The sequence below is a fragment of the Streptomyces sp. T028 genome (assembly GCF_048159505.1).
Lineage (GTDB): Bacteria > Actinomycetota > Actinomycetes > Streptomycetales > Streptomycetaceae > Streptomyces.
On record NZ_JBLRVZ010000073.1, the window covers coordinates 1 to 57,671 of the forward strand.

At 71.1% G+C, this 57,671-nt stretch carries 51 protein-coding genes and 3 pseudogenes (1 of these 54 running past the window's edge); 40 read left to right on the top strand and 14 right to left on the bottom strand.

What is annotated here, in order from left to right; all coding sequences use genetic code 11:
• Positions 1–494 (top strand): hypothetical protein (locus tag ACLZN2_RS47335; protein ID WP_416986258.1); only part of this gene is annotated, 494 nt, incomplete at its 5' end.
• Positions 495–497: 3 nt separating this feature from the next.
• Positions 498–1,160, top strand: a complete 663-nt coding sequence (locus ACLZN2_RS47340; protein WP_416986259.1) for a hypothetical protein — start codon at positions 498–500, stop codon at positions 1,158–1,160.
• Positions 1,161–1,346: 186 nt separating this feature from the next.
• Here the strand turns inward: ACLZN2_RS47340 and ACLZN2_RS47345 are convergent, their stop codons facing one another.
• Entirely contained in the window at positions 1,347–1,730 is a 384-nt protein-coding gene (locus ACLZN2_RS47345) for a hypothetical protein (protein WP_416986260.1), read from the bottom strand.
• A 148-nt stretch (positions 1,731–1,878) separates the two neighbouring features.
• Between ACLZN2_RS47345 and ACLZN2_RS47350 the strand changes: the two genes are divergently transcribed.
• From ACLZN2_RS47350 to ACLZN2_RS47360, 3 genes are all read left to right on the top strand, one after another.
• Positions 1,879–2,124: a hypothetical protein gene (locus tag ACLZN2_RS47350; RefSeq protein ID WP_416986261.1), complete on the top strand. Its 246-nt coding sequence runs from the start codon at positions 1,879–1,881 to the stop codon at positions 2,122–2,124.
• A gap of 233 nt (positions 2,125–2,357) precedes the next feature.
• Positions 2,358–3,344: a DNA polymerase III subunit delta gene (gene holA / locus ACLZN2_RS47355; RefSeq protein ID WP_416986262.1), complete on the top strand. Its 987-nt coding sequence runs from the start codon at positions 2,358–2,360 to the stop codon at positions 3,342–3,344.
• 67 nt (positions 3,345–3,411) lie between these two features.
• Positions 3,412–3,810: a nuclear transport factor 2 family protein gene (locus tag ACLZN2_RS47360; protein WP_416986263.1), complete on the top strand. Its 399-nt coding sequence runs from the start codon at positions 3,412–3,414 to the stop codon at positions 3,808–3,810.
• Between the two features lie 232 nt (positions 3,811–4,042).
• Here ACLZN2_RS47360 and rpsT read toward each other — a convergent pair whose 3' ends face one another.
• Positions 4,043–4,309: a 30S ribosomal protein S20 gene (gene rpsT / locus ACLZN2_RS47365; RefSeq protein WP_416986264.1), complete on the bottom strand. Its 267-nt coding sequence runs from the start codon at positions 4,307–4,309 to the stop codon at positions 4,043–4,045.
• A gap of 189 nt (positions 4,310–4,498) precedes the next feature.
• Here rpsT and lepA point away from each other — a divergent pair, with 189 nt between their 5' ends.
• The 5 genes from lepA (at position 4,499) to ACLZN2_RS47390 (ending at position 12,456) form a co-directional block, all read left to right on the top strand.
• A complete protein-coding gene (lepA, locus tag ACLZN2_RS47370) occupies positions 4,499–6,367 on the top strand; it encodes a translation elongation factor 4 (RefSeq protein ID WP_416986265.1) in 1,869 nt (622 codons plus the stop codon).
• 200 nt (positions 6,368–6,567) lie between these two features.
• Entirely contained in the window at positions 6,568–8,445 is a 1,878-nt protein-coding gene (locus tag ACLZN2_RS47375) for an AMP-dependent synthetase/ligase (RefSeq protein ID WP_416986266.1), read from the top strand.
• A gap of 241 nt (positions 8,446–8,686) precedes the next feature.
• A complete protein-coding gene (locus ACLZN2_RS47380; RefSeq protein ID WP_416986267.1) occupies positions 8,687–10,555 on the top strand; it encodes a SpoIIE family protein phosphatase in 1,869 nt (622 codons plus the stop codon).
• A gap of 31 nt (positions 10,556–10,586) precedes the next feature.
• Entirely contained in the window at positions 10,587–11,819 is a 1,233-nt protein-coding gene (hemW, locus tag ACLZN2_RS47385) for a radical SAM family heme chaperone HemW (protein WP_416986268.1), read from the top strand.
• Between the two features lie 79 nt (positions 11,820–11,898).
• A complete protein-coding gene (locus ACLZN2_RS47390) occupies positions 11,899–12,456 on the top strand; it encodes a Uma2 family endonuclease (RefSeq protein ID WP_416986309.1) in 558 nt (185 codons plus the stop codon).
• Here the strand turns inward: ACLZN2_RS47390 and ACLZN2_RS47395 are convergent.
• Together ACLZN2_RS47395 and ACLZN2_RS47400 are read right to left on the bottom strand one after the other, a co-directional pair.
• Positions 12,434–13,249 (bottom strand): DUF3097 domain-containing protein, encoded by an 816-nt coding sequence (locus ACLZN2_RS47395; protein WP_416986269.1) that lies wholly within the window; start codon positions 13,247–13,249, stop codon positions 12,434–12,436. The genes ACLZN2_RS47390 and ACLZN2_RS47395 overlap by 23 nt on opposite strands.
• Before the next feature lie 42 nt (positions 13,250–13,291).
• Positions 13,292–14,008, bottom strand: a complete 717-nt coding sequence (locus ACLZN2_RS47400; RefSeq protein WP_416986270.1) for an MBL fold metallo-hydrolase — start codon at positions 14,006–14,008, stop codon at positions 13,292–13,294.
• Between the two features lie 159 nt (positions 14,009–14,167).
• Here ACLZN2_RS47400 and hrcA point away from each other — a divergent pair, with 159 nt between their 5' ends.
• The 6 genes from hrcA (at position 14,168) to ACLZN2_RS47430 (ending at position 22,443) form a co-directional block, all read left to right on the top strand.
• Positions 14,168–15,184 carry a heat-inducible transcriptional repressor HrcA gene (gene hrcA, locus ACLZN2_RS47405; protein WP_416986271.1) on the top strand — a complete coding sequence of 339 codons (1,017 nt, stop codon included), beginning with the start codon at positions 14,168–14,170 and terminating at the stop codon, positions 15,182–15,184.
• Positions 15,185–16,321, top strand: coding sequence for a molecular chaperone DnaJ (dnaJ, locus tag ACLZN2_RS47410; protein WP_416986272.1), 1,137 nt, complete (start codon positions 15,185–15,187; stop codon positions 16,319–16,321).
• 67 nt (positions 16,322–16,388) lie between these two features.
• Entirely contained in the window at positions 16,389–17,462 is a 1,074-nt protein-coding gene (locus tag ACLZN2_RS47415) for a nitronate monooxygenase (protein WP_416986273.1), read from the top strand.
• A complete protein-coding gene (locus ACLZN2_RS47420; RefSeq protein WP_416986274.1) occupies positions 17,459–18,199 on the top strand; it encodes a 16S rRNA (uracil(1498)-N(3))-methyltransferase in 741 nt (246 codons plus the stop codon). Before ACLZN2_RS47415 ends, ACLZN2_RS47420 begins: the two co-directional genes overlap by 4 nt.
• Positions 18,200–18,677: 478 nt before the next feature.
• Positions 18,678–19,229, top strand: coding sequence for a hypothetical protein (locus ACLZN2_RS47425; protein ID WP_416986275.1), 552 nt, complete (start codon positions 18,678–18,680; stop codon positions 19,227–19,229).
• Positions 19,230–19,242: 13 nt separating this feature from the next.
• Complete coding sequence (locus ACLZN2_RS47430; protein WP_416986276.1) at positions 19,243–22,443, top strand: S41 family peptidase; 3,201 nt, start codon at positions 19,243–19,245, stop codon at positions 22,441–22,443.
• 34 nt (positions 22,444–22,477) lie between these two features.
• Here ACLZN2_RS47430 and ACLZN2_RS47435 read toward each other — a convergent pair whose 3' ends face one another.
• Positions 22,478–22,855, bottom strand: coding sequence for a winged helix-turn-helix transcriptional regulator (locus ACLZN2_RS47435; RefSeq protein WP_416986277.1), 378 nt, complete (start codon positions 22,853–22,855; stop codon positions 22,478–22,480).
• A 107-nt stretch (positions 22,856–22,962) separates the two neighbouring features.
• On the opposite strand from ACLZN2_RS47435, the gene ACLZN2_RS47440 reads away from it, so the two are divergent.
• Genes ACLZN2_RS47440 through ACLZN2_RS47455 form a run of 4 tightly spaced genes read left to right on the top strand, consistent with a single transcriptional unit; the run spans position 22,963 to position 25,684 of the window.
• Positions 22,963–23,328: a DoxX family protein gene (locus tag ACLZN2_RS47440; RefSeq protein ID WP_416986278.1), complete on the top strand. Its 366-nt coding sequence runs from the start codon at positions 22,963–22,965 to the stop codon at positions 23,326–23,328.
• 53 nt (positions 23,329–23,381) lie between these two features.
• Positions 23,382–23,735, top strand: coding sequence for a histidine triad nucleotide-binding protein (locus ACLZN2_RS47445; protein ID WP_416986279.1), 354 nt, complete (start codon positions 23,382–23,384; stop codon positions 23,733–23,735).
• Positions 23,736–23,741: 6 nt separating this feature from the next.
• The gene (locus ACLZN2_RS47450) at positions 23,742–24,674 is read left to right on the top strand and encodes a ribonuclease Z (RefSeq protein WP_416986280.1); all 933 of its coding nucleotides are present in this window, start codon (positions 23,742–23,744) and stop codon (positions 24,672–24,674) included.
• A 20-nt stretch (positions 24,675–24,694) separates the two neighbouring features.
• Positions 24,695–25,684 carry an adenosine deaminase gene (locus ACLZN2_RS47455; protein ID WP_416986281.1) on the top strand — a complete coding sequence of 330 codons (990 nt, stop codon included), beginning with the start codon at positions 24,695–24,697 and terminating at the stop codon, positions 25,682–25,684.
• A gap of 173 nt (positions 25,685–25,857) precedes the next feature.
• Here ACLZN2_RS47455 and ACLZN2_RS47460 read toward each other — a convergent pair whose 3' ends face one another.
• On the bottom strand, positions 25,858–26,901 hold the full coding sequence (locus ACLZN2_RS47460) for a heme/hemin ABC transporter substrate-binding protein (protein ID WP_416986282.1): 1,044 nt from the start codon (positions 26,899–26,901) through the stop codon (positions 25,858–25,860).
• 85 nt (positions 26,902–26,986) lie between these two features.
• On the opposite strand from ACLZN2_RS47460, the gene ACLZN2_RS47465 reads away from it, so the two are divergent.
• From ACLZN2_RS47465 to ACLZN2_RS47480, 4 genes are all read left to right on the top strand, one after another.
• A complete protein-coding gene (locus tag ACLZN2_RS47465; RefSeq protein WP_416986283.1) occupies positions 26,987–27,742 on the top strand; it encodes a hypothetical protein in 756 nt (251 codons plus the stop codon).
• Between the two features lie 63 nt (positions 27,743–27,805).
• Complete coding sequence (locus ACLZN2_RS47470) at positions 27,806–28,627, top strand: hypothetical protein (protein WP_416986284.1); 822 nt, start codon at positions 27,806–27,808, stop codon at positions 28,625–28,627.
• Positions 28,628–28,695: 68 nt separating this feature from the next.
• Positions 28,696–29,220: a hypothetical protein gene (locus tag ACLZN2_RS47475; RefSeq protein WP_359279518.1), complete on the top strand. Its 525-nt coding sequence runs from the start codon at positions 28,696–28,698 to the stop codon at positions 29,218–29,220.
• A gap of 9 nt (positions 29,221–29,229) precedes the next feature.
• Positions 29,230–31,809, top strand: coding sequence for an immunoglobulin I-set domain protein (locus ACLZN2_RS47480; protein WP_416986285.1), 2,580 nt, complete (start codon positions 29,230–29,232; stop codon positions 31,807–31,809).
• On the opposite strand, the gene ACLZN2_RS47485 is transcribed toward ACLZN2_RS47480, so the two are convergent.
• Complete coding sequence (locus ACLZN2_RS47485; protein ID WP_416986286.1) at positions 31,760–33,019, bottom strand: MFS transporter; 1,260 nt, start codon at positions 33,017–33,019, stop codon at positions 31,760–31,762. The genes ACLZN2_RS47480 and ACLZN2_RS47485 overlap by 50 nt on opposite strands.
• Positions 33,020–33,112: 93 nt before the next feature.
• The gene (locus ACLZN2_RS47490; protein WP_416986287.1) at positions 33,113–33,895 is read right to left on the bottom strand and encodes an IclR family transcriptional regulator; all 783 of its coding nucleotides are present in this window, start codon (positions 33,893–33,895) and stop codon (positions 33,113–33,115) included.
• 189 nt (positions 33,896–34,084) lie between these two features.
• Here ACLZN2_RS47490 and ACLZN2_RS47495 point away from each other — a divergent pair.
• The 13 genes and pseudogenes from ACLZN2_RS47495 to ACLZN2_RS47555 all read left to right on the top strand — a co-directional run.
• A pseudogene (locus tag ACLZN2_RS47495) lies at positions 34,085–34,666 on the top strand (dihydrodipicolinate synthase family protein); the annotation flags it as partial.
• Positions 34,663–35,952, top strand: coding sequence for a glucarate dehydratase family protein (locus ACLZN2_RS47500; protein ID WP_416986288.1), 1,290 nt, complete (start codon positions 34,663–34,665; stop codon positions 35,950–35,952). The pseudogene ACLZN2_RS47495 and the gene ACLZN2_RS47500, both read left to right, overlap by 4 nt.
• Positions 35,953–36,180: 228 nt before the next feature.
• Entirely contained in the window at positions 36,181–37,314 is a 1,134-nt protein-coding gene (locus tag ACLZN2_RS47505) for a carbohydrate kinase family protein (protein ID WP_416986289.1), read from the top strand.
• Positions 37,315–37,439: 125 nt separating this feature from the next.
• Positions 37,440–38,507, top strand: a complete 1,068-nt coding sequence (locus ACLZN2_RS47510; protein WP_416986290.1) for a PhoH family protein — start codon at positions 37,440–37,442, stop codon at positions 38,505–38,507.
• Positions 38,508–38,520: 13 nt separating this feature from the next.
• Positions 38,521–39,018: an rRNA maturation RNase YbeY gene (ybeY, locus tag ACLZN2_RS47515; RefSeq protein ID WP_416986291.1), complete on the top strand. Its 498-nt coding sequence runs from the start codon at positions 38,521–38,523 to the stop codon at positions 39,016–39,018.
• Positions 39,015–40,319 (top strand): hemolysin family protein, encoded by a 1,305-nt coding sequence (locus tag ACLZN2_RS47520; protein WP_416986292.1) that lies wholly within the window; start codon positions 39,015–39,017, stop codon positions 40,317–40,319. Before ybeY ends, ACLZN2_RS47520 begins: the two co-directional genes overlap by 4 nt.
• Positions 40,316–40,675 carry an MmcQ/YjbR family DNA-binding protein gene (locus ACLZN2_RS47525; RefSeq protein ID WP_416986293.1) on the top strand — a complete coding sequence of 120 codons (360 nt, stop codon included), beginning with the start codon at positions 40,316–40,318 and terminating at the stop codon, positions 40,673–40,675. The genes ACLZN2_RS47520 and ACLZN2_RS47525 overlap by 4 nt, the downstream gene beginning before the upstream one ends.
• A 306-nt stretch (positions 40,676–40,981) precedes the next feature.
• A complete protein-coding gene (locus ACLZN2_RS47530; protein ID WP_416986294.1) occupies positions 40,982–44,710 on the top strand; it encodes a S8 family serine peptidase in 3,729 nt (1,242 codons plus the stop codon).
• A gap of 213 nt (positions 44,711–44,923) precedes the next feature.
• Entirely contained in the window at positions 44,924–45,916 is a 993-nt protein-coding gene (locus ACLZN2_RS47535) for a helix-turn-helix domain-containing protein (protein WP_416986295.1), read from the top strand.
• A 45-nt stretch (positions 45,917–45,961) separates the two neighbouring features.
• Positions 45,962–46,315 (top strand): cytidine deaminase, encoded by a 354-nt coding sequence (locus ACLZN2_RS47540; RefSeq protein ID WP_416986296.1) that lies wholly within the window; start codon positions 45,962–45,964, stop codon positions 46,313–46,315.
• A 167-nt stretch (positions 46,316–46,482) separates the two neighbouring features.
• Complete coding sequence (locus ACLZN2_RS47545) at positions 46,483–46,974, top strand: hypothetical protein (RefSeq protein WP_416986297.1); 492 nt, start codon at positions 46,483–46,485, stop codon at positions 46,972–46,974.
• 172 nt (positions 46,975–47,146) lie between these two features.
• The gene (locus ACLZN2_RS47550) at positions 47,147–48,478 is read left to right on the top strand and encodes a beta-xylosidase (protein WP_416986298.1); all 1,332 of its coding nucleotides are present in this window, start codon (positions 47,147–47,149) and stop codon (positions 48,476–48,478) included.
• A gap of 106 nt (positions 48,479–48,584) precedes the next feature.
• Positions 48,585–49,619 (top strand): WxL protein peptidoglycan domain-containing protein, encoded by a 1,035-nt coding sequence (locus tag ACLZN2_RS47555; RefSeq protein ID WP_416986299.1) that lies wholly within the window; start codon positions 48,585–48,587, stop codon positions 49,617–49,619.
• Here the strand turns inward: ACLZN2_RS47555 and ACLZN2_RS47560 are convergent.
• Positions 49,616–49,954, bottom strand: a complete 339-nt coding sequence (locus ACLZN2_RS47560) for a P-II family nitrogen regulator (RefSeq protein WP_403815233.1) — start codon at positions 49,952–49,954, stop codon at positions 49,616–49,618. The two genes, ACLZN2_RS47555 and ACLZN2_RS47560, sit on opposite strands and share 4 nt — an antisense overlap.
• Positions 49,955–50,011: 57 nt before the next feature.
• On the opposite strand from ACLZN2_RS47560, the pseudogene ACLZN2_RS47565 reads away from it, so the two are divergent.
• Together ACLZN2_RS47565 and era are read left to right on the top strand one after the other, a co-directional pair.
• A pseudogene (locus tag ACLZN2_RS47565) lies at positions 50,012–50,731 on the top strand (RNA-guided endonuclease TnpB family protein); the annotation flags it as partial.
• 150 nt (positions 50,732–50,881) lie between these two features.
• The gene (gene era / locus ACLZN2_RS47570; RefSeq protein WP_416986300.1) at positions 50,882–51,835 is read left to right on the top strand and encodes a GTPase Era; all 954 of its coding nucleotides are present in this window, start codon (positions 50,882–50,884) and stop codon (positions 51,833–51,835) included.
• A 12-nt stretch (positions 51,836–51,847) separates the two neighbouring features.
• Here the strand turns inward: era and ACLZN2_RS47575 are convergent.
• The 5 genes and pseudogenes from ACLZN2_RS47575 to ACLZN2_RS47595 form a co-directional block, all read right to left on the bottom strand.
• Positions 51,848–52,030: pseudogene (locus tag ACLZN2_RS47575) on the bottom strand (DNA-binding protein); the annotation flags it as partial.
• Positions 52,031–52,199: 169 nt separating this feature from the next.
• Positions 52,200–53,459, bottom strand: coding sequence for an MFS transporter (locus ACLZN2_RS47580; RefSeq protein ID WP_416986301.1), 1,260 nt, complete (start codon positions 53,457–53,459; stop codon positions 52,200–52,202).
• Positions 53,456–54,778, bottom strand: coding sequence for a GH1 family beta-glucosidase (locus tag ACLZN2_RS47585; protein WP_416986302.1), 1,323 nt, complete (start codon positions 54,776–54,778; stop codon positions 53,456–53,458). The genes ACLZN2_RS47580 and ACLZN2_RS47585 overlap by 4 nt, the downstream gene beginning before the upstream one ends.
• A 102-nt stretch (positions 54,779–54,880) precedes the next feature.
• The gene (locus ACLZN2_RS47590) at positions 54,881–55,147 is read right to left on the bottom strand and encodes a protealysin inhibitor emfourin (protein WP_416986303.1); all 267 of its coding nucleotides are present in this window, start codon (positions 55,145–55,147) and stop codon (positions 54,881–54,883) included.
• Positions 55,148–55,168: 21 nt separating this feature from the next.
• Positions 55,169–56,245: a M4 family metallopeptidase gene (locus ACLZN2_RS47595; RefSeq protein WP_416986304.1), complete on the bottom strand. Its 1,077-nt coding sequence runs from the start codon at positions 56,243–56,245 to the stop codon at positions 55,169–55,171.
• 319 nt (positions 56,246–56,564) lie between these two features.
• Between ACLZN2_RS47595 and leuA the strand changes: the two genes are divergently transcribed.
• On the top strand, positions 56,565–57,671 hold the 5' portion of the coding sequence (gene leuA, locus ACLZN2_RS47600; protein ID WP_416986305.1) for a 2-isopropylmalate synthase. It continues 615 nt past the right edge of the window; the window shows 1,107 of its 1,722 coding nt (coding positions 1–1,107); the start codon lies at positions 56,565–56,567; its stop codon lies off the right edge, out of view.

A 57,671-nucleotide genomic window follows, 5' to 3' on the forward strand; every position in this document is an offset into this window, starting at 1 on the left:
CGCGACAACCGGGCCGCTGGCCTGCCCACCATCAGCTCCGGAAAGCAAAAGGGTCCACCGACTCCGTCGGCGGACCCTCGCGAAAGATCGAGGCTAACAAGATGGGTGACCCCGAGATCCTCGCTCAGGAACTGGCCGACGCGGCAGCCGCCGGCGTGGCTCCCATCGACGCGGGGACTCGGGCATTTGAAGAGGCCCTGACCAACGGGGGAGAGTACCTTTGGGTCGTCGGAGCCGACGGCAGGTTGCGTATCATTCCCGAGGTGTCGTCCAAGATCAAGCACTCGGTGCTGTTCAACGGGGAGGACGTGCAGGGAGCCGGAAACGTTACGTTCGCGAATGGAAAACTCGCCCGGATCACGGATCAGAGTGGTCACTACTTCCCGTGGTTCGCCGAAGATACAAGTTCTTTTCTGCAGTCAGGAGTCGATTCCTTCCGGCGCTTGGGTGTTGTGTTCGAGGATGGCGCGATCCAGCCTCACAGTGAGTGGTAAACCGTGAACGAAGTGATGGAAACCTATCGGTCGCTCATCCGAGTCGAGGTATCTCGCCTCTCGGAAGCTCTTTGGCGTAATTCGCCGCCGAAGGCTCGAAAGCAGTGGATTCTTGCGATGCTTGACATCGCGATCACGGACTCGTATCGCGTTAATCAAGAGCGGGACGTCGACCTCGCTACGCGCCTTGGGTTCGCGTCACGACTACTGGATTTCCTGGATCGCGAACTGGGTGTTCGCAGTTGGGCGAACATTGCGCCTGAATACGTGAAGTTCTCCCGCAAGGCGATCGAGGACGGAGCTCTGAGAGTTCCTCCGAATCTTCAAGCGGATTACGTGGTCAGTCGAGCGCTCGACTCTTTCTCGCTCACGCGTGCGCAGGCGTTGCTGCTGGCCCAGGAGGAGCGTGAGCGCCACCTGGCAGCGCTGACCGCAGATCTGGAGGGAGAAGACTTCATTCGCGCTGTCCACCTCCAGAGAGGTCCCGAACTCTTCAACATACGGAACCTTCTGTCCTCTGTACGCTGGTTCCGAGGAAGGGTCGCCGACGCGGATCTCGCGGCAGAACTCGACGCATGGCTCGACATCTCTTCCGGCCTCATGCTCGGAGACACCGTGGCTCAGTTGCTGGCCGAGCGAATTCATAGGACTCGCGAGGATCCGTGACACCTTGCGAAAGCTCCGCCGCCTGACCGCTGTACCGCAAGCCTTGTCCAAATTATCCTCACCTCGCGACGCGGCCGGCTCGGAATGGAAATGGGCAAGGCTCAGCGAAAGTTTCCGGCCTCAGCGTCTACTTCGTCGCACGGCTGCCGTGGTCGTAACCCCACTGCTCTTCGCTGTGGCGGACTTCTACGATGGGCAGGATGGTGACTGTGGCGGGGAGGCGAGTTCCCGTGGTGTGCCCCCGGCGGGCGTGGGGATGTCGGTGAGCCGCGCGAGAAGGGCGTCGACGGCGATCTGGCCTTCGTCGACTGCGGCGCGTTCGTCCTCGGTCAGCGGGATGGAGGCGAGCATGCGCTGCAAGTTTTCCTTGGCTTCCAGGAGTTGGGCTTTGCTCGAGCCCTTGGGGGTGTAGAAGTCGCAGCGGGCGCAGGCCATCCGGTGCTGGCACTGTTCGAAGAAGGTATAGGTGCACCAGCCGTGGCCCAGGTCGTAGTACTGCCAGGGCTCGCCGGTGGCTGCCGCGCCGGAGGTGACGGCGTCGCGGTCGACGAGGACCTCGATGGTGCGCACGTTGCGGGCGAAGTAGCCGGCTTCGCTGTATGCCTTGGCCAGCGTCTTGGGGGAGATCTTCGCGTAGAACTGGGTTGAGCTGGGTGACCGGTGTCCGAGCCATGCCTGCAGCCCTGGGGGCGCTGTTCGGGTGCCGGAAAATGGCTCCGTGAGTGATGTGAGACATGTGCTGGTGCTGCCCGACCGTGATGCGGCGGAGGAGGTGGCTCAGGCGCTCGTGGAGCGGTTCGGGGTGCGTGAGGAGCCGTTGATCGTCCGGGACGCGTTGGCGGGGGAGGACGACGCGGAGGACGCGCAGTGGTTGGTGGTGCTGCGGGACGAGGAGGGGCGGCTCGGGGTGGAGGAGCTGGACGAGTTCGCGGGGGAGTGGGAGGGGTGGCGGGAGGAACCGTAGGTCGGTGCGGGCCGGGGGTGGGTCTTGCTTGCCCGCGCCTGCGGGGTGCCGCTGCGCCCACCCGTGCCGCCTGGGGGCACCTCCCAGGCCCTTGAGGCACTGGGGGAGGCACGATTGCCCGCAGCTACGCCGGCCGTACGGCGCCCGCAGCTACGCCGGCCGTACGGCGCCCGCAGCTGCGGCGGCCGTACGGCCGACATCCGCTGTCAGTGGCCCGTGCGATGCTGTACGCGATGGCCAGGAAGACTGCGAATGACGATGTTCTCGCCGCGGTGACGCTTGCCGTCGGGCAGGAGGAGTTGCTGCTCGACCGGGCGGTGCAGGAGGTGGTGGCCGCCGCCAGAGCCGCGGACGCCGACACGGACGTACGGGACCTGACCCCCGACCAACTGCAGCCCGGCACGCTCGCCGAGCTGACCAGCCCCTCGCTCTTCGCGGAGCGCAAGGTCGTGGTCGTACGCAATGCTCAGGATCTGTCCGCCGACACGGTCAAGGACGTGAGGGCCTACCTCTCGGCGCCCGCCGAGGAGATCACGCTGGTGCTGCTGCACGCCGGAGGGGTCAAGGGCAAGGCGCTGCTCGACGCCGCCCGCAAGGCAGGCGCGCGGGAGATCGCCTGTCCGAAGATGACCAAGCCGGCCGACCGGCTGGCGTTCGTGCGGCAGGAGTTCCGGGCGACGGGACGGTCCGCGACGCCCGAGGCGTGCCAGGCGCTCGTCGACGCCATCGGCAGCGATCTGCGCGAGCTGGCCTCGGCGGTGACCCAGCTGGTCGCCGATGCCGAGGGAACCATCGACGAGGCCGTCGTGGGGCGGTACTACACCGGCCGGGCCGAGGCGTCGAGCTTCACCGTGGCCGACCGGGCGGTGGAGGGCCGGGCCGCGGAGGCCCTGGAGGCGCTGCGCTGGTCGCTGGCCACCGGCGTCGCGCCCGTGCTGATCACCAGCGCCCTCGCACAGGGCGTGCGGGCCATCGGCAAGCTGTCCTCCGCGCGCGGCGGGCGGCCCGCCGATCTCGCGCGGGAGCTGGGCATGCCGCCGTGGAAGATCGACCGGGTGCGGCAGCAGATGCGGGGCTGGACGCCCGACGGGGTGGCGGCCGCGCTGCGGGCCGTGGCCGAGGCGGACGCCGGGGTCAAGGGCGGCGGGGACGACCCCGAGTACGCCCTGGAGAAGGCTGTGGTGGCCATCGCGCGGGCGGCCCGCTCCAGAGGACGGTAGGGACTCCGCAGAGGAGAATCGTGCGTATCAGCCCCATACCGCCTGACAAGGAGAGGTGGCGATCGCCGTGGCTGAGCACCCGCACGCGAAAATCGTCCGCGAGGGCTACGAGGCCTTCCAGCGCGGGGACATGGACACCCTGCGCTCCATGATGACCGGGGACTGTACGCACCACGTACCCGGCTCCCACCCGCTCTCCGGGGACTACAAGGGGATCGACTCGGTCCTGGGCGACTACTACGCCCAGCTCTACTCGGAGACCGGCGGGTCGTTCCGGGTCGAGCTGCGCAACCTGTTCGTCGACGGCCGCGGGCATGTCATGTCCGTGCACCACTTCACCGCCGACCGGGGCGGCAAGCACATCGACGAGATGGGCGGGATCGTCTTCCGGATCGTCGGAGACAAGATCAGCGACCTCGACGAGTGCCTCGCGGACATGGAGAAGGCGAACCAGTTCTGGTCGTGACCAGACCAAGGTCGTGACCACACCAAAGGTGGGGCATGCCGAAGGCCCCGGCCTCCGCCCTGGGGAAGGGTGGGAGGCCGGGGCCTTCGGTTGAAGCCGGTGAGCCCATACCCGCGTGGCGAACGCAGGCCGCGTACGGGCTCGGGGGCCGGTCGGGGGCGGATGAGAGAGGGCCCGCCCTGGGTCCTTCCGGCGGCTCGGATCCCGGGGGATCCGGTCAGACCAGAATGGTTCAGCCCTTGAGGGCCGCGACCTTGGAAGCCAGCGCCGACTTCTTGTTGGCGGCCTGGTTCTTGTGGATGACGCCCTTCGAGACGGCCTTGTCGAGCTGACGCGCGGCAGCGCGCTGGAGCTCGGTGGCCTTCTCGACGTCACCCGCGGCGGCGGCCTCGCGGGCCTTGCGGATCGCGGTCTTCAGGGAGGACTTGACGGCCTTGTTGCGCAGCCGAGCCTTCTCGTTGGTCTTGATCCGCTTGATCTGGGACTTGATGTTCGCCACGAAATAAGCCTCTTCTAATTCCTGGATTCCTTGGTGCCTCGCGCTGAGAGGGCATGAGACACAGCTGCCCACACTACCAGCGGGCCCGAGAGCGGCCCAAACCGGCTCCCGGCCGCCGCCCGTGGGACCATGGAGCCTACGTATCGATCCGACCCGAGGCATAAGGCGCCTCAAGAGACAGGACCCTGCGTGCCCGCGACCCCTAACAATGTGCCCGAGCCGAGCCGTACCGACCCGGCTCTGATCCGCAATTTCTGCATCATCGCGCACATCGACCACGGCAAGTCCACGCTCGCCGACCGGATGCTCCAGCTGACCGGTGTGGTCGAGCAGCGGCAGATGCGTGCTCAGTACCTCGACCGGATGGACATCGAGCGCGAGCGCGGTATCACGATCAAGTCCCAGGCGGTGCGGCTGCCGTGGGCTCCGACCCACGACAAGAACAACACGCACATCCTCAACATGATCGACACCCCGGGGCACGTCGACTTCACGTACGAGGTCTCGCGGTCGCTCGCGGCCTGTGAGGGGACCATCCTCCTCGTCGACGCCGCCCAGGGCATCGAGGCCCAGACCCTCGCCAACCTCTACCTGGCGATGGAGAACGACCTCACGATCATCCCGGTGCTCAACAAGATCGACCTTCCCGCGGCCCAGCCGGAGAAGTTCGCCGAGGAACTCGCCAACCTGGTCGGCTGCGACCCCGACGACGTGCTGCGGGTCTCCGCCAAGACCGGTGTCGGCGTGGACGCGCTGCTCGACAAGGTGGTCCGCGACATCCCGGCGCCGGTCGGCGTCAAGGACGCCCCCGCCCGCGCGATGATCTTCGACTCCGTCTACGACTCGTACCGGGGCGTGGTCACGTACGTCCGTGTCATCGACGGTCAGCTCAACAAGCGTGAGCGGATCAGGATGATGTCCACGGGCGCGACCCACGAGCTGCTGGAGATCGGCACCAACTCGCCCGAGATGCTGTCGGCCGACGGCCTCGGCGTCGGCGAGGTGGGCTATCTGATCACCGGTGTGAAGGACGTCCGCCAGTCCAAGGTCGGTGACACCGTCACCAGCCAGGTCAAGGGCGCGACCGAGGCCCTCGGCGGGTACAAGGACCCCAAGCCGATGGTCTTCTCCGGTCTGTATCCGCTGGACGGCTCCGACTACCCCGAGCTGCGCGAGGCCCTGGACAAGCTCCAGCTCAACGACGCCGCCCTGGTGTACGAGCCGGAGACCTCCGCCGCCCTCGGCTTCGGCTTCCGCGTCGGCTTCCTCGGCCTGCTCCACCTCGACGTGATCCGCGAGCGCCTGGAGCGCGAATTCGGCCTCGACCTGATCGCGACCGCGCCGAACGTGGTCTACCGCGTGGTCATGGAGGACCGCAGCGAGCACGTGGTCACCAACCCGAGCGAGTTCCCCGAGGGGAAGATCAGCGAGGTGTACGAGCCGGTCGTGCGCGCCACCATCCTGGCGCCGACCGAGTTCATCGGCTCGATCATGGAGCTGTGCCAGACCCGGCGCGGCACCCTGCTCGGCATGGACTACCTCTCCGAGGACCGGGTGGAGATCCGCTACACCCTGCCGCTCGCGGAGATCGTCTTCGACTTCTTCGACCAGCTGAAGTCGAAGACGCGCGGTTACGCCTCGCTGGACTACGAGCCCACCGGCGAGCAGACCTCCAGCCTGGTGAAGGTCGACATCCTGCTGCACGGCGACAAGGTGGACGCCTTCTCGGCGATCACCCACAAGGACGCCGCGTACGCCTACGGGGTGCGGCTCGTCGCCAAGCTGCGCGAGCTGATCCCGCGGCAGGCCTTCGAGGTGCCGATCCAGGCCGCCATCGGCTCCCGGGTGATCGCCCGCGAGACCATCCGCGCCATCCGCAAGGACGTCCTCGCCAAGTGCTACGGCGGCGACATCTCCCGTAAGCGGAAGCTGCTGGAGAAGCAGAAGGAAGGCAAGAAGCGGATGAAGATGGTGGGTTCCGTGGAGGTTCCGCAGGAAGCCTTCATCGCCGTCCTGAGCAGCGACGACAGCGCGGGCTCCGCCAAGGGCAAGAAGTAGCCCCTACCGACGCCTGGACTCCGGGCCCGCCGCGCGAGCGCACGGCGGGCCCGGTATTCGTTGTCTGGAGAAAGTGACAGTACGTGACCCCTTACGTGTCGGGCGGTCGCCCTCTAACCTGATCCCTGCTCGATAGTTACTCGCGAGTTAAACAACAGCCGCAAGAGCCAGCCGCGCCGTCGCGGGCCCCGGAGGATGTCGTGAGCGACACACAGACCCTGATCGAGAACCGTCCGCCGTCCGTCGCGGGCCTCTTCCTGGAGCGCGTGGCCGCCACGCCGGACGCCGAGGCATACCGCCATCCGGTGCCCGCCGCGTCCGGCGAGGGCCCCGACGACTGGAAGTCGCTGAGCTGGGCCCAGGCCGCCGAGCGGGTGTACGCGATCGCGGCCGGCCTCATCGAGCTGGGCGTGCAGCCCGAGCAGCGCGTCGCGCTCGCCTCGTCCACCCGGATCGAGTGGATCCTCGCCGACCTCGGCATCATGTGCGCCGGCGCCGCGACGACCACCGTCTACCCGCAGACCAACGCCGACGAATCGGCGTACATCCTCTCCGACTCCGAGAGCCGGGTGCTGATCGCCGAGGACGCGGCCCAGGTCGCCAAGGCCGTCGAGAAGCGCGCCGAACTGCCCGCGCTCACCCATGTGGTCGTCCTCGACCCGGCCGGCGTCGACACCGGCGAGGACTGGATCCTCACCCTCGACGAGCTGGAGAAGCGCGGCGCGGGCCGGCTGGAGAAGGACCCGCAGCTGATCAAGGAGCGGGTCGGCGCGATCACCAAGGACCAGCTCGCCACCCTCATCTACACCTCCGGCACCACCGGCCGCCCCAAGGGCGTGCGCCTCCCGCACGACAACTGGTCGTACATGGCCAAGGCCATCGCCGCGACCGGGCTGATCAGCGCCGAGGACGTGCAGTACCTGTGGCTGCCGCTCGCGCACGTCTTCGGCAAGGTGCTCACGTCCGGCCAGATCGAGGTCGGCCACGTCACCGCCGTCGACGGCCGCGTCGACAAGATCATCGAGAACCTTCCGGTCGTCCGGCCGACGTACATGGCGGCCGTGCCGCGCATCTTCGAGAAGGTCTACAACGGCATCGCCAACAAGGCCCGCGCGGGCGGCGGCGCCAAGTACAAGATCTTCCGCTGGGCGGCCGAGGTCGCCCGCGAGTACGCCAAGGTCAGCCAGGACAACTTCCGCCGCACCGGCACCGCGAGCGTCCCCTTCGGCCTCGCCGCCAAGCACAAGGCCGCCGACGCGCTGGTGTACGCCAAGATCCGCGAGGCGTTCGGCGGGCGGCTGCGCGCCTGTGTCTCCGGCTCCGTCGCCCTCGCCCCGGAGATCGGCTTCTTCTTCTCCGGCGCCGGCATCCACATCCTGGAGGGCTACGGCCTCACCGAGTCCTCCGCGGCCTCCTTCGTCAACCCCGGCGAGGCCTACCGCACCGGCACGGTCGGCAAGCCGCTGCCCGGCACGGAGGTGCGGATCGCCGAGGACGGCGAGATCCTGCTGCGCGGCCCCGGCATCATGGAGGGCTACCACGGGCTGCCCGAGAAGACCGCCGAGGTGCTGGAGGCCGACGGCTGGTTCCACACCGGTGACATCGGCGAGCTGTCGCCCGACGGCTATCTGCGGATCACCGACCGCAAGAAGGACCTGTTCAAGACCTCCGGCGGCAAGTACATCGCCCCCACCGAGGTCGAGGGTCAGTTCAAGTCCGTGTGCCCGTACGTCTCCAACATCCTCGTGCACGGCGCCGACCGGAACTTCTGCACCGCGCTCATCGCGCTGGACGAGGTGTCCATCCTCGGCTGGGCCCAGGAGAACGGGCTGGGGGGCAAGTCGTACGCCGAGGTCGTCGCCGCGCCGGAGACGGTCGCGCTCGTCGAGGGGTACGTCGCCGAGGTCAACGGCGGGCTGCAGAGGTGGCAGACGATCAAGAAGTTCCGGCTGCTGCCGCGGGATCTCGATGTGGAGCACGGGGAGATCACGCCGAGCCTGAAGCTGAAGCGGCCTGTTGTGGAGCGGGAGTACAAGCATCTGATCGAGGAGATGTACGAGGGGACGCGCGAGGCGTAGGGGCGGCTTGGGGTGCGTGGGCAGCTGCGGATGCGTTGTGGTTGCTCGCGCGGTTCCCCGCGCCCCTGGCGGTACTGCCGTCGCGTTGCTCGAAAGGTGACCTACTTTCGCTCCTCATCGAGCACATTCACACACGCGCAGCACCCTTCCCGTCCAACGTGATCCCCTTCGATCACTCACCGCATTTGGCCGGGATCCGTCTGTCACTCTGAGGGCATCCGAACTGCCCGGGGAGCTGCGCATGGGGGCCATTCCGACCCAGCGGGAGACCGTCTCCCTCGGTGCCGATGCGCCGTCGCCCGCGCCTCCGGTCGCCCGCGCCACCCTGGCCGGCGGCTCCCACGCGCCCGGCGTCGCGCGCGATCTGGTGCGGGCCGCGCTCTCGGAGTGGGGGGACCTTCCCGAACGCCTCGCCGACGACGTGATACTCGTCGTCAGCGAGCTCGTCACCAACGCCGTCGTGCACGCCGGCACCGACGTGGAACTGCTGTGCCGGCTGGAGGACGACCCGGAGCACGGACACGCGGTCGTCGTCGAGGTCGGCGACCACCACCCCTCCCGCGCCCCGCGCGACAACCCGCCCGAGACGCCGTACGAGACACCCGAGTACGGCCGCGGTCTGCGCCTGGTCGCCGCGCTCGCCGACGCGTGGGGAGTGACGTACCGCAGGGGCGCGAAGACGGTGTGGGCGCGGCTGCTGCCCCTGGCCCCCGAGCCGTACGCGACCGACGAGACGTACGGCGCCTCACCCGTCGCGCCCCTGGACCCCCTCCTCGAAGCGCTCGCCCCCGAACCGCAGCCCTCCTGCCGGGGCGGGAACTGGCTGAACCGAGGGGCCCTGTCGTTCCTCGCCGAGGCCTCCGACCTGCTTGCCGGGCAGCTCGACGAGGATCTCGTCGCCGCGCTCACCAGCCAGCTGCTGGTGCCCCGGCTCGCCGACTGGTGCGCGGTCTGGCTGGAGGACGAGGTCAGCGGACACGGCGGAGGCTGGGGCGAGTGGGCCGGCGGGCCCGGGCCGCGGCTGGCCCGGGTCTGGCACGGCGACGAGAGCCGTATCGAGGAGCTGCGCCGGGCCCTGGAGAAGGATCCGCCGCGCCCCGCGGAACCGCCCCGCTCGGGGCCCGAGCCCTTCCCCTGGCCCGGCGCGGCACTCGGCCCGTGCGGGACCGCGCTCGCCTACCGGCTGATCGTCGGCGGGCGCCCGCTCGGCACCCTCGTCATCGGACGGACCGGGACGAGCGCCTTCCCCGACGAGGTCACCGGGCTCGTCGAAGACCTCGGCCGCCGGGTGGCGCTGGCGATCGGCGCGGCCCGCCAGTACGCCCGCCAGGCCACCATCAGCGCCGTCCTCCAGCGCGGCCTGCTGCCCGGCGCGGTCGCCCGGATCCCCGGCGTGCGCAGCGCCCTCGTCCACGAGCCGCGCGAGCAGGGCGGCCCGAGCGGCGACTTCTACGACCTGTTCCCGGCGGGCGACGGCCGCTGGTGCTTCGCCATCGGCGACGTCCAGGGCAAGGGCCCGGAGGCGGCCGTCGTCATCGGCCTCGCCCGGCCCTGGCTGCGGCTGCTGGCCCGCGAGGGCTACGGCGTCGCCGACGTCCTGGACCGCCTCAACCACCTCCTCCTCGACGACGCCACCGAGGCCGCCGACGCCGCGGCCCGCGCCTTCGTCGGCCCCGCCGGACCCGGCGACGGCCCCCAGACCCGCTTCCTGTCCCTCCTCTACGGCGAGCTCGCCCCCTTCGAGGGCGGCGTCCGCTGCACCCTCGCCTCCGCCGGGCACCCGCTGCCGCTGCTCCTCGGCCCCGACGGCTCCGTCGCCACGGCCGCGCGCCCGCAGACCCTCCTCGGGGTCATCGAGGACGTGACGTACACCAGCGACGTGCTGGAGCTGCGGCACGGCGACAGCCTGCTGTGCGTCACCGACGGGGTCACCGAGCGGCGCTCGGGCATCCGCCAGTTCGACGACGGCGACGGGCTGGCCACCGCGCTCGCCGGGTGCGTGGGCCTGGACGCCGAGCTGATCGCCGAGCGCATCCGCCGGCTCGTGCACGAGTTCGGGGAGCATCCGCCGGAGGACGATCTGGCGCTGCTGGTGCTGCAGGCGGAATAGGTGTCGGCCGGGGTGCTGGACAATGGAGGACATGCCTTCCGCACTTCCCGACGGTGAGCCCGTCCCCGAGGACGGCGCGCTCCCGGCGCACGCGCTCACCGGCGCCGCCGACCGCCCCCTCGGGTTCTATCTGCACGTCCCCTACTGCGCGACCCGCTGCGGGTACTGCGACTTCAACACCTACACCGCCACCGAGCTGCGCGGCACCGGCGGCGTCCTCGCCTCCCGCGACAACTACGGCGACACCCTGATCGACGAGATACGGCTGGCCCGCAAGGTCCTCGGCGACGACCCGCGCGAGGTCCGCACGGTCTTCGTCGGCGGCGGTACGCCCACCCTGCTGGCCGCGGACGATCTCGTACGGATGCTGGGCGCCCTGCGCGACGAGTTCGGGCTCGCGGCGGACGCGGAGGTGACGACGGAGGCGAACCCGGAGTCGGTCGACCCCGCGTATCTGGCCACCCTCCGCGCGGGCGGCTTCAACCGGATCTCCTTCGGCATGCAGAGCGCGAAGCAGCATGTCCTGCGCGTGCTGGACCGGACCCACACGCCCGGACGCCCCGAGGCCTGCGTCGCGGAGGCGCGCGCGGCGGGCTTCGAGCACGTCAACCTCGACCTGATCTACGGCACTCCGGGCGAGTCCGACGACGACTGGCGGGCCTCCCTGGAGGCCGCGCTCGGCGCCGGGCCCGACCATGTCTCCGCCTACGCGCTGATCGTCGAGGAGGGCACCCAGCTGGCGCGGCGCATCCGGCGCGGGGAGGTCCCGATGACCGACGACGACGTCCACGCGGACCGCTATCTGATCGCCGAGGAGATGCTGTCGGCCGCCGGCTACGACTGGTACGAGGTCTCCAACTGGGCCACCTCGCCGGCGGCCCGCTGCCTCCACAACGAGCTGTACTGGCGCGGCGCCGACTGGTGGGGCGCGGGACCGGGGGCGCACTCGCACGTGGGCGGCGTGCGCTGGTGGAACGTGAAGCACCCGGGCGCGTATGCGGCGGCCCTCGCGGGCGGGCGCTCACCGGGTGCGGGGCGTGAGCTGCTCTCGGACGAGGACCGGCGGGTCGAGCGGATCCTGCTGGAGCTGCGGCTGCGGGACGGCGTACCGCTGGACCTGCTCCGGGAGGAGGGCCTGAAGGCTTCACACCGGGCGCTGGGGGAGGGGCTGCTGGCGCGGGGGCCGTACGACGAGGGGCGTGCCGTGCTGACCCTGCGGGGGCGGTTGCTGGCGGACGCGGTCGTCAGGGACTTGGTGGACTGATCACTCCGGCGGGTGAATCGGTGCGGGGAGGGGGTTCGGATCGGATCCCGATCCCTAGGGTGCCAGTGTGAATGATCAGATGCTGATCAAGTTCCTGGAGGACTTCGAGCCCCCGGAGGGCCTCAGAGCGGAACTGCTCCGGGGAGAGATCCTGCTGACGCGGAGCCCTGACCTGGTGCACAACAGGATCGTGGCCCAGGTACAGGACCAGATCCCGCACGAGCGCTGGTCGCGTCTCCAGACGCAGTCCGTCGACATGCTCGACGACGTCAGTGCGCCCGTTCCCGACTTGGTGGTGTTCGAGCGCGGTGCCGGCCCGGATCACGGCTGGCTGATGCCGTCGCATGTCGTGACCGCATTGGTGGAGGTCGTCTCCAAGACCGGTGTCGACCGCGACTACAGCGTCAAGCGCTCCATCTACGCGGCGGCCAAGGTGCCCGCGTATTTGATCACCGATCCCGTCATGGCCCAATGCGTGCTGCTCACCGAGCCCGTGGGACACGGAGAGGACGCGGACTACCACCGACAGCGAATCACCAAGTTCGGCGACCTCACGCCAATGGAACCCCTCGGCCTCGAACTGGACACCAGCGAATTCGCCGCGTACGAGAACGTCAGGCCCCACCGCTACCCGTAACAAAGTCGATCAGTTCCTCCACCCTCCCCAGCAGCGCCGGCTCCAGGTCCTTGTAGGAGTTGACCCGGGCCAGGATCGCCTGCCACACCGCCCCGGTGTTGTCCGACGGCCAGCCCAGCGCCCGGCACACCCCCGTCTTCCAGTCCTGGCCGTGCGGGACGCGCGGCCACCCCGCGATCCCCAGTGACGACGGTTTCACCGCCTCCCAGATGTCGATGTACGGGTGGCCCACGACCAGCGCGTGCTCGCTCGTCACCGACTGCGCGATACGGAACTCCTTCGTGCCCGGCAGCAAGTGGTCCACGAGGACTCCCAGGCGGGCGTCGGGGCCGGGGGCGAAGTCCTCGACGATCGACGGGAGGTCGTCCACGCCCTCCAGGTACTCCACCACCACGCCCTCGATGCGCAGGTCGTCGCCCCACACCTTCTCGACCAGCTCGGCGTCGTGCCGGCCCTCGACGTAGATACGGCCCGCGCGGGCCACCCGGGCGCGTGCCCCGGGGACGGCGACCGAACCGGAGGCGGTACGGGTGGGACGTACCGGAGCACCCGACGACGGACGTACGAGCGTCACCACGCGGCCCTCCAGAAGGAAGCCGCGTGGCTCCAGCGGGAACACCCGGTGCTTGCCGAAGCGGTCCTCCAGGGTCACCGTGCCCGCCTCGCAGCGGATCACCGCCCCGCAGAAGCCGGTGCCGGGCTCCTCCACCACCAGGCCGGGCTCCGCCGGGACCTCGGGGACGGGCTGCGGCTTCTTCCAGGGAGGGGTCAGATCCGGCGAGTACTGGCGCATTCGGATGACGATAGGAGAAGCACCGGCGCGATCACGCCCGTCTCAGCGCGACACGCCGAAACGTGCCGCCAGCTCGTCCCGCTGCCGCCGTACGAACGCCGCGTCCACCACCGCGCCATGCCCCGGCACGTACAGCGCGTCCTCGCCGCCGAGGGACAGCAGCCGGTCCAGGGCGGCGGGCCAGTGGGAGGGGACGGCGTCGGGGCCGGCCTGGGGATCGCCGGACTCCTCCACGAGGTCGCCGCAGAAGACGACCTCCGGGGTGCCGGGGACCAGGACGACGAGGTCGTGCGCGGTGTGCGCCGGGCCCACGTTCGCCAGCAGCACCTGGCGGCCTCCGCCCAGGTCGAGGGTCCACTCGCCGGAGACCTGGTGGCGGGGCCGGACCAGGGTGTCCGCCGCCTCCGTCGCCGTCGCCTCGTCCAGACCGTTGCGCACAGCGTCCGCCCGCAGCTCCTCCGCCCGGACCGTGTCCATGCCCACCGCGCCGTACACCTCCGCGCCCGCGAACGCCGCAGCGCCGAACACATGGTCGAAGTGTGGATGGGTGAGCGCGAGATGAGTCACACGCGCACCGGTCAGCTCCTCGGCCTCCGTCCGCAGCCGCACCCCCTCCGCCAGCCCCGACCCGGCGTCCACCATCAGCACCGCGCCCGCCCCGACGACCAGCCCCGCCGTGCAGTCCCAGCCCGGCAGACGGACCCGCCCGACCCCGGCCGCGATCCGCTCCCACCCCAGCTCTTCCCAAGTCACCGTCATACCGGGACGCTAACGGTAAGTCGTCACGGCGTCGGCCGACCTTGCCCCCGGTGTACCCCACAGCCGTACACTGGCCGGGGAACGTCTGGCACTCGGAAGCGAAGAGTGCCAAAGCAGGCGCCCAGGGGACTGGGGGACGACCACGGGAGGTGTGCGCGGGTGCTGAGTGAACGCAGGCTGCAGGTGCTGCGCGCCATCGTCCAGGACTACGTCGGCACCGAGGAGCCGGTGGGGTCCAAGGCCCTCACCGAGCGGCACAACCTCGGCGTGTCCCCGGCCACCGTGCGCAACGACATGGCCGCCCTGGAGGACGAGGGATACATCGCCCAGCCGCACACCAGCGCCGGGCGGATCCCCACCGACAAGGGCTACCGGCTGTTCGTCGACAAGCTGGCCGGCGTCAAACCGATGACCGCGCCCGAGCGGCGCGCCATCCAGAACTTCCTCGACGGCGCCGTCGACCTCGACGACGTCGTGGCGCGGACCGTACGGCTGCTCGCGCAGCTCACCCGGCAGGTCGCCGTCGTGCAGTACCCGTCGCTGACCCGGTCCACCGTGCGGCACGTGGAGTTGCTGTCGCTCGCGCCGGCCCGGCTGATGCTCGTGCTGATCACGGACACCGGGCGGGTCGAGCAGCGCTTGGTGGACTGCCCGGCGCCCTTCGGGGAGGCCTCTCTGGCGGATCTACGCGCGCGGCTCAACAGCCGGGTCGCGGGCCGCCGCTTCACCGACGTGCCGCGTCTGGTGGAGGACCTGCCGGACGCCTTCGAGGCGGACGACCGCGGCACGGTCTCGACGGTGCTCTCCACCCTGCTGGAGACGCTCGTCGAGGAGAACGAGGAACGGCTGATGATCGGCGGCACCGCCAATCTCACCCGTTTCGGACATGACTTCCCTCTCACCATCCGGCCCGTCCTGGAGGCCCTGGAGGAACACGTCGTTCTCCTCAAACTCCTGGGCGAGGCGGGGGATTCGGGCATGACCGTACGCATCGGTCATGAGAACGCCTATGAGGGACTCAACTCCACTTCCGTGGTCTCGGTCGGCTACGGTTCGGGCGGCGAGGCAGTCGCCAAACTCGGCGTGGTCGGACCGACCCGCATGGATTACCCGGGAACGATGGGAGCGGTAAGAGCGGTGGCACGGTACGTCGGACAGATCCTGGCGGAGTCGTAAGTGGCCACGGACTACTACGCCGTTCTCGGCGTGCGCCGCGACGCGTCGCAGGATGAGATCAAGAAGGCCTTCCGCCGGCTCGCCCGCGAGCTGCACCCGGACGTCAACCCGGATCCGAAGACCCAGGAGCGGTTCAAGGAGATCAACGCCGCCTACGAGGTGCTGTCGGACCCGCAGAAGAAGCAGGTCTACGACCTCGGCGGCGACCCCCTCTCCCAGGCCGGCGGCGGTGGCGCGGGCGGCTTCGGGGCCGGTGGCTTCGGCAACTTCTCCGACATCATGGACGCGTTCTTCGGTACGGCGTCCCAGCGGGGGCCGAGGTCCCGGACGCGGCGCGGCCAGGACGCGATGATCCGGCTGGAGGTGGACCTCGAGGAGGCCGCCTTCGGCACCACCAAGGACATCCAGGTCGACACCGCGATCGTCTGCTCCACCTGCAGCGGTGAGGGCGCCGCCCCCGGCACCACCGCCCAGACGTGTGACATGTGCCGTGGTCGCGGCGAGGTCTCCCAGGTGACCCGGTCCTTCCTCGGCCAGGTCATGACCTCCCGCCCCTGCCCCCAGTGCCAGGGCTTCGGCACCATCGTCCCGAACCCCTGCCCGGAGTGCGCGGGCGACGGCCGGGTGCGCTCCCGGCGCACGCTCACCGTCAAGATCCCGGCCGGTGTCGACAACGGCACCCGCATCCAGCTCGCGGGCGAGGGCGAGGTCGGCCCCGGCGGCGGCCCCGCCGGCGACCTGTACGTCGAGATCCACGAGCTGCCGCACTCCACCTTCCAGCGGCGCGGCGACGACCTGCACTGCACGGTCACCATCCCGATGACCGCGGCGGCCCTCGGCACCAAGGTGCCGCTGGAGACGCTGGACGGCCTGGAGGAGGTCGACATCCGGCCCGGCACCCAGTCCGGCCAGTCGATCCCGCTGCACGGCCGGGGCGTCACGCATCTGCGCGGCGGCGGGCGCGGTGACCTCATCGTCCACGTCGAGGTGCAGACGCCGACCAAGCTCGACCCCGAGCAGGAGCGGCTGCTGCGCGAGCTGGCCAAGCTGCGGGGCGAGGAGCGGCCGGTCGGCCAGTTCCAGCCGGGCCAGCAGGGGCTGTTCTCCCGCCTGAAGGACGCGTTCAACGGGCGCTGAGCGGCTGAATCACCTCAGGGTGAGGCCTGAATTCGGCGTTGTTCGGAGGACGTGACAACATGCCGTCATGTCCTCCGAGCTGACCGATCTCCTCCCCCACCCGATCGTGCAGGCCCCCATGGCGGGCGGTGTCTCCGTGCCGCGGCTCGCCGCCGCCGTGTCCGAGGCCGGTGGGCTCGGATTCCTGGCCGCCGGGTACAAGACGGCCGACGGCATGTACCAGGAGATCAAACAGCTCCGGAGCCTGACCGGCCGTCCCTTCGGCGTGAACCTCTTCATGCCCCAGCCCGAGTATGCCGAGACGGGCGCCGTCCAGCTCTACGCCGAGCAGCTCGCCGGCGAGGTCACCTGGTACGAGACCGGGCTCGGAGACCCCGACAGCGGCCGCGACGACGGCTACGACGCCAAGATCGCCGTACTGCTGGACGACCCGGTGCCGGTGGCGTCCTTCCACTTCGGCATCCCGGGCGCGGACACGCTGAAGTCGCTGCGCGGGGCCGGAACGTTCACCCTCGTCACCGTGACCTCCGCCGAGGAGGCGGTCGCCGTGGAGCAGGCCGGGGCGGACGCGGTGATCGTGCAGGGCGTGGAGGCCGGCGGTCACCAGGGCACCCACAGGGACGTCCCCGAGAACGACGGCTCCGCCCTCGGACTGCTCGCCCTGCTCGCCCAGGTCCGCGAGGCCGTGAGCCTGCCGATCGTCGCCGCCGGCGGCATCATGCGCGGCAGCCAGATCGCCGCCGTCCTCGCGGCCGGCGCGAGCGCCGCCCAGCTGGGCACCGCGTTCCTCGCCACCGCCGAGTCCGGCGCGCAGGCCGTGCACAAGGCGGCGCTGACCGACCCGCTGTTCGTGCGCACCGAGCTGACCCGCGCCTTCTCCGGCCGCCCGGCCCGCGGCCTGGTCAACCGCTTCCTGCGCGAGCACGGCCCGTACGCCCCCGCCGCCTACCCCGAGGTCCACCACCTCACCTCGCCGCTGCGCAAGGCCGCCGCCAAGGCGGGCGACGCGCAGGGCATGGCGCTGTGGGCGGGCCAGGGTCACCGGATGGCGCGGGAGCTGCCCGCCGCTGAGCTGGTGGGGGTCCTGGTGGCGGAACTCGAGGCGGCGCGGTCGGCGTTCGCCGAGGGCGGTGAGCGATGACCGCGCCCGTCTTCGTCGTCGACCGACTCGACGTCGTGGGGCCGGAGTTCGTGCTCGACGGGCCCGAGGGGCGGCACGCCGTGTCCGTGAAGCGGCTGCGGCCCGGCGAGGACGTCGTCCTCACCGACGGGCGGGGCCGCTGGGCCGAGGGCGTCGTCAAGGCGGCCGAGGGCAAGGACCGGCTGGTCGTCATGGACCTGGAGTCCGTGCACGAGGAACCCGAGGCGTCCCCCCGTATCACCGTCGTCCAGGCCCTCCCCAAGGGCGACCGCGGCGAGGTCGCCGTCGAGACGATGACCGAGGTCGGCGTCGACGCGATCGTGCCCTGGCAGGCGTCCCGCTGCATCACGCAGTGGCGGGGCGACCGGGGGCTGAAGGCGCTCGGCAAGTGGCGGGCCACCGCCCGCGAGTCCGGCAAGCAGTCCCGCCGGGTCCGCTTCCCCGAGGTCGCGGACGCGGCGAGCACCAAGCAGGTCGCCGCGCTGCTGGCGGGGGCCGACTTCGCGGCCGTACTCCACGAGAGCGGCGAGGACCGGCTCGCCACCGCCGAACTCCCCACCGAGGGCGAGATCGTGCTCGTCGTCGGCCCCGAGGGAGGCGTCTCCCCCGAGGAACTGGCGGTCTTCGCGGAGGCGGGCGCCCGGCCCTACGTCCTCGGCCCCACTGTCCTGCGCACCTCCACCGCCGGCACCGCCGCCGCGGCCCTCCTCCTCGGCCGCACCGGCCGCTGGTCCTGACACAGGCTCTGACGACCCGGGCTCAGCGGCCCACGACCGCCGAGAACAGCTCCCAGCCGTCCAACTCCCCCGCGGAGTCCAGCAGTCCGCGTCGGGTCGCCTCGTCGACGAGGGCACGTACGGTGCCGGGTTCGTGGAGGTTGAGGTGGTGGTGGCGGTCGCCGACGCCGCCTGGGGGGACCTCCCGCTCGAGCGAAGCCGAGAGTGGGGGAGGGTGTACGCCCGTCGCCGGCGTACCGGCCGACGCCCGACCGGAAGACGATCCGGGTGCGGACCCCGTCCCGCACGAGGGAGAGCACTTCCTGGCAGGGCTCCGTTGTCGAGTGGCGGTGGCGGACCGTCCACAGGTAGGTGGTGTCGTCCACGACGAGGCGTCTCGGGCGGCGGCGGTTGCGCATGGGTTCACGCTAGGGCAGGTCTTGGAGCGTGGCCGCATACCGGCTGTCGTGGGGCGGCCGGGAGTGGCAGGCTGCCGTCCATGGGCGCATTGAGGCGGATGTGGCTTCTCGTGTTCGTGCCCGTGGTCGTGGGCGGCGCCGTGGCCTGCGAGCCGGGCGGCGGGGTGAGCGGCATGTCCGTGGCGTACACGACCGACCAGGCCGCCACGGCGGAGATCGAGCAGCGGGACGTGGACGTCCGCTGGCTGACCTGTACCGCCGGCCGCGATGACAGCCTCGTCTCCGTCGACTGCCAGGGGGAGACCGGGGACGGCGAGGACATCACGGTCACCGGCAAGGTCGTGCGCGCGGTCGACGGGAAGTGCGTGCGGGGCGATGTGCGAGCGGACGTCGGGAAGAAGGAGCTGTTCAGGGTCAGCGGGGTCGGGGACTGCGGTTCGGTGACGCCCTCGCCGGTCGAAGCCCCGTCCTCACCGGCCGGAGCGTCCGGTTCCGCCCAGCCCGGCGGCCGGCCCGCGGACCCGTCCGGCGTGCGGCCGACCGTCACGGTCACGGTGACCGTCACCAAGACCGTCGAAGGCGATGGCCGGACAGAAGTGATCGAAACCCCTGACCTGCGGTCCCATCCCTGAATACAGTGATCTGGTGACACAGTCCGCGACGCCTGCCGCATACTTCCGACACCCGCATCCGCACGGCGAGTTGGTGGCGTTCGCCGCCGAGGACGACGTGTGGCTCGCGCCCCTCGACGGGGGCCGCGCCTGGCGGGTCAGCGCCGACAACGTACCGGTCTCGGCACCCCGTATCTCGCCCGACGGAACCACCGTCGCCTGGGCCTCCACCCGCGACGGCGCCCCCGAGGTGCACATCGCCCCCGTCGACGGCGGACCCGCCACCCGCCTGACGCACTGGGGGAGTTGGCAGACCCGGGTGCGCGGCTGGACCCCCGAGGGCCATGTCCTCGCCGTCAGCACCCACGACCAGGCCACCCTGCGCCGCAGCTGGGCCCGCGCCGTCCCGGTCGACGGCGGACCGGCCACCACCCTGCCGTACGGCCCGGTCGGCGCCGTCGCCCACGGCCCGCACACCGTGCTGCTGTCCGCGCCGATGGGCCGCGAGGCCGCCTACTGGAAGCGCTACCGGGGCGGTACGGCGGGCAAGCTGTGGATCGACCCGGACGGCAGCGGGGAGTTCGTCCGGCTGCACCAGGAACTCGACGGCAACCTCGAGTGTCCGGTGTGGGCGGGGGACCGGATCGCGTTCCTCTCCGACCACGAGGGGACGGGGGCGCTCTACTCGTCCCTCGCCGACGGCTCCGACCTGCGCCGACACACCCCCCTCGACGGCTTCTACGCCCGTCAGGCCACCGGTGACGGAACCCGGATCGTCTACCAGTCGGCCGGCGAGCTGTGGCTGCTCGACGACCTCGACGGCGCCGAGCCGCGCCGCCTCGACATCCGCCTCGGCGGACAGCGCACCGACCGCCGCCCCCGCCCCGTCACCGCCGCCCTCTGGCTCGGCGGGGCCGCCCCGGACCACACCGCGCGCGGCAGCGCCGTCGAGGTGCGCGGCGCCGTGCACTGGGTGACCCACCGCTCCGGGCCCGCGCGGGCGCTCGCCGCCACGCCGGGGGTGCGGGCGCGGCTGCCGCGGACCTTCCGCACGGAGGGCGAGGAGTGGGTGGTGTGGGTGACGGACGCCGAGGGCGAGGACGCCCTGGAGTTCGCCCCCGCCACCGGACCCGTCCCCGGCGCCACCCCGCGCCGGCTCGCCGCCGGCCGCCTCGGCCGGGTCCTGGAGCTCGCCATGGCCCCCGACGGCAGCCGGGCCGCCGTCGCGGCGCACGACGGGCGGCTGCTGCTCGTCGAGCGGGAGAGCGGCGAGGTCCGCGAGGTCGACCGCAGCGCCGACGGAGAAGTCTCCGACCTGGTCTTCTCACCCGACTCCGCCTGGCTCGCCTGGTCCCACCCCGGCCCGCCCCCGCTCGCCCAGCTCAAACTCGCCAACGTCACCGACCTGTCGGTCACCGAGGCGACCCCACTGCGCTTCCGCGACTACGCGCCCGCCTTCACCCTCGACGGCAAGCACCTCGCGTTCCTCTCCACCCGCGCCTTCGACCCGGTCTACGACGAACACGTCTTCGACCTCTCCTTCCCGGCCGGCGCCCGTCCCCACCTGATCACCCTGGCCGCGACCACACCCTCCCCCTTCGGCCCGCAGCGCCACGGCCGCCCCTTCGACGCCCCCGACAAGGACGAGACCCCCGACAGCGAGGGCACCCCCGCCACCCGCATCGACCTCGAAGGCCTCGCCGACCGGATAGTGCCCTTCCCCGTCGAGGCCGGCCGCTACTCCTCCCTCGCGGCCGCCAAGGACGGCGTGCTGTGGCTGCGGCACCCCGTACGCGGTGTCCTCGGCGCCTCCCGGGCCACCCCGGACGACCCCGACCCGCGCACCGAGCTGGAACGCTACGACCTCGTCCAGCAGCGCATCGAACACCTCGCCGCCGACGCCGACGGCTTCGAGGTCAGCGGCGACGGCAAACGGCTGCTGCTGCGCACCGACGGCAAGCTCAAGGTCGTCCCCAGCGACCGGCGCGCCTCCGGCGACGAGGACAGCGACACCAACATCACCGTCGACCTCGGCCGGATCCGGCAGACCGTCGACCCGGCCGCCGAGTGGCGGCAGATGTTCGACGAGACCGGCCGCATCATGCGGGACAACTTCTGGCTGGCCGACCTGGGCGGGCTGGACTGGGACGCGGTCCTGGACCGCTACCGCCCGCTGCTGGACCGGGTCGCCACCCACGACGACCTGGTCGACGTGCTCTGGGAGGTCCACGGCGAACTCGGCACCTCCCACGCCTACGTCTCCCCGCGCGGCGGCTACGGCCGCGGCGCCCGCCAGGGTCTCCTCGGCGCCGACATCTCCCGCCACGCCGACGGCAGTTGGCGTATCGACCGGGTGCTGCCCTCGGAGACCTCCGACCCCGACGCCCGCTCCCCGCTCGCCGCGCCCGGCGTCGCGGTGCGGGCCGGGGACGCGATCCTCGCCGTGGCCGGGCACCCCGTGGACCCGGTGACGGGCCCCGCCCCGCTGCTCGTCGGCACGGCCGGCAAGGTCGTCGAACTGACCGTCTCGCCCGCCGGCGGAGGCGAACCACGTCACGCCGTCGTCGTCCCCGTCGACGACGAGGAGGCCCTGCGCTACCACGCCTGGGTCGCCGACCGCCGCGCCTACGTCCACGAGATCTCCGGCGGCCGCCTCGGCTACCTCCACGTACCGGACATGCAGGCGCCGGGCTGGGCCCAGATCCACCGTGACCTGCGCGTGGAGGTGGCCCGCGAGGGCCTCGTCGTGGACGTCCGGGAGAACCGCGGCGGCCACACCTCCCAGCTGGTCGTGGAGAAGCTCGCACGCCGGATCGTCGGCTGGGACGTCCCGCGCGACGCCCGCCCCTTCTCCTACCCGATGGACGCCCCGCGCGGCCCCGTCGTCGCCGTCGCCAACGAGTTCTCCGGCTCCGACGGCGACATCGTCAACGCCGCCATCAAGGCCCTCGGTATCGGCCCGGTCGTCGGCACCCGCACCTGGGGCGGCACGATCGGCATCGACAGCCGCTACCACCTCGTCGACGGCACCCTCGTCACCCAGCCCAAGTACGCGATCTGGCTGGAGGGCTACGGCTGGGGAGTGGAAAACCACGGCGTCGACCCCGACGTCGAGGTGGTCTGCCGGCCCCAGGACCACGCGGCGGGACGGGACGTCCAACTCGACGAGGCGGTACGGCTGGCGCTGACCGCGCTGGAGCAGACCCCGGCGAAGACACCGCCCGCCCTTCCCTGAGACACCCCGAATCCCTGAGGTCGCAGCGGGGCGGTCATCCGGCGCGTTCGCCGTAGGCCGCCCTGCTGGCCTCGATCTCGTCGATGTGGTCCATCGCCCAGCGGCCGAGCGCGAGGGCCGGCGCGATCAGGCTCCGCCCCATCGGGGTCAGCTCGTACTCGACCCGTGGCGGGACCTCGGCGTACACCGTCCGGGACACCAGGCCGTCGCGCTCCAGGTTCCGCAGGGTCAGTGTCAGCATCCGCTGGGAGATCCCGGGTGTCTGCCGGTGCAGATCGCCGAACCGCAGCCGCCCCTGATCGAGGGTCGTGACGATCAGCAGCGTCCACTTGTCGCAGATCCGGTCGAGCACCGCGCGGATCGTCCGCCCGCCGTCTCCCCGGATCAGGCAGGTGTGCTCGTACTGCGACATGACAACTCCCTGTGCCTTGCTCACACTTGTGTGCCTTTTGTATGCCCCTCGACAGAGGCCCATGATGAGGCAACTTACGTCGGGCAACCATCGCGCAAGGGGTCACCGTGGAGATCGCCTACTGGATCGTCGCCGGCCTGCTGACGGCGTTCTACCTCTACGCCGGAGGCAAGAAGGTCCTGCAGAGCCAGGAGCGGTTGCAGCCCATGATGGGGTGGGTCGACCGCGTTCCCATGCCGCTCGTGCGGCTCATCGGGACCCTGGAGGTCCTCGGCGCGGCGGGCCTGATCCTGCCGCCGCTGACCGGGGTCGCGCCCGCGCTCGCCATGGCCGCCGCGATCGGGTTCGTGCTGATCCAGGTCGGGGGCACGGCGGTCCATGTCTCCCGCGGCGAGACGAACCGGATCGGCCTCAACATCGCCCTGCTGGTGACCGCCGCCGTACTCGCCCGGCTGGGGACCACCTGGCTCTGACCGACCCGGCTACGATGCCTCGCAAGAGATCACCGGCCCGGAAGGAGACCCGCATGGCAGGGGAACCGCAGGACGACTGTCTGTTCTGCAAGATCGTCGAGGGGCACATCCCGGCGACGATCGTCCGCGAGACGGAGACGACCGTCGCGTTCCGGGACATCAACCCCCAGGCGCCCACCCACGTCCTGGTGATCCCCCGCGTGCACTACAAGAACGCCGCCGAACTCGCCGCCGCCGAACCCGTCATCGCCGCGGACATACTGCGCGAGGCCCAGTCCGTCGCCGACGAGGACAAGCTGGAGAGCTACCGCATCGTCTTCAACACCGGCAGCGGCGCCGGCCAGACCGTCTGGCACGCCCACGCGCACGTCCTCGGCGGACGTGGCATGCAGTGGCCCCCCGGGTAAGTCACGATGTCCGTACGTGAACTGGTGGTCCTCGGCACCGCCAGCCAGGTCCCGACCCGGCATCGCAACCACAACGGGTACCTGCTGCGCTGGGACGGCGAGGGCATCCTCTTCGACCCGGGCGAGGGCACCCAGCGCCAGATGCTGCGGGCCGGGGTCGCCGCCCACGACCTGAACCGGATCTGCGTCACGCACTTCCACGGCGACCACTCGCTCGGCCTCGCCGGGGTCATCCAGCGCATCAACCTGGACCAGGTCCCGCACGAGGTCACCGTCCACTACCCGCTCTCCGGCGAACGTTTCTTCGACCGCCTCCGGTACGCCACCGCCTACCGCGAGACCGTCGCCCTGACGCCGGCACCGGTGAGCGCGGACGGAGTCCTCGACGCCCGGCCCTCCTACACACTCGACACCCGCAAGCTCTCCCACCCCGTCGAGTCCTACGGCTACCGGCTCACCGAACCCGACGGCCGCCGCATGCTCCCCGACCGCCTCGCCGCGCACGGCCTCAAGGGCCCGGACGTGGGCCGCCTCCAGCGCGAGGGATCCGTGAACGGGGTGTCGCTCGACGACGTCAGCGAGATCCGGCGCGGCCAGCGGTTCGCGTTCGTCATGGACACCCGGCTGTGCGACGGCGTCCACGCGCTCGCGGAGGGCGCCGACATGCTCGTCATCGAGTCGACGTTCCTCGACGAGGACGAGCGGCTCGCCGTCGAGCACGGCCATCTGACCGCCGGTCAGGCCGCCCGGGTCGCCCGGGACGCGGGCGCACGGCATCTGGTGCTCACCCACTTCAGCCAGCGCTACACCGAGTCTGGGGGCACCTCCCGGACGGAGTCTGGGGGAGAGTTCGAGCGGCAGGCGCGGGCTGCGGGCTTCGAGGGCGAGCTGACCGTGGCGCACGACCTGCTGAGGGTGCCGCTGCCGAAACGGCGGTAAAACAGCCGTACGATGCTTTGATGCCCCTCCCGAAAGCTGAACTGCACCTGCACATCGAAGGCACCCTGGAGCCGGAGCTGGCCTTCGAGTTGGCCGCCCGCAACGGGGTCACCCTGCCGTACGCCGACACGGAAGAGCTGCGCAAGGCCTACCGGTTCGAGGATCTGCAGTCCTTCCTGAACCTGTACTACGAGCTGATGGCCGTCCTGCGCACCGAGCGGGACTTCGAGGATCTCGCGAACGCCTACCTCGCGCGGGCCGCCGCCCAGGGGGTGCGGCACGCGGAGATCTTCTTCGACCCGCAGGCCCACCTCGCCCGGGGCATCGGCATGGGCACCGTGGTGGAGGGACTGTGGCGGGCGCTCGGCAGCAGTGAGGCGCGCCACGGCGTCTCGACACGGCTGATCCTGTGCTTCCTGCGCGACGAGTCCGCCGAGTCGGCCCTCGCCACCCTGGACGCGGCGAAGCCGTACCTCGACCGGATCACCGGCATCGGCCTGGACTCCGCCGAGGTGGGGCACCCGCCGGTGAAGTTCCGCGAGGTGTACGAGGCCGCCGCCGCGCTGGGGCTGCGGCGCGTGGCGCACGCGGGGGAGGAGGGACCGCCGGAGTACATCACCGAGGCCCTGGACGTCCTCGGCGTCGAACGCGTCGACCACGGGCTGCGCTGCATGGAGGACCCGGCGCTCGTCGAGCGGCTGGTGCGCGAGCGGATCCCGCTGACGCTGTGCCCGCTGTCCAACGTCCGGCTGCGCACCGTCGACACCCTCGCCGACCACCCGCTGCCCGCGATGCTCGACGCCGGGCTCCTGTGCACGGTCAACTCCGACGACCCGGCCTACTTCGGCGGCTACGCGGGCGACAACTTCGACGCCGTACGCCAGACCCTCGGCCTGACCGAGGAGCGGCTGCGCGAGCTGGCCCGCAACTCCTTCACCGCCTCCTTCCTGGAGGACGACGAGGAGCGGCGGGCACGGTATCTCGCCGAAGTGGAGAACCACCGGTTCTAGGGCGTGTTTCGAAAGTCCCGCCTGCCCGGCGACGCCTGGCACGCACGCTCGCCGCGTTGTCGGGATCACCCCGATACATCCAGTATCGGGGCGACCCTCCGCCTTGCGATCGCACGCACCAGACGCCGCCGGGCCCGCCCTACGGGCGGACGACGCTACTTTCGAAACACGCCCTAGGCCCGGTGGATGCGGTCCACCAGGATGTCGATGACGAGCGGCGTGCGCGGGCCGAAGCTCAGCAGCACGCCGTCCTCCAGGTCGACGACCCTGCGGTTCATACCGGCGGGGGTCTGGGCGATGCCCGGGATCTGCAGCAGCCCGTCGAGGCCGCCGACCGAGTCCAGGCCCTTGGTCATCATCAGGATGACGTCCGGCTGGGCCTGGGCCAGGGCCTCGGTGGTGATCGGGGTGAACGGCTTGTCCAGGCCGGCGGCCGTGCCCGCGTCCACCGCGCCCGCCGCGTCGAGGAGCGAGTCCGCGCCCGATCCCTTGCCGCCGATCAGATAGACGGCCGCGCTGCCCCGCATGTACAGGAACGCCACCTTGGGCCTGCTGCCCTCGGGAACGGCGGCGCGTGCGGCGGCGAGTTCACCGGCCATGCGCCGACCCAGTGCCTTTCCGGCGGCCGGCACGCCGAGGGCCTCGGCGACGCGGGTGGTGCGCGTGGTGACGTCCGACAACCTGGTCGCCGGATCGAGTACGACGACGGGGATCCCGGCGTCCCTGATCTGGTCGATCGCCTCCTTCGGACCGGTGTCGGTGTCGGCCAGCACCACGGTCGGCCGCAGTGACAGCACGCTCTCCGCGCTCACGTCGTGCGCCTTGGTGACCTGGGGCAGCTCCTTGGCCTCCTCGAAGGTGGCCGTGATGTCCCGGCCGACGACGTGGTCGCCGAGCCCGAGCGTGAACACGATCTCGGCGATGCCCCCGTTGAGCGGCAGGATGCGCGAGGCGTCCCGCACCGTGACCTCGCGGCCGTCGGAGGAGTCGACGGTGACCGGCAGCTTCGGGGTGGGCGCCTTGCCGGAGAGCGGGACCAGGGAGTTCGTCGCGAGTTGCTTGCGGGCGGCGGCCGCCCGGGCGCTCGCGTCCGAGGGCGCCGGGTCCGCGCCCGCCGTCACCGAACCGCTCCCCGAGCAGGCTCCCGTCAGGAGCGCGAGAGCCAGTCCGAGGGTCGCGAGCACCCGTCCCGACCGCTGTCTCCCCGTCACGCGCATGGCGTTTCCTTTCCGCTCGGCTGGCACACAGATGAGGATTAGTTTAGGTTAGCCTTCCCTTAGTTTCGCATGGTGGGGGTCTTCCATGGCATGGGCAAGTGGCCTGCGTGGCCACGGAGTTGGCGTTTTCCTCACGGTCGCCTCGGCGTCCGCCCTGCTCCTCCCGGCGGCCTCGGCGGCCGTCGCGGCGGGCGGCACGGCGACCGGGCCGGAGGGTCAGAAACTCACCGTGTCGCAGTCGTCGGGGCTCGACCCGGCGGGCGAGACGGTCACCGTGACCGGCTCCGGCTACAACACGGAGAAGGGCATCTACGTCGCCTTCTGCGTCGACAACGGCGCCGGGAAAACGCCCACGCCCTGCGTCGGCGGCGTCGACATGTCCGGTGAGTCGGGCGCGTCGGCGTGGATCTCCTCCAACCCGCCGTCCTACGGCGAGGGGCTCGCGAAACCGTACGGCGGCAGCGCGCACAAGGGCACCTTCAGCGTGCGGATCAAGGTGCGCGCCAAGGACGCCAACACCGACTGCACGGCGGCCGGGGTGACCTGCGCGGTCATCACGCGCAACGACCACACGCGGGGCGGCGACCAGAGTCAGACGGTACGGATTCCGGTCACGTTCGGGTCGGCCGCGTCCTCGGGGGCGAACTCGACGCCGGGCGCGAGCGCGAGTGCGGCGACCAGGTCGGGCACCGGCACCGACGACACGACGGACAAGGCGGCCGACGGCTCCATGGCAAGCACCGGCTCCGACCTCGCGCTCCCCGTCGGCCTGGCCGCCGCCGGGCTGGTGGCGGCGGGCGCGGGCGCCTGGTTCTGGGCCCGCCGACGTCGCGGGGCCTGACCCGGCGAGGCCTGACCCGGCGAGGGCCTGACACATCCTCACTTCATCCTGGGAGAACTGAACATGGCGAAGAGAACCGGCGCCGTCGCCCTCGTGGCCGGCGCCCTGTTCGCGCTGAGTGCGCCCGCCGTGGCGGCCGACGAGGGGCGCGTGGAGTGGACCCCGGCCGTTCCCGGAGTCTCGCTCGACGTCACCGCGCCCGCCGTGCGCACCGCTGACGGCGGTGTCTCGTTCCCCGTCCTCGAAGGCGGCGCGGACATACTGGAGTTGGGTGGTGCGGCCCGCCTCGACGGACCGACCGGCCAACCCCTCGTCCTCGCCGGACTGCGACTGCGGCTCACCGGTGACGAGGGCGTGCTGTACGCCCGTACGGTCGTCGACGGCCGGGCCCGCGAACTGGCGCTGGCCGACATGGCCGGCGTACGGGCGTCCCTCACCGCGGAGGGGGCGGAACTGCTGTCCTCCTGGAGCGGGACCGAGTTCCAAGCGGGCGACGGGCTGGGTGAGTTCGACGTGACCGTGGCGGACGCGCCGGACACGCCTGACGTACCGGAGGAGGCGGTCGCCGAGTCTCCGCGGTCGTCCCCGCCCCCTGTGGAGCAGCAGAAGGCCGAACCGGCGGCTGCCGTCGTCACCCACGCCACCCTCGCTCCCGGCAGCCAACAGACCGTCACCGCAACGGGATTGACCCCCGATGCCGTGGTCCTCGTCGCGATCGACGGAGACACGCGCTACCAGGACACGGTCGACGCGGAGGGTCGTATCACTCGCTCATTCCCCGTGTACGGCACGGCGGTTGCTGGTGAGCACGGCGTCGAGTTGACCCAAGTGGGCGGAGAACAAAAGGTGGTTGCCGTCTCCTTTACCGTCCAAACCGTCCATTGACAACTCCGCCAAGATCGTAGTTAGGTAAGCCTTACCTAAGTTCACCTCCCTTTCGAGAGGAACCCCACGTGAGAATCCCCGCCGCCCGCGCCGCACTCGCCGTCGCCGCAGCCGGTGCCCTGACCCTGGGCCTCGCGACCTCCGCCTCCGCCGCCACCTCCACCCGCACGGTCGTGGACAGCGGCACCACCTACAACCTGTCCCTCACCGCGCCGGACACCGCCGCCGCCTCGGGCCAGGTCATCACGGTCTCCGGCTCCGGCTACAACACCGGCCAGGGCATCTACGTCGGCCTGTGCGTCGTGGACGGCGCGGCGGGCGTCAACAAGCCCAGCCCCTGCCTCGGCGGCCAGGACGAGACCGGTTCCACCGGCGCCTCGCACTGGATCAACAACACCTTCGGCGGGCTCTTCGCCAACAGCTCCAAGTTCGGCACCGGCGGCACCTTCAGCGTGAGCATCTACGTCAAGGCCACGCTCGACGACGGCAGCGTCTGCGGCGAGGACGTTACGTGCGCGGTCGTGACGCGTGCCGACCACTTCGACACCAACGACCGCAAGTACGACGTCCACGTCCCGATCACCTTCCAGTAGGAAACGGCAGTGGCGCCCACCATGCAGCCCGGTCCGCACCTCAGACGCCCGGCGGCGTGGCTCGGCGCCGCCGCCCTCGTGGCCGCCTCCGTGACCGTCGGCGCGCTCGTCGCCGGTCCGGTCGCGCAGGCGGCCGACACCCCCCGTACCGCCCAGGGCAAGGACGGCCAGAGACTCACCGTCTCGGCCTCCGCGAACCTCGATCCCGCCGGCGGGACACTCCGGGTCACCGGCTCCGGCTACGACGTCACCAAGGGCGTCTACGTCGCCGTCTGCAAGGACAACGGCGACAACCGCATCCCCACCCCCTGCCTCGGCGGCGCCGACCAGACCGGCGGCAGCGGGGCGTCGAAGTGGATCGTCCCGAAGGGCTCCACCGAGGCCCCCGCAGGGGTCGCCGAGGAGTGGGGCGACGGCGGCACCTTCGACGTCCAACTGGAGATCACCGCCAAGGACAGCGGCCTCGACTGCACCCAGGTAACCTGCGCGGTCATCACCCGCGTCGACCACAACGGCACTGGCGACCGCTCCCAGGACGTCCGCATCCCGATCACGTTTCAGGGCCAGGACCCCGGTGACGGGGACGACGGCGGCGACGGCGTGGACGTACCGGCCGGGACCGTCAGCTACACGAGGGCCGCCGAGTTCACCACCGCCGGCCGCCCGCTGGACCTGCTGCTGCACCCCGACTCCGGGAAGCTGTACGTCGGTTCGGACGACATCACCGACACGGCCGGCGTCAGCGAACAGGGGCTGTACGCCCTCGACCCCGCCGACGGGAAACTCCTCGGCCACGTCCAGCAGGCTCCCGGCTCCACCGGCACCCTCGCGGGCAGGGTGGTCCGCCGGATCGCCGCCCCCCTCTCCGGTGACGGGGTGGTCTTCAACTACCCCCTGCGCGGCATCGGCACCGCCAAGGCCGGTGACGCCAACGCCAAGGGCGTCTGGCTGACCGGCACCGAGATCACCGGCGTCGGACCGGGGACGAAGACCGGCACCACGCTGGTCGCCCAGGGCGCGGTGGTCTCCGAGATCGACACCGCCACCGGAGCGGTCGTGGACGGCCGTACCCTCACCCTCGAAGGCGGCGGCGACGCGTTCGGCGTGGACCTCGCCCATCGCGCGGCCTGGTCCAGCGACCGCACGAACGGCAAGCTCCGCCGGATCGACCTCGACACCTTCAAGGTGACGGCGACCGTCGACATCGCGGCCGAGATGGTCTACTTCGTCGAACCCGACCCGGCCACCGGCAACGTGTGGGTCGGCAGCGCCACCTCGGTGCAGGTCTTCGACAAGGACGGCGGGGAACTCACCACGCTCACCGGCACCGACCGCCCCACCGCCGCCGCCTTCGACGCCACCACCGGTGAGGTCTTCGTGCTGCGCGAGGACTTCGGCACCGCCGAGGACAACGGCGCCGACAACAACGGCGCGTTGGAGATCTACGACAGCGCGACCTTCCAGCAGGCCGCCGAGCCGCTGACACTCCCCGGCAGCCGCGCCGGCGCCTACGCGGGCGTGGCCGTCACCCCGGGCGCCGCCTCCGTCTACGTCACCGACCAGGCGGAGAGCAAGGTCCTCAAGCTGGACCGGCGGATGTCCCCGAAGGTCGTCCAGTCCCCGACCGACCAGACCGTCACGGCCGGCGACGAGGTCACGTTCGTCGCCTCCGCCGAGGGCACCCCGCAGCCCACGGTGAGCTGGAGCGTCAGCCCGGACGGCGGCCAGACCTGGACGAGGATCGAGGGCGCGACGCGGAACGCGTACTCGTTCACCGCACGGGCGGCCCAGGACGGGTACGCGTACCGTGCCGAGTTCGAGAACGCCGTCGGCACCACCCGCACCGCCCCGCTCACCCTCACCGTGAAGGAGGCGAGCGGCAGCCCGGACACCCCGGAGACCCCGGCGGCCCCCTCCGGCACCCGGACCGGCACCGGCTCCGAGGGCCAGAAACTCACCGTCACCCCGGTCAACGGCCTCGCCACCGAGGGCCAGACCCTCAAGGTCACCGGCTCCGGCTACGACACCGGCAAGGGCATCTACGTCGCCCTCTGCGTCGACAACGGCGACGGCGAACTGCCCACCCCGTGCGTCGGCGGCGTCGACATGACCGGCGGTTCGCACAGCTCGGCGTGGATCTCCTCCAACCCACCCGACTACGGCGAGGACCTGGCGATCCCGTACGGCGACGGCGGCACCTTCGAGGTGGAGCTGACCGTCGACGCCAAGGACGAGTACACCGACTGCTTCGAGGCGACCTGCGTCCTCGCCACCCGCGCCGACCACACCCTCTCCGGCGACCGCTCCCAGGACGTGAAGGTCCCGGTCAGCTTCGTCGGCCAGGACCCGGTCGACACGGACGACGACGGGACCGACGGCGGCAGCGACAGCGGCGGAGGCACGACCGGCGGTACGACGTCGGGCGGCACCGGCAGCAGCGACGGCGGCTCGGGTACGACCACCACCGGCTCCACCACCGGCGGCAGCCTCGCCTCCACCGGCGCCACGGTCGGTACGGCGGCGGGCCTCGCCCTCCTGCTCACGGCGACGGGCTGGTACCTCCGCCGACGGGCGAGGACAGCTCGGTAGCACGGCCCGGTTCCCGGACCCCGGTGAGGCGCCCGCCCGCCGGGGTCCGGCCGTGTCGTACGCCGCCCGGCAGCACCGGACGCCCGCTCACCCGCAGCGCCACCCCGGTCATCGGCACCGCGACGACGAGCAGCGCCGCCCCCAGCGCCAGGCCCATCACCGGGAACCCGGCCTGCGCCGACAGCACGCTCCCGGTGAGCGGACCGGCCGCCGTGCCCAGCGAGCCCGCCGAGCCGACCAGCACCGCCCAGCGCCCGAGCGGGTCCAGCGAGGCGGCCAGCCCGATCAGGTACGACAGGACGACCGGGTAGAGCACGTTCCACACGATCTGGCCGGTCGCGAAGCCCACCGGCGTGGTGGCCGAGGCGTTGCCCGCCACACACCCCGCGATGAGGACGGTCCCGACACCGATGGGCACCGCCCGGCCCAGCCGCGCCCCGAGCGCCCCGGCGGCCAGCACGCCCGCGAGCCCGGCGCCCAGCGCGACCGCGAACACCGCCCCGACGGCCGCCTCACCGAGGTGCGCCTGCGTCAGCCCGATCCGTCCGCTCACCCCCCAGAGGGAGTTCTGCACCAGGGACCAGAAAGGCATGACGGCAGCCAGCACCAGCCCCGCCCGCAGGTTCGGCAGGGGCACGCGCTCCTTGGGCAGCGCAGGGTCGGCGGGTGCCGTACGGCCGGGCAGACGCCGCGTCAGCGGCCATACGGCGAGCGCGGTCAGCGCGATGGCGGCCAGCGGCTGCCCATGGCCCGCGCCGAGGTGTGGCACCGTCAGATAGACGGCCCCGGCGAGCGCGGACACCCCGAGCAGGCCCAGCGTGGAGGCGCGGTGCGGGTCGGGTTCGGCGGCGATCCGGGTCGCGGCGACCGCCGTGGCCGTACCGGAGCCGAAGCCGCCGAGGACCGCGCCCGCGACCACCGCCGGCACCGACCCCGCCAGTGCCGCCCCGCCGTAGCCGAGCACCGCCAGCAGCAGTCCGGCCCGGGCCATGGTCCGGGCGCCGGTCCGCTCCACCCGGGAGGCCAGCAGGAACCCGGCCGACGACGAGCTCAGCAGCAGCGCGCTGCCGACGGCACCCGCCTCGGTGGCGGTCAGCGGCAGCCCGCTGTCCAGCCGGCCGACCACGGTCGGCAACAGATAGGGAGCGAGATACCCCGCCGTGAAAAGGGCGACGAGGGGCCAGGGCGTGGGCGTACTGCGGGCGAACACGGGCGTTCCTGCACAGGAGAGAAGAAGCGGCTCTGGGGGTGGGGCGCAGGCCGTCGACGGACAGGAACGCGCAACCAGCTCATATTACGTTCCCTACCGCCAGTTCACGGCCCCGCCGGCCCCCGGTGCCGTCGCCTCGATCTTGGCCCGTATCTCCCGCATCACTGCGACGATCCGCTCCTCGTGCCCGGCGGTCAGCCGTGCCAGCGGCACCGAGCAGCTGATCGCGTCCTGCGCCGGATGCTCGTACCGCAGAGCGAAGCCGAACCCGACGATCCCGGGCACGCCCTCCTCGCGGTCCACGGAGTAGCCGCGCGCCCGCACCCCGGCCAGGTCCGCCCACAGCGACTCACGGCTGGTGTGCGACTTCGGGGTGAGCGCCTCGTAGGGTCCCTCGGGGAGTTCGTCGTCGGGGCGTTCGGCGAGCAGCGACTTGCCGAGGGCGCCGACGTGCGCGGGGAGGCGGCGGCCGACGCGGCTGATCGTGCGCAGGTATTCGTGCGACTCGCGGGTGGCGAGGTAGGCCACGTCCCGCCCGTCCAGCCGGCCCAGGTGGATCGTCTCGCCCAGCGCCTCGGACGCCTCGTCGAGATACGGCCGCACGAGCTGTACGCGCGGATCGGAGTCCAGGTAACCGGTGCCGGTCAGCAGGGCGTGGATGCCGATGCCGTACAGGGAGCCGGTGACGTCCGTGCGCACCCAGCCCCGGCCGATCAGGGTCTGCAGCAGTGCGTACATCGAGCTGCGCGGCACGCCCAGCGCGTCCGCCAGCTCCTGCAGCCGCGCCGGGCGGTCCCCGCGTGCGGCGAGCAGTTCCAGCAGCTCGACCGTGCGTGCGGCCGACTTCACCTCGCGGACACCGACTGTCTCCGACATGTCCCGATCGTAAGCGGGGGTACTCGCGGCATTGACGGTCGTCGTTCGCGTATCTAACCTCCATCTTCATACGTGGATGACGTCTACATGCGGAGATGAGCTCAAGGTGGGCCTCGACACCGACACGGTCCGGCGGCTGCGGGAGGGCATGGCGGCGGGCGCGTCGAGGAGGCAGCGGGCCGTGTGCCGGTCGTCGCCGCCCCGCAGGACGGCCTGGTCGCCCAGCTGGAGCAGCTCGCCGCCCGCACCTGCCTCCCGCTCATCGCCTACCAGCGCGGACAGGTCGACTTCGGCGTCGACGCCTTCCGGCGGATCGCACGGATCCGCTCGGTCATCGGCCTCAAGGACGGCCGCAGCGACCTCGACCGCCTCCAGCGCCTCACCCTCACCGCCCCCGAGGGCTTCCTCTTCTTCAACAGCGCCGCCACCGCCGAGATCCAGGCCCGGGCCTACGCCACCGTCGGCGTCCCCGCCGACTCCTCCGCCGTGCGCGCCTTCGCCCCCGAGATCGCGGGCGCCTTCCTCACCGCGCTGCGGGACGGCGACGAGGGCACCGTCGACAAACTCCTGCGCGCGTTCTACGTCCCCCTCGTCGAACTCCGCGACCGGGCACCGGGCTACGCCGTGTCCCTCGTCAAGGCCGCCGCCCGGCTGCGCGGCGCCCCCGTCGGCCCCGTGCGCGCCCCGCTCACCGACCCCACGGCCGCCGACCTCGCCGACCTCAAGACCCTCCTGACCACCGGACTCGACCTCGTGGGAGCCGCCCTGTGAACCTCACCGTCACGGACGTACGCCTGACACCGATCCTGGTCGCCGACCCGCCGCTGCTCAACACGCAGGGCGTGCACCAGCCGTACACCCCCCGGCTGATCGTCGAGGTGGAGACGGCCGACGGTGTCGTGGGCGTCGGGGAGACGTACGGCGACACCAAGTACCTGGAACTGGCCCGCCCGTTCGCGGAACGGCTGATCGACCGTCAGGTCAGCGACCTGAACGGGCTGTTCACGGTCGCCGACCAGGTGGCGGTGGACTCCTCCCGGGTCTTGGGACAGGTCGACGTGGGCGGGCTGCGCGGCGTCCAGACCGCCGACAAGCTGCGGCTGTCCGTCGTCTCCGGCTTCGAGGTCGCCTGCCTCGACGCCCTCGGCAAGTCCCTCGGCCTGCCCGTGCACGCCCTGCTCGGCGGCAAGCTGCGCGACGCCGTCGAGTACAGCGCCTACCTCTTCTACCGGTGGGCCGACCACCCGGAGGGCGTGGCCTGCGAGAAGGACGACTGGGGCGCGGCCGTCGACCCCGCCGGGATCGTCGAACAGGCCCGGCGCTTCACCGAGCGGTACGGGTTCACCTCCTTCAAACTCAAGGGCGGCGTCTTCCCGCCCGACGAGGAGATCGCCGCCGTACGCGCACTCGCCGCCGCCTTCCCCGGACACCCGCTGCGGCTCGACCCCAACGGGGCCTGGAGCGTGGAGACTTCACTGAAGGTGGCGAAGGAGCTGGGCGACGTCCTCGAATACCTGGAGGACCCCGCGCTCGGCACGCCGGCCATGGCCGAGGTCGCCGCCGGGACCGGCGTACCGCTCGCCACCAACATGTGCGTGACGACCTTCGCCGAGATCCAGGAGGCCTTCACCCGCGGGGCCGTGCAGGTCGTCCTCTCCGACCACCACTACTGGGGCGGACTGCGCAACACCCAGCAACTCGCCGCGATCTGCCGGACGTTCGGCGTCGGGGTGTCCATGCACTCCAACACCCACCTCGGCATCTCCCTGGCCGCCATGACCCACGTCGCGTCGACCGTCCCCAACCTCCACCACGCCTGCGACTCCCACTACCCCTGGCAGTCCGAGGACGTGCTGACCGAGCGCCTCACCTTCGACGGCGGCCAGGTCACCGTCCCCGACGCGCCCGGCCTCGGCGTCGCCCTCGACCACGAGAAGCTCGCGTTCCTGCACCGGCGGTGGCTCGACGACGACGGGTCGCTCCGCGAGCGCGATGACACGGCGGCGATGCGGGTTGCCGACCCGGACTGGGTCACGCCCTCGGTGCCGCGCTGGTAACCGCCGCTCACCGTGCTTGTTCGGCCTCGGACCGTGGGGGCTGGTCGCGCAGTTCCCCGCGCCCCTGGGGGGTTGCCATCACCCGGCGACAGCGCGTTCACGGGGGTTTGCGCGGCGTGCGAGGGCCGGTGTGCTTCTGTTCGCGGCGTGAGGGGAGCGGGACGAAAGGCGGCGGGGCGGCCGGGTGGTGCAGACTGGCCAGGTCCGTACCACGTCAGGGAGCGCACCGTGACCGCGTCCACCGCGTCCACCGGAGAGGGACACCACCGTCAGAACGGCCAGGCCGCCCTGGTCGACCCCCTGGCCGCCCGGCGGGCCCCCGGAGATCCGCCCTGGGACGTCTACCTCACCGGCACCGTCTTCCTGGACATCATCTTCACCGGCCTCGACTCCGCCCCCGTCCGAGGCACCGAGTCCTGGGCCCGCGGCATGGGCTCCAGCCCCGGCGGCGTCGCCAACATGGCCACCGCCCTCGCCCGCCTCGGCCTGCGCACCTCCCTCGCCGCCGCCTTCGGCGACGACCACTACGGCGAGTACTGCTGGGATGCCCTCGAACACGGCGAGGGCATCGACCTCGCCCACTCCCGCACGGTCCCCGGCTGGCACTCGCCCGTCACCGTCTCCATGGCCTACGAGGGCGAGCGGACCATGGTCTCCCACGGCCACGAACCGCCCCCGGAGGAGCCCGCCCCCGACTGCCCGCCGCACGCCCGCGCCGCCGTCGCCTCCCTCACCCCCGGCAAGCGCGACCCCTGGATCGCCCAGGCCGCCGGCCGCGGCACCCGTGTCTTCGCCGACGTCGGCTGGGACGACACCGGCGCCTGGGACCTGGCCGGCCTCGCCGACCTGGAGCACTGCGAGGCCTTCCTGCCGAACGCCGAGGAGGCCATGCGCTACACCCGCGCCGACTGCCCCCGCGCCGCCGCCCACGCCCTCACCGAGCACGTACCGCTCGCGGTCGTCACCCTCGGCGCCGAGGGCGCCTACGCCGTGGACGGGCGCACCGGCGAGACCGCCGAGGTCCCCGCCATCGCCGTCGAGGCCCTCGACCCCACCGGCGCCGGCGACGTCTTCGTGGCCGGCTTCGTCACCGGCACCCTCGCCGACTGGCCGCTCGCCGACCGCCTCGCCTTCGCCGGCCTCACCGCCGCGCTCTCCGTCCAGGAGTTCGGCGGCTCCCTCTCCGCCCCCGGCTGGTGCGAGATCGCCGGCTGGTGGCGCAGGGTGCAGTCGGTCGAGGGCCAGGACCCCGAGGCACTGCGCCGGTACGCCTTCCTGGAGGGCCTGCTGCCGAGGGAGGAGACCACGCCCTGGCCGCTGCGCCGCGCGGTCCCGACGATCGGTTTCGGCCGCTCGGCATGATCGGAAACCCTTGCGAAAAGCCCTGGGGCGTTGTCAGCCCCCTGGCGTACCCTTGAACTCGCCAGGCCGCCCTTGTGGCAGGCGAGACGCATCCGGGAGGACGTAGAGGCCCTTGTGGCCGGCCTATGACTCAGACACCCACAGCTCAGACGCCCGCGCAGGGCAAGGCGAGAGCACAGTTCACGGTTCCCGCCCAGCACCCCATGGTGACCGTGCTGGGGTCCGGCGACTCCCTTCTGCGCGTGATCGAGACGGCTTTCCCGGCGGCCGACATCCATGTCCGGGGCAATGAGATCAGCGCTACCGGCGACCCACGGGAAGTCGCCCTCATCCAGCGCCTGTTCGACGAGATGATGCTGGTGCTCCGCACCGGGCAGCCGATGACGGAGGACGCAGTGGAACGCTCGATCGCCATGCTGCGGGCGAGCGAGAACGGGACGAGTGACGGTCAGGAGACCCCGGCCGAGGTACTGACTCAGAACATCCTGTCCTCGCGCGGCCGCACCATCCGCCCCAAGACCCTCAACCAGAAGCGGTACGTCGACGCGATCGACAAGCACACGATCGTCTTCGGCATCGGCCCCGCCGGCACCGGCAAGACGTACCTGGCCATGGCGAAGGCGGTCCAGGCCCTGCAGTCCAAGCAGGTCAACCGCATCATCCTGACCCGCCCGGCGGTCGAGGCCGGCGAACGCCTCGGCTTCCTCCCCGGCACGCTCTACGAGAAGATCGACCCCTACCTCCGCCCGCTGTACGACGCGCTGCACGACATGCTCGACCCCGACTCCATCCCGAGGCTGATGGCCGCGGGCACGATCGAGGTCGCCCCCCTGGCGTACATGCGCGGCCGCACCTTGAACGACGCCTTCATCATCCTGGACGAGGCGCAGAACACCTCGCCCGAGCAGATGAAGATGTTCCTCACCCGCCTCGGGTTCGACTCGAAGATCGTGATCACCGGTGACGTGACGCAGGTGGACCTTCCGAACGGTACGAAGTCGGGTCTGCGGCAGGTCCAGGAGATCCTTGAGGGGCTCGACGACGTGCACTTCTCCCGGCTGTCGTCGCAGGACGTCGTACGGCACAAGCTGGTGGGCCGTATCGTCGACGCGTACGAGAAGTACGACAGCGAGAACGGCACGGAGAACGGCACCCACAAGGGCGGCCGGGACAGCCGTCACAAACGGAAGTAGACAAGCCGGCACCATGTCCATCGACGTCAACAACGAGTCCGGAACCGAGGTCGACGAGCAGGCGATCCTCGACATCGCCCGCTACGCGCTCGCGCGGATGCGCATCCACCCGCTCTCCGAGCTCTCGGTGATCGTCGTGGACGCCGACGCCATGGAGCAGCTGCACATCCAGTGGATGGACCTGCCGGGGCCGACGGACGTCATGTCCTTCCCGATGGACGAGCTGCGTCCGCCGTCGAAGGACGACGACGAGCCCCCGCAGGGCCTGCTCGGCGACATCGTGCTCTGCCCCGAGGTCGCCGCGAAGCAGGGCACCGAGGCGCCCACGCAGCACTCCATGGACGAGGAGCTGCAGTTGCTCACCGTCCACGGGGTGCTGCACCTGCTCGGGTACGACCACGAGGAGCCGGACGAGAAGGCCGAGATGTTCGGGCTCCAGGCCGCCATCGTCGACGGGTGGAGGGGCGAGAAGGGGCTGACCGGGCCGTCGCCGGCGCCGACCGTCTCATGAGTCCGACCCTCGTCGGTGGCGCGATCGCCCTGGTCGTCGTCGCGTGGCTCGCCGCCTGCGCGGAGGCGGGCCTCGCGCGCGTCTCCAGCTTCCGCGCCGAGGAGGCCGTACGGTCCGGGCGGCGCGGCAGTGCCAAGCTCGCCCAGATCACCGCCGACCCCACCCGCTATCTCAACGTGGCCCTGCTGGTCCGCGTCGCCTGCGAGATGGCGGCCGCGGCGCTGGTGACGTACGCCTGTCTGCAGGAGATCGACGGCACCGCCCCGGCGCTGTTCGCCGCGATCGGCGTGATGGTCCTCGTGTCGTACGTCGCCGTCGGGGTCTCCCCGCGGACCATCGGCCGCCAACACCCGCTGAACACCGCGACGGTGGCGGCGTACATCCTGCTCCCGCTGGCCCGGATCATGGGTCCGATCCCGTCGCTGCTGATCCTCATCGGCAACGCGCTCACGCCCGGCAAGGGCTTCCGCCGCGGCCCCTTCGCCTCCGAGGCGGAGCTGCGGGCGCTGGTCGACCTCGCCGAGAAGGAGTCCCTCATCGAGGACGAGGAGCGCCGCATGGTGCACTCGGTCTTCGAGCTCGGTGACACCCTCGTGCGGGAGGTCATGGTGCCGCGCACCGACCTGGTCGTCATCGAGCGGTACAAGACCATCCGCCAGGCGCTCACCCTCGCCCTGCGCTCCGGTTTCTCCCGGATACCCGTGACGGGGGAGAGCGAGGACGACATCGTCGGGATCGTGTATCTGAAGGACGTGGTCCGCAAGACGCACATCAGCCGTGACGCCGAATCCGACCTCGTCTCCACGGCCATGCGGCCCGCGGCCTTCGTCCCCGACACCAAGAACGCCGGTGACCTGTTGCGCGAGATGCAGCTGCAGCGCAACCACGTCGCCGTCGTCATCGACGAGTACGGCGGCACGGCCGGCATCGTCACCATCGAGGACATCCTCGAGGAGATCGTCGGCGAGATCACCGACGAGTACGACCGTGAGCTCCCGCCCGTCGAGGAGCTCGGCGACGACCGCTACCGGGTCACCGCCCGCCTCGACATCACCGACCTCGGCGAGCTGTACGGCCTGGAGGAGTACGACGACGAGGACGTGGAGACCGTCGGCGGACTGCTCGCCAAGGCCCTGGGCCGGGTCCCCATCGCCGGTGCCTCGTCCGTCGTCGACCTTCCCGACGGCCGGGCCCTCCGGCTGACCGCCGAGGCCGCCGCCGGCCGTCGGAACAAGATCGTGACGGTGCTGGTGGAGCCGATGGCCGGGCCGGCGGACGCGCAGGAGGAGAAGGCCGAGTGACCCCCGAGGACCTGCGCGCCTTCTGCCTGTCGTTCAACGCCGTCGTGGAGGACTTCCCCTTCCGGCCGGAGATCTCGGTGTTCAAGGTCGGGGGCAAGATGTTCGCGCTGAGCTGGACGGACGAGCGGCCCCTGAAGGTCAACCTCAAGTGCGACCCCGAGGACGCGGTCCGGCTGCGCACCGACCACCCCGGCCTGATCGCCCCCGGCTATCACATGAACAAGCGGCACTGGAACACGGTCACCGTCGACGGCGACCTCCCCGACCGGCTGGTCAAGGAGCTGATCGAGGACTCGTACGACCTGGTGGTGGCGGGTCTGCCGCGCGCGGAGCGGCTGCGGCTCGACCGTCCCTGAGCTCCTGGCCGCGGGCCGGGGGCGGCACCGGGGTGGGCTGCCCTTCCCGCGCGGGGCGGCCATCCGGCGGAAGCCGCCAGAAGCCCGGCTGTGCCGTCGCCGACCTCGCCGCGGTGGCGGCCGACCTGCTTCCAGCCGTCATGCGTCAGGTGCTCCGCAAAGATGGCTGACGGGTCATCAGGGTCTTGTCGTCCTTGGGACATGTCCAATCTGTGCCACCCGAATCGAGTGACACGCGCTGTGCCGCCGCCGGATTCTTTCCAGCGCATGGGCAGCTCACCGCGTACGAGGGAAGGCACGGTACTCATGAGACGGATCCGCCTGCTGGCGGCGATATCGGCGGGACTCACGCTGAGTGCCGGTGCCGTCGGACCGGTGTCCGCGGGGACCGGCGGCGCGTCGGCCGTGGCCGGGACACCGGAGGGGACGGCCGACGCCACGGTGCGTCTGATCACCGGTGACCGGGTGACCGTCACCGCCACCGCTGACGGGCGCCGGATCGCCTCGGTGGAACCGGGAACGGGACGGCAGGGCATCGTCTTCCGCACCTTCGAACAGGACGGGCAGCTGACGGTCCTTCCCTCCGACGCGAGCGACCTGGTCGCGAGCGGCCGGCTGGACCGGAAGCTGTTCGACGTGACCGCGCTCGTGGCGCAGCGGTACGACGAGGCCCACACCGACGCCCTCCCGCTCATCGTGGGGCAGCCCGCGGGTGTGACCGCGTCCGCCGTGCGGGGCCTGACATCGCTGGCCCAGGACGGCTCCCCCGTCCGGCGGCTCGACAGCATCGACGCGCGGTCGGTCCGTGTGGCCGACGACGACCTCGGCCGATTCTGGAAGCAACTGGCGCCCTCCGGCGGGGAGATGAACACCGCTGTGGCGTCCGCCACCCCCCGCGTGTGGCTGGACGGGCGCGTGGCGGCGACCCTCGACCGCAGTACGGCACAGATCGGTGCGCCCGACGTGTGGCAGAGCGGTGACGAGGGCCAGGGAGTCACGGTCGCCGTCCTTGACACCGGGGTGGACCAGTCCCATCCCGATCTCGCCGGGCGGATCGCCGAGGCCAGGGACTTCTCCGGCAGCTCCGGCACCGAGGACAGGGTCGGCCACGGCACGCACGTCGCGTCCATCGTCGCGGGCTCCGGCGCCGCGTCTGGCGGCAGCCGCAAGGGGGTCGCGCCCTCGGCCCGGCTGCTGGTCGGAAAGGTCCTCGGGGACGACGGCTACGGCAGTGACTCCCAGGTGATCGCCGGCATGGAGTGGGCGGCGGCCGAGGGCGCCAAGGTCGTCAACCTGAGCCTGGGGTCGGACGAGACCACGGACGGCACGGACCCGATGAGCCTGGCGCTGAACGAGCTGAGCGAGAGCACCGGCACCTTGTTCGTCGTGGCCGCGGGCAACAGCGGCGAGAACGGTCCGGGCACCGTCGGCTCTCCCGGCGCGGCCGACGCGGCGCTCACCGTCGGTGCCGTCGACCGGGACGACACACTCGCCTCGTTCTCCAGCCGCGGACCACGGGTCGGCGACGACGCCGTCAAGCCCGATGTGACGGCGCCCGGAGTCGGGATCGTGGCGGCGCGTGCGGCGGGGACGGCGTTGGACACCGTGGTGGACGACAACTACGTGGCGGCCTCTGGTACGTCGATGGCCACCCCGCATGTCGCGGGAGCCGCCGCGTTGCTCGCCCGGCGCCATCCCAACTGGAGCGGCGCCCAGTTGAAGGACGCGCTGATCAGCACGGCCCGTACCGTCGCCGGTCAGCAGGTCACCGAGCAGGGCGGCGGCCGTATCGACGTGGCCGCCGCGGCCCGGGGGCCGGTCACCGCCACCGGCACCGTCGCCCTCGGCCCGTTCCAGGCCGGAACCGGTGCCGTCCGCACGAACGAGCTGCGCTACACGAACACCTCCACGACGGACATCACGCTCGCGCTCACCATGAAGCTGACCACCTCGGGCGGCAAGACACCCGAGGCGGGCGCGGTGCGGCTCGGCTCCGGCTCCGTCCGCGTGCCGGCGGGCGCCACGGCCGAGGTCCCGCTGACGGTCGACCCGGCCCAGGTGCGACAGGGCAAGTACTACGGCTATGTGACCGCGGCCTCCGCCGACGGGAAGATCTCCGTGCACACCACGCTGGGCCTCGTCGCGCACGGCCCCACGCACCGGATCACCGTCAGGACGTACGACAAGGACGGCAAGCCCGTCGAGGCCCTGCCCACCATCTGGGGAGCCGACGGCTTCGTGGACTACATCAGCACCGACCCGCCCGTTGCCGAGGTCGAGGAGGGCGTCTACCAGCTGGACCACGCATCGCTCGACAACGCGAGTGACGGGCAGGAACTGCGGCAGGTGGTGCTGCCGGAGGTCAAGGTCACCAAGGACATGACCGTCACCCTGGACGCCCGCAGGACGGTCCCCGTGCAGATCCGCACGCCCGAACCGGCCGAACAGCGCGGCGTTCTCAGCTACCAGACGTACCGGCAGCTCGACGGGCACAGTCTGCTCGAGGGCACGATGTACTTCGACCTCGCCAAGCGGCTGTACGTCAGCCCGACCGCCCAGGTCACCGAGGGCACCTTCGAGTTCGCCTCGCGCTGGCAGCTCGTCGCCCCCCTTCTCAAGGCGACGGTGCGGGACACCGGAACCGATCTGAACGCCTACTACATGCCCGACTCGCCCCTCTTCGGTGAACGTGGCGCACGTCTGACCGCCGTGGACGCCGGGGACGCCGCCGCGCCCGCCTTCGGCAGCGCCCGCGGCAAGGTCGCGGTCCTCACGAACACAACAGGCGTGGACGAGCGGGAATTGGCCGAACGGGCGGCGGCGGCCGGTGTCCGCGCCGTCATGCTCGTCCACTTCCGCGACATCCCGTGGACGCGCTGGAGGCCGGACGGCGACCGGTGGGCGATACCGACCGTGCGTATCGGCGCCGCCACCGGGGCCGAGCTGCTGGCGCGCATCGCCCGCCGCACCACCACGGTGACGTTCACCGGCACCGCGCGCAGCCCGTACCTGTACGACGTCATGCAGGTCTCGTCGCAGCGGATTCCGCAGCAGGTCGTGTACACCGTGTCCGAGCGCAACAGCGCCGTCGTCAGGACCACGTACGCGGACACCGGCGGCTCCGGGTGGGCGAGCGAGCAGCGCTTCGGCCGGCGCCCGTACCAGAGCACCGCCTGGAACCAGTACACGCGCTATGTGCCGACCGGCTTCACGCGCACCGAGTACGTCAGTGCCGGTGACACCACGTGGCAGCATCTGGCACACCACACGACCACGTTCGACGTCGACACACCGCTGTCCGTCGGCATGAGGGACACACCGCGCACCTACCGGGCCGGACAGCGCACTCAGGAGACCTGGCAGGGCGCCGTCGTCAGGCCGTCGATCCCACGCGGCACCACGAACCCGTCCGTCCGCAGCGGCGACGTACTGCAGCTGCGGATCCCGGAGTTCACCGACTCGGCGGCCGGTCACTGGACCGTGGCGCAGTCGGGCAGCACGGCCAAGGCGGTGCTGTACCGCGACGGGACGAAGACCGCCGAGGCGGACGGTGCCTGGACGGACTTCGAGGTGCCTGCCGGGGCCGCCGGCTACCGGCTCGACCTGACGACCTCCCGGGTCTCGCAGGCCTGGAAGTACGGGACCGCCACCGACACCTCCTGGTCGTTCCGTTCGGCGACGGCCACCAAGGCGACCGCACTGCCGCTGCTCCAACTCGACTACGACATACCGGTGGACGCGCACAACGCCGTCGGCGCCGCCCGGGCGTACTCCATCGGCGTCGCGGTCCGCGCCCAGGACGGTCTGTCCGCGCCGCGCGGGGTGAGAGTGACGGTCGAGACCTCGTACGACGACGGGCTCAGCTGGAGCGGGGCAGGGGTGGACGACCGCGGCCACAACTCCTTTCGCGCCCGGGTCAAGAGGCCGTCCGGGGCGCATGGTGACGCCTATGTGACGCTGCGCGTCACGGCGCGGGACGCCGCCGGGAACACCGTGCGGCAGACCGTTCGGCGGGCGTATCTGCAGCACGGCTAGCGGTGTTGGAGAGGAACGCGGTGGGTGAGCGGGCGCGACGGTCGCCCGCTCACCCACCGCGGCCCACGCCTCCATGAAGTACGGTGTTCAACACTTTCAGATATTGAGCGACCGGTCTCGGGNCCCCCCCCCCCCCCCCCGCGGCCCACGCCTCCATGAAGTACGGTGTTCAACACTTTCAGATATTGAGCGACCGGTCTCGGGGAGGGCGCCGTGGCGCTGGGGGCCGCTGGGGTCTCGGATGTCGAGGAGTCCGTGTACCGGTTGCTCGTGACGTCGGGCGGCGCCTCGGCCGCCGATGTCGCCCGCCGGGCCGGTCTCGACCACGCGGAGGCCGGGCGCGTGCTGGGCATGCTGGCCGCCAAGGGCATGGCGAGCCATACGGACGGATCACCACGGTTGTTCCGGGCCACTCCCCCCGATGTGGCGCTCCTGCCACGGCTCAAGCGCAGCGCCGACGCGCTGGACCTCGCCCGGGCCGAGGCCACCAGCCTGCTGGAGGCCTACCGGGACACTCTGCGCCGGCAGGACGGCCAGCTGATCGAGATCATCACCGGCGCCCAGGCACTGCGCCAGCATCTGCGGCAGATCCAGGCGAGCGCGCACGACGAGATGCTCTGGTTCTGCAAGGCCCAGTACGTGGCGATGCCCTCCGGCAGCAACACGGCGGAGTTCGCGGCCCTGGCCCGCGGGGTGCGCTACCGGGTCGTGTACGAGAAGGCGTTCTTCGACGACGAGGGCGCCATGGACAACGTGGTGGCGGGCGTGCGGGCCGGAGAATCCGCCCGCGCGGTCTCCGATCTGCCGCTGCGCCTCGCGATCGCGGACCGCTCGATCGCGATCTTCCCGCTGGTGCCGGGCGGTCCGCACGGCAGCCCGGAGGAGCCCACCACCGCGCTGGTACGGGACGGTAACCTGCTGGCCGCCCTGATCGCCCTCTTCGAGCGCTACTGGGAGGACGCCGTACCCCTGGGCGTCGACGACCCCGGCGCGGCGGACGGTACGGGCGGAACCGACCCGCTGTCGGCCACCGACCGGCGGTTGCTCGCCCTGCTGGTCTCCGGGGTGGCCGACAAGGCGGTCGCGACCCAGATGGGCCTGAGCCGACGCACCGTGCAGCGCCGTGTCCAGTACATGATGGAACTCGCGGGCGCCGTGACCCGTATGCAACTGGCCTGGCAGGCGGCGCGCCGAGGGTGGCTGTGAGCTCGCCGGGGAACGTGCGCGAGGCCGGGCTCGTATGCTCGGGGCATGAGCGACAGCAACGAGCTTGACCCCGAGGACCGCAAGATCATCACCCTGGCCCGGTCGGCGCGGGCCCGCAACAGTGTGCCCGAGGGGGCTGCCGTACGGGACGAGACGGGACGTACGTACGTCGCCGGGACGGTCGACCTGCCGTCACTGAAGCTGAGCGCGTTGCAGACGGCGGTGGCGATGGCGGCGGCGTCGGGGGCGGAGTCGTTGGAGGCGGCGGCGATCGTGACTGCGTCGCTGGAAGCGGCGGAGGGCGATCTGGCTGCCGTGCGGGATCTCGGTGGGGCGGGGACGCGGGTGCTGTTGGCTGCGCCGGACGGGACTGTGCGGGCGACCGTTTCCGCGGGCTGACGAACTCGGCCGGAAATCGACCTTGCCCTGCCCCCGGCCCTCCCGCATCAATGGAGCCGTAAGTTCCGACGGACCGTCAGATTCACCCCCCACCGGGCCCGGTGACCGCACCCACCGTCCCGCTCCGGAGGTCCGTCTCCCCACATCCGGGAAGGAGCCGGAACCCCATGAGCAAGCGAATCGGATCAGGTGCGGCACTGCTGGCCGGGGCCCTCGCGGTCACCGGGCTGGTGTTCGCGCCCTCGGCCTCCGCCGCGGTCAGCCCGACGTCGGCCACCATCACCGCCAGTTGCGGCATCTTCGGCGGCGGCACCGCCACACTCACCGCCACCCAGAGCGCCACCGACCCCACCGCGGCCACCATGACGCTCACGTCCAGCGCGATCACGACGCCGCTCGCGCTGAACCAGAACAGCATCGCGTCCACGCTCACGATGGTGAACAACACGGGTCCCAACCGGGTCTTCAGCGGCTCGGTGAACCCCGCCATGTCCGCCGGCTCCTCCATCACGGTCGGTCCCCTCCCCGGGACCGTGGCCGTGGGGGACAGCCTGACCTTCAACGGCGGCAGCCTGAAGATGGTCATCCTCGGAATCACCATCACCTGTACGACGGCGACGGGCACGTCCCAGACGCCGGGGCCGTTCGTGTTCAGCTGATAGCGATTGGAAACACCGCATACGGACCGTCAGTTTTCGTACGGGACCAGGAAGCTGACGGTCCATCAGTTGACATCGCCGTCTCCATTGACTTCTTTCGCGATCCGCCCGTCAATGCCCCCTGTTGGCGCAGAAGAGCCGCTGCGCCCGCACCCTGGAGGAGGGGGCAGACATGGGTTCACCCCGAAGTGCCCGCAGTACCCGAAGACGGCGCTGGGCTTCGCTGCTCGGGGCGACCGCGCTCGCGGTCACCGCGGGCGGCGCGCTCGCGTGCCCGGCCAGTGCCGCGACCAATGTGGACTTCGCGACGCACTGCATCCCGCCGGCGATCGCGGGCCTCCCGCCGATCGACGGCACCACCACCGCGAAGGTCACGGTGGACAACACCAGCCCCGAGGTCGGCGACACCGTCACGGTGACCTACACGGTGGTCACGGCCGCCGCGAGCAACCCCACCGCGATCGATCTGCCGGCCGACATCATGACGCCGACGGGCGTGGTCGCCCTCGGCGGCGCGCAGACCGGCAACGTCACCGTCGCCGGACCGAGGGAGAACGACCCGGTGCCCGGCTACGGCGCCTTCCCGTCGTTCTCGATGACCGGCACGTTCACGGTCACCTCGCCCGGCCAGATCACGCTCTCGCCCGGCGACTACAACATCCACACCAGCTACATCCTGGAGCTGGACACCGTCTGCACGGTGACCAACCCGCCCGCCCCGGTGTCGGAGACGATCACCGCGGCCGACAACCCGCCCGCCAACACCCGTAACCTCGCACTCGGTTCGGCGTCCGGCGGCCCGGGTGACCCCGTCACCTTCACCGGCGGCGGCTTCACCGCGGGCGCGACGGTCACCGTCGCCGGGCGCTCCGGATCCGACGAGACCGCGGACAAGACCACCGTGACCGCGAGCTCCTCGGGCAACATCTCCGGTTCGCTCGTCGTGAGCGACCTCACCACCACCGGGATCGTGGCGTACGAGGGCAGCGCCTGGAGCTCGAACCTGGGCAGCTCGCCCGCCGCGTACGTCGTCATCGACGACACCCCGATCCCCGAGGGCAGCCAGAAGCTGACGACGACCGTCCAGGCGGGCGACCTGTCCATGGAGCAGTCCGGGGACAGCGTCGCGATGAAACCGGTCGACTTCGGCTCCGGCGACCCCTCGACCGGCGACCTCAACGCGGTGACGGTCAAGGACTACCGCGGCGGCCCCGCGGGCTGGTCCCTGACCGGCAAGGTCACCGACTTCAGCGGCCCCGGCGCCACCATCGACGCCGGCAAGCTGAGCTGGACGCCGACCTGCACCACCAAGGCGGACAGCCCGAGCACCTGCCAGGCCGGCTCGGCCGGTGTGGTGGGCAGCGCGGGGGCGACCCTCGCCTCCGCCCCGGACGGCACGCTCACCGGTGGTGAGTTCACCGCGAAGGCCGGACTCTCCCTCGACGTACCGGCGTTCACGCCGCCGGGCTCGTACGCCGGTGTCCTGACGCTCACGCTCACCTGAACGACCCGTCCTCGCGGTGGCCGGGCGGCCGCCCCACAGGCCCGCACCCGCCCGTCCACCGAGCCCGTCCCGTTACCCGTGGAACGTCTGTGGGGGTCCGGCATCCATGTCGCCGCGCAAGCCGTACGTCGCTCTCCTCCCGCTGCTCCTGCCGTTGCTGCTGGGCCTGCTGACCGCCACGCCCGCCCGGGCCGCCGACAACGGGAGCTGGTCCGTCCACCCCGTCTCCTCGGCCGTCGCCGCACGGCCGTACTTCTATGTCTCCGCCGATCCCGGCCAGACGATCGAGGACAAGGTCGTCGTCGCCAACAAGACGGCCGGACCCCTCACCTTCCGGCTGTACGCCGCCGACGCCTACAACACCGCCCGCGACGGCGGTTTCGCCGTGAAGTCGCTCGGGGAGCGGATGCGGGGCGTGGGCGCGTGGGCCGAGCTGCCGAAGGAACGGGTCACCGTGCCCGCCCACAAGACCGTCACCGTCCCGTTCACCATCAAGGTGCCCCAGGGTGCCGAGCCCGGGGACCATCCCGGCGCGATCGTCGCCCTCGACGAACGGATCGACCGGGGCGACGGCTCGGTCGCCCTCGGCGTCCAGCGGGCGGTCGGCGCCCGCGTCTACCTCTCGGTCGGCGGCCCCACGCTGCCCGCGCTGGCCGTCGAGAACGTCCACATCAGCCACCACCAGCCCCTGATCCCCGGCCTCGGCGACAGCACGGCGACGATCTCCTACACCCTGCACAACACCGGCAACGTCACCCTGCAGCCCAAGATCGCCCTCAAGGCCGAGGGCCTCTTCGGCCGCACCCTCCTCACCCGCGACCTCAAGAACCTTCCCTCCCAACTCCTCCCGGGCCAACGCGTCCACCTGACGGAACGCTGGCACAACGCCCCCCAGCTCGACTGGACGGACGTAAAGCTGACAGCGACCGCCAAGAACACCAAGGAATCGGCAACGGCGTCGTTCGTGGCGGTGCCATGGCTGGTGGCGGGGGTGGTGGCACTGGGGATCGCCATCGCCGGTTGGCTCGTGATCAGACGGCGGCGAAGGCCCGAAGGGCCGCGCCGCCCAGGGGCGCGGGGAACTGCGCGACCAGCCACGACGCACCGGCAGACGAAGACCCACACGGCAACCGGCGTCTAAAGGGCATCGGGCCCCCGCTCACCCGTACGGACACGTACAACCGTCTCCACCGGCACCGCCCACACCTTCCCGTCCCCGATCTTCCCGGTCCGCGCGGCCAGCGCAATCGCGTCGATCACGGCATCGGACTCCGCGTCCTCCACGACGACCTCGATCCGCACCTTCGGCACGAGGTCGACCTGGTACTCGGCCCCCCGGTACACCTCGGTGTGGCCGCGCTGCCGGCCGTACCCGCTGGCCTCGGTCACGGTCAGCCCGTGCACGCCGAGCTCCTGGAGCGCCGTCTTGACCTCGTCGAGGCGGTACGGCTTGACGATCGCGGTGATGAGCTTCATCGGGGCTCCTCAAAACGGGTCTTCTGTGGAGCAGGGCCCGGCAGGCCGAATCGCCGGCTGTCGCGCACGTTCGGCTGCGTCCGTCTCGTCTACAACAAGGCGCTTCAGGAACGCACGCGGGCTTGGTACGGCGAGCAGCGCCGGATCTCCTACGTGCAGTCGTCCGCCGCGCTGACGGAGTGGAAGAAGACCGGGGACCGGGACCGCGCCCGCCTGGCAAAGGCCCAGCGGGAGCTGTCCCGCAAGGCCAAGGGCTCCAACAACCGGGAGAAGGCCCGCCGCAAGGTCGCCCGCGTGCACGCCCGGATCGCCGACCGGCGCCGGGACTTCCTGCACAAGCTGTCGACTCGACTCGTCCGTGAGAACCAAACGGTCGTGATCGAGGACCTCACCGTCCGCAACCTGCTGAAGAACGGCAGGCTCGCGCGCGCCATCTCGGACGCGGCCTGGACGGAACTCCGGTCGATGCTGGAGTACAAGTGCGCCTGGTACGGGCGCGAACTCGTCGTGATCGACCGCTGGTTCCCCTCCAGCAAGCTGTGCGGGAACTGTGGCACAGTCCGCGAGAAACTGCCGCTGAACGTCCGCGAGTGGACGTGCGACTGCGGCACCGTGCACGACCGCGACACGAACGCGGCACGCAACATCCTGGCCGCCGGGCTGGCGGCGTCTGCCTGTGGAGACGGTGTAAGACCTCAACGGGAGTCCTCCCGGACGGGGCGGTCGTCGGTGAAGCAGGAACCCCAGCGGGCGACCGCTGGACTCCCTCGCCCTTAGGCGGGGGAGGAAGCCAATCCTGCGGCTTGACCTTGGTGGGTGGCGTGTTTCCGTGACGTTTCGTTGCGCACGGTTTCCGGAAGCTCACCGTGGGCGGCGGGGCCGTTCCGGTGTACGGCGGGGCTTCGTGGATCAGGGAGAATGGGGGCCATGAGCGTTCGTAACCAGTCATCCGAGCAGCCGGCCGGGACCCTGCACCGTGCCGGCTTCGCCTGCTTCGTGGGCCGCCCCAACGCGGGCAAGTCCACCCTCACGAACGCTCTGGTCGGGAAGAAGGTGGCGATCACCTCGAACCGTCCGCAGACCACCCGGCACACGGTACGGGGCATCGTGCACCGCCCGGACGCCCAGCTGATCCTGGTCGACACACCGGGCCTGCACAAACCGCGCACGCTCCTCGGCGAGCGCCTCAACGACGTGGTCCGCACCACCTGGGCCGAGGTCGACGTGATCGGCTTCTGTCTGCCGGCGAACGAGAAGCTGGGCCCCGGCGACCGCTTCATCGCCAAGGAACTGTCCGGGATCAAGAAGACCCCGAAGGTCGCCGTCGTCACCAAGACCGACCTGGTGGACTCCAAGGCGCTCGCCGAGCAGCTCATCGCGATCGACCAGCTCGGCAAGGAGCTGGGCATCGAGTGGGCGGAGATCATCCCGGTCTCGGCGGTCGGCGACCGGCAGGTGGACCTCCTGGCGGACCTGCTGGTCCCGATGCTCCCGGAGGGCCCCGCCCTCTACCCCGAGGGCGATCTGACCGACGAGCCCGAGCAGGTGATGGTCGCCGAGCTGATCCGCGAGGCCGCGCTGGAGGGCGTACGCGACGAGCTGCCGCACTCCATCGCCGTCGTCGTCGAGGAGATGCTCCCGCGCGAGGACCGCCCCGCCGACCGGCCGCTCCTCGACATCCACGCCAACATCTACATCGAGCGCCCCAGTCAGAAGGGCATCATCATCGGCCCGAAGGGCCGCCGGCTGAAGGACGTCGGCATCAAGTCCCGCAAACAGATCGAGGCGCTCCTGGGCACCCCGGTCTTCCTGGACCTCCACGTGAAGGTCGCGAAGGACTGGCAACGCGACCCGAAGCAACTGCGCAAGCTGGGCTTCTGAGCGAGGCGTCCCTCAGAGCGGGATGACGTTGATCCGGCGACCGCAGAGCTTGGTCATGTCATCGACGTCCGAGGTGAGGACGGCAACGGGGCCGGGCTGGCTGAGCGCCGTCACGGCCACCGTGGCGTCGATGGCGTACTTGTGGCCGTGCAGTCCGGCGTCCATGAGCAGTTTCGCGGCGGCCTTGGCGGTCTGCAGCGCCCCTCCGTGCAACCGGGCGTCCGCTTCGGCCATCTCCTCCTCCGCGAACGCTTGTCCGTGAGCCCGCGCGCCGCCTCCACGAGCTCTTCCGGGACCGTGATGGTGATTTTCTTGGTTGCCATGGCGTCCCCCTACCGCGATATGGCGACTACTGTCCGGCGTTTCAGTCCACTCCCCTGATCCGCCCCACCAACACCGCCCCCGCCAACCCGACCAACGCCGCGACCAGGTAAAGGACACGGTATCCACCGAGATACGTCACGATCGGTGCGGCGAGGACCGGGGCCGCGACCTGGGGGAGGGCGTTGGCGACGTTGATGACGCCGAGGTCCTTGCCGCGGTCCAGGGCCTTCGGCAGGACGTCGGTCATCAGTGCGAAGTCGACCGACGTGAAGACGCCGAAGCCCACGCCCAGCACCGCCGCCGCGACGATCGCCCCCGGCCAGGTCTGCCAGACCGCCAGCCCCGCCGTCGCCACCGCCATCAGCACGCCCGACCAGACCACGAACGGCTTCCGTCGGCCCACCCGGTCCGACCAGACGCCTCCGACGACGACCGTGGCGAGCAGCGTCACGCCGTTCACCGCGGTCAGGATCAGCACGCCCTCGTCGGGGTCGTCGTAGTGCAGGCGGTCGCGCAGGTAGTACAGCAGGTAGAGCAGCACCAGGGCGTTGCTGAGGTTCATCAGGAACCGGGTCAGCCAGGCCCAGCCCAGGTCGGGATACCTCCTCGGGCTCAGCCAGAAGCCCGTCAGGAAGCCCCGCCAGGACCAGGCCGGGCGGTCCGCCACCGGCAGCCGCAGATCCTCGTAGCGCAGGACGTACGGCAGCACGCCCAGCGCCGTGAACACCGCGCAGGCCGCATAGCCCGCGCCCACGCCCCCGGCCACCGTGGCGAGCGCCGTGCCGCCGACCACGCCGAGGACCTGCGCGACCCCCAGCCAGCCGCCCACGGCACCCCGCTGGAGCCGGGGGACACGGTCCGGTACGGCCGCCGTGACCGCCGCGAAGGCCATGTTCAGGGTGAGCTGGACCAGGCACCAGCCCAGCGCCATCGTCCACACCCCGTCCGCCACGGCGAGGAGCAGCAGGGAGAGGGCGCCGCCCGCCGCACCGGCCACGATCCACGGGGTACGGCGGCCGTAGCGGGACGTCGTACGGTCCGACAGCGCGCCGAAGAGCGGGTTCGCCCACAGCGACACGAGCGCGCCCACGCCGGTCACCCAGGCCAGCATCGTCTCCTTCGACATGCCGGAGCCGGGCGCGAAGTCCTTGGCCTGGGAGGCGAGCAGGATCTGCAGGGGGCCGTACCAGCCCACCCAGATCGCCCCGTTGGCGAGGGAGAGGGCCGAGGACCAGCCCCCGCCCACCCGCTCGACGGGCTCGGTGAGGGCGGCCGCCGGGATCCGGTCCGCCGTCGTCATCTCTGCGCCCGCAGGACGTCCCGGTACCAGCCGTACGACGCCTTCGGGGTGCGGGCCTGGGTCGCGTAGTCGACGTGGACCAGGCCGAAGCGGCGCGCGTAGCCCTCCGCCCACTCGAAGTTGTCCAGCAGCGACCACACGAAGTAGCCGCGGACGTCGACGCCCGCCTCCAGCGCCCGGTGCAGGGCGCGGATGTGGCCGTCGAGGTAGGCGATGCGGTCCTGGTCGTCGAGGCCGTCGTAGGAGCAGCCGTTCTCGGTGATGACCACCGGCGGGAGGCGGTCGCCGTAGCGGTCCTTGAAGGTGGTGAGCAGCTCGGTCAGGCCCTCGGGGACGACCGGCCAGCCGAAGTCCGTCACCGGGACGTCCTCGATCTCCCGGACGGAGAAGGGGAGTTCGGCCGGCATGGTGATCCCGCCGAACTCGATCTCCGAGCCCTGCGGGGCGCCCACCCGGGTCGGGGCGTAGTAGTTGACGCCGTACCAGTCGAGCGGCTCGCCGATGATCTTCAGGTCGGCGGCGACGTCGCCCGGCATCAACTCGCCGAGGCCCTCCGGGTACTCACCCAGGAGCAGCGGCTCGGCGAACAGGCGGTTCAGCAGCACGTCGTAGAAGGCGGCGGCCTCCAGGTCGGCCGGTTCCCGGGACGCGGGCCAGGTCGGGCCGTGGGAGTTGGCGACGCCGATGTCCGTGGCACCGGCCGCGCGCAGGGCCCGTACGGCGAGACCGTGGGCGAGGAGCTGGTGGTGGGCCACCGGCAGCGCGTCGAAGAGCAGCTGCCTGCCGGGGGCGTGGGTGCCGAGGGCGTGGCCCAGCAGGGTGTGTTCGGCGGGCTCGTTGAGGGTGATCCACTTCTGTACGCGGTCGCCGAGGCGGTCCACGACCGTCGACACGTGGTCCGCGAAACGGGAGGCCGTGTCCCGCTCCAGCCAGTCCAGGTCCGCCGGCAGGTCCCAGTGGAAGAGGGTGGGGACGGGGCGGACGCCCGCCGTCAGCAGCTCGTCCACGAGGCGGTCGTAGAAGTCCAGGCCGCCGGGGGAGTTCACCCGGGGCCAGGAGATGGAGAAGCGGTACGCGTCCACCCCGAGGTTCTTCAGGAGGGCGACGTCCTCCGCGTACCGGTGGTAGTGGTCGCAGGCCACCGCCGCCGTGGAGCCGTCCTTCACTCGTCCCGGCTCGGCCGAGAAGGTGTCCCACACGGACGGTTCGCGCAGGTCCGCGGCGCCCTCGATCTGATGGGCGGAGGTGGAGACACCCCACAGGAAGCCGGCCGGGAACTGGGGGATCGGGTGCACCGCGTCGCGCGGATCGTTCGCCATGGGCGGGATCATCCTTACCGATGGGTAAGGAAGTCAACGGCCCGGGGAGAACTGCTGGTTACGACCTTGCCGGTTGCGTCCCTGCCGGTACGCCCCTGCCGGTTACGCCCCTTCCTTGAGGACTCTGGAGATCAGCTTCCGCTGTTCGGGGGTGAGCCGGGGGTCGGCCGCGTACACCGTCTTCCCGTTCACCGTGATCTCGTAACTGAAACCGTCGGGCACGCCCTGGGGCGGCGCGCCCCGGCCGGCGGCGACCGCCTGCTCGGCCAGAGCGTGCCATTCGCCGGCATCGGGCCGCCCCGAGGTGTCCACCTCGGCCTGCCGCTCGATGCCCGCGAACCCTCCCGTGCGCCTCACCTGAATACGCATGGGTTCCTGTCTATCCCTCGGTCAGGGAATCCGCACCCCCACCTGCTCCCAGGCCTTCTGCACGGCCCGCAGTTCCTCGCCGCCGTCCCCGAACCTCGCCCGTGCCGCCTGAACGGTCAGCTTGGCGAAGTCGGTGAACAGCGCCTTCTGGGACAGCTCGCCGCCGGTGAGCACGTCGTACCAGATCTGGCCGGCCTTCTCCCAGGCGTTGCCGCCGATGGCGGTCGCGACCAGGTAGAACGCGTGGTTGGGGATGCCGGAGTTGATGTGCACGCCGCCGTTGTCGCGGCCGGTGCGGACGTAGTCGTCCATCGTCGCGGGCTGCGGGTCCTTGCCGAGGACGTCGTCGTCGTACGCCGTGCCCGGGGCCTTCATCGAGCGCAGGGCCGAACCGGTGACGCCGGGGGCGAGGATGCCCGCGCCGATCAGCCAGTCGGCCTCGGTGGCGGTCTGGCCGAGCGTGTACTGCTTGATGAGCGAGCCGAAGACGTCGGACATCGACTCGTTGAGGGCGCCCGGCTGGCCGTAGTAGGTCAGGTTCGCCGTGTACTGGGTGACGCCGTGGGTGAGTTCATGGCCGATGACGTCGACGGAGTTGGTGAAGTCGACGAAGATCTCGCCGTCCCCGTCGCCGAACACCATCTGCTCGCCGTTCCAGAAGGCGTTGTTGTAGCCCTCGTCGTAGTGGACGCTGGCGTCCAGCGGCAGACCGTCGCCGTCGATGGAGTGGCGGGCGTAGGCCTTGAGGTAGAGGTCGAAGGTGGCGCCGAGCCCGGAGTGGGCGCGGTTGACGGTGGCGTCCTGGCCGGGGTCCTGGCCCTCGGCGCGGACCTTGGTGCCGGGCAGGTCGGTGCCGTGCTCGCAGTCGTAGATCGAGCGCAGCGGCTGGTCCGCCGGTGCCTTCCCGATCGCCGACGGGCCGAGGTACAGGCCGTACTCGGTGCCCACCCGGCGGCGGTTGCGCAGCTCGCCGTCGCGCAGCAGGGTGCGCCGGGCGGGGCCGGAGAGTGCGGGGTTGTCGTTGCTCGCCAGCTTGTCGAGGACATGCGGCGGTACGACGGTGCAGAAGACGGGCTCGAAGCCCCCGTTCGTCGTCATGAGTCGCACCATTGCACTGTGTTATCCCGCTGTCACCACGGGCAACCATGATCGGTGAAAAACGGTGACAAACATGGCTGATCTGCGGCGGGGAGTGGTATAGCGCACGTTTCGCCCCTTTGGTTCCCGCGGTCCCGCATACTGATACGGACCCACGCGACGGGAGCGGCTCGGCTAGGCTGCGGAGCACTATGCGTTTCGGGCTGCTTCTCCTTAGCTGCCGCGGCGAGGGCCTGTAAGACAGGTCGACTCCCTCCCCGCGGAGCTTTGTGTTGCATCGTCGGCCGTCCTTCCGGACATCCTGAGGAGCCCCGCGAACATGGCGAACCGCCAGCAGCCCAGCCAGATGCCGATCCACAAGTACGGCTCGTACGACCAGGTCGACATCCCCGACCGCACCTGGCCGAACAACCGGATCACCGTAGCCCCCCGCTGGCTCTCCACCGACCTGCGTGACGGCAACCAGGCCCTGATCGACCCGATGTCGCCCGAGCGCAAGCGCCGGATGTTCGACCAGCTGGTCAAGATGGGTTACAAGGAGATCGAGGTCGGCTTCCCCGCCTCCGGCCAGACCGACTTCGACTTCGTGCGCTCGATCATCGAGGAAGAGGGCGCGATCCCGGACGACGTCACGATCTCCGTGCTGACCCAGGCCCGCGAGGACCTGATCGAGCGGACCGTGGAGTCCCTGAAGGGCGCCAAGCGAGCCACCGTCCACCTGTACAACGCGACCGCCCCGGTCTTCCGCCGGGTGGTCTTCCGCGGCTCCAAGGACGACATCAAGCAGATCGCGGTGGACGGCACGCGTCTGGTGATGGAGTACGCCGAGAAGCTGCTGGGCCCGGAGACCGAGTTCGGCTACCAGTACAGCCCCGAGATCTTCACCGACACCGAGCTGGACTTCGCGCTGGAGGTCTGCGAGGCGGTGATGGACGTCTACCAGCCCGGCCCGGGCCGCGAGATCATCCTCAACCTGCCCGCCACGGTGGAGCGTTCGACGCCGTCCACGCACGCGGACCGTTTCGAGTGGATGAGCCGCAACATCTCCCGCCGCGAGCACGTCGTCATCTCCGTCCACCCGCACAACGACCGCGGTACGGCCGTCGCCGCCGCCGAGCTGGCACTGATGGCCGGCGCCGACCGCGTCGAGGGCTGTCTGTTCGGCCAGGGCGAGCGCACCGGCAACGTCGACCTGGTCACCCTGGGCATGAACCTGTTCTCGCAGGGCGTCGACCCGCAGATCGACTTCTCCGACATCGACGAGATCCGTCGTACGTGGGAGTACTGCAACCAGATGGAGGTCCACCCGCGCCACCCGTACGTGGGCGACCTGGTCTACACGTCCTTCTCCGGCTCCCACCAGGACGCCATCAAGAAGGGCTTCGACGCGATGGAGGCCGACGCGGCGGCCAAGGGGGTCACGGTC

Coding starts and splice junctions, on each gene's coding strand:
- ACLZN2_RS47540 (WP_416986296.1), top strand. CDS start 45,962: ATGAGCGACAGCAACGAGCTTGACCCCGAGGACCGCAAGATCATCACC.
- ACLZN2_RS47415 (WP_416986273.1), top strand. CDS start 16,389: ATGTCCTCCGAGCTGACCGATCTCCTCCCCCACCCGATCGTGCAGGCC.
- ACLZN2_RS47550 (WP_416986298.1), top strand. CDS start 47,147: ATGGGTTCACCCCGAAGTGCCCGCAGTACCCGAAGACGGCGCTGGGCT.
- ACLZN2_RS47555 (WP_416986299.1), top strand. CDS start 48,585: ATGTCGCCGCGCAAGCCGTACGTCGCTCTCCTCCCGCTGCTCCTGCCG.
- ACLZN2_RS47420 (WP_416986274.1), top strand. CDS start 17,459: ATGACCGCGCCCGTCTTCGTCGTCGACCGACTCGACGTCGTGGGGCCG.
- era (WP_416986300.1), top strand. CDS start 50,882: ATGAGCGTTCGTAACCAGTCATCCGAGCAGCCGGCCGGGACCCTGCAC.
- ACLZN2_RS47590 (WP_416986303.1), bottom strand. CDS start 55,147: ATGCGTATTCAGGTGAGGCGCACGGGAGGGTTCGCGGGCATCGAGCGG.
- ybeY (WP_416986291.1), top strand. CDS start 38,521: ATGTCCATCGACGTCAACAACGAGTCCGGAACCGAGGTCGACGAGCAG.
- ACLZN2_RS47455 (WP_416986281.1), top strand. CDS start 24,695: ATGCCCCTCCCGAAAGCTGAACTGCACCTGCACATCGAAGGCACCCTG.
- ACLZN2_RS47380 (WP_416986267.1), top strand. CDS start 8,687: ATGGGGGCCATTCCGACCCAGCGGGAGACCGTCTCCCTCGGTGCCGAT.
- hemW (WP_416986268.1), top strand. CDS start 10,587: ATGCCTTCCGCACTTCCCGACGGTGAGCCCGTCCCCGAGGACGGCGCG.
- holA (WP_416986262.1), top strand. CDS start 2,358: ATGGCCAGGAAGACTGCGAATGACGATGTTCTCGCCGCGGTGACGCTT.
- ACLZN2_RS47435 (WP_416986277.1), bottom strand. CDS start 22,855: ATGTCGCAGTACGAGCACACCTGCCTGATCCGGGGAGACGGCGGGCGG.
- ACLZN2_RS47400 (WP_416986270.1), bottom strand. CDS start 14,008: ATGACGGTGACTTGGGAAGAGCTGGGGTGGGAGCGGATCGCGGCCGGG.
- ACLZN2_RS47425 (WP_416986275.1), top strand. CDS start 18,678: ATGGGCGCATTGAGGCGGATGTGGCTTCTCGTGTTCGTGCCCGTGGTC.
- ACLZN2_RS47465 (WP_416986283.1), top strand. CDS start 26,987: ATGGCATGGGCAAGTGGCCTGCGTGGCCACGGAGTTGGCGTTTTCCTC.
- ACLZN2_RS47580 (WP_416986301.1), bottom strand. CDS start 53,459: ATGACGACGGCGGACCGGATCCCGGCGGCCGCCCTCACCGAGCCCGTC.
- ACLZN2_RS47595 (WP_416986304.1), bottom strand. CDS start 56,245: ATGACGACGAACGGGGGCTTCGAGCCCGTCTTCTGCACCGTCGTACCG.
- ACLZN2_RS47545 (WP_416986297.1), top strand. CDS start 46,483: ATGAGCAAGCGAATCGGATCAGGTGCGGCACTGCTGGCCGGGGCCCTC.
- ACLZN2_RS47450 (WP_416986280.1), top strand. CDS start 23,742: ATGTCCGTACGTGAACTGGTGGTCCTCGGCACCGCCAGCCAGGTCCCG.
- ACLZN2_RS47470 (WP_416986284.1), top strand. CDS start 27,806: ATGGCGAAGAGAACCGGCGCCGTCGCCCTCGTGGCCGGCGCCCTGTTC.
- ACLZN2_RS47530 (WP_416986294.1), top strand. CDS start 40,982: ATGAGACGGATCCGCCTGCTGGCGGCGATATCGGCGGGACTCACGCTG.
- ACLZN2_RS47560 (WP_403815233.1), bottom strand. CDS start 49,954: ATGAAGCTCATCACCGCGATCGTCAAGCCGTACCGCCTCGACGAGGTC.
- ACLZN2_RS47520 (WP_416986292.1), top strand. CDS start 39,015: ATGAGTCCGACCCTCGTCGGTGGCGCGATCGCCCTGGTCGTCGTCGCG.
- ACLZN2_RS47585 (WP_416986302.1), bottom strand. CDS start 54,778: ATGGCGAACGATCCGCGCGACGCGGTGCACCCGATCCCCCAGTTCCCG.
- ACLZN2_RS47490 (WP_416986287.1), bottom strand. CDS start 33,895: ATGTCGGAGACAGTCGGTGTCCGCGAGGTGAAGTCGGCCGCACGCACG.
- ACLZN2_RS47390 (WP_416986309.1), top strand. CDS start 11,899: ATGCTGATCAAGTTCCTGGAGGACTTCGAGCCCCCGGAGGGCCTCAGA.
- ACLZN2_RS47510 (WP_416986290.1), top strand. CDS start 37,440: ATGACTCAGACACCCACAGCTCAGACGCCCGCGCAGGGCAAGGCGAGA.
- ACLZN2_RS47395 (WP_416986269.1), bottom strand. CDS start 13,249: ATGCGCCAGTACTCGCCGGATCTGACCCCTCCCTGGAAGAAGCCGCAG.
- ACLZN2_RS47460 (WP_416986282.1), bottom strand. CDS start 26,901: ATGCGCGTGACGGGGAGACAGCGGTCGGGACGGGTGCTCGCGACCCTC.
- ACLZN2_RS47445 (WP_416986279.1), top strand. CDS start 23,382: ATGGCAGGGGAACCGCAGGACGACTGTCTGTTCTGCAAGATCGTCGAG.